The sequence below is a fragment of the Nocardioides sp. Root682 genome (assembly GCF_001427795.1).
In the GTDB taxonomy this organism is placed as follows: Bacteria; Actinomycetota; Actinomycetes; order Propionibacteriales; family Nocardioidaceae; genus Nocardioides.
In genome coordinates this window covers 739,105-796,311 of record NZ_LMHJ01000003.1, presented here as the reverse complement: position 1 = coordinate 796,311, position 57,207 = coordinate 739,105, and the positions used below count along the sequence as shown (strand labels likewise).

Below are 57,207 nucleotides of genomic sequence, written 5' to 3'. Positions count from 1 at the left end.
GACGACGCGGCCCGCGAAGCCGCATTCGCCGACCTCACCCGGCGAGAGGGCTGGGACTACGACGCCGGCAAGGACTACGTCGTCAAGACCGAGAACTACGGCGAGAGCTCCAGCGTGCAGACCGTCTACTTCGACGGTCGCGCCACGCTCGGTGGCTACAACATCGGAGCGACCAGTCCGACCGAGCCGTTCCCGTCACTCGCTGAGGAGTACGCCGGCATGGTGTCGGGGTGGCGCAGCAAGCTCGACCAGACCGTGTCCGGTTGGGACGGCGTACCCAAACCAACGGTCCTCGACGATGCCAGGACGCAGTGCCTGCTGGGCGTGCAGAAGCTCGCGGGCGGCACCGGCAACGGGGGTGCCCAGTTCGGCAACCCCGACCTCGAGGCGATCGGCTACATCCGGAAGTTCATCCCGAGCCCGGACCAGGCCGGTCAGACGATCAGCGCGTTCTACACCAACTACGGACCCGAGCGCCTGGAGACGGTGCTCGACGGGCACTGCGAGGCAGTGGCGGCGCTGGGGGTGGCGATCACGGGCACGCAGAAGCTCTTCGAGACGTGCCGGGAGGACGTCGCCAACCTCGTCGGCAACGTGAAGGAGGCGTTCAAGCAGACCCGCAAGGACTACTCGAACCTCCAGACGATCCAGACTGTCCTGACCGTCGTACAGGCGACGGCGGGCGTGCTCGGTGTCTTCATCGGACCCGGTGTCGGTACGGCGGCGATCGGCGGGCTGAGTGCGGGCACGTCCTTCCTCAGCACCGCCCTCGGCCTGCTCCCGAAGCCGACCGAGGCCAAGCTGCCCTACAGCGGTTCCTCGCCCAATGACGTCTACAACGACTTCAAGAAGGCCTTCAGCACCCTCGAGGAGAAGGCCAAGGCGCAGGACGACGGTCTGGACGCGATGCTCGAGAACATGCTCGCGGCGGTCGTCAACCCGGTGAACCGGCTGAACTTCCACGTCCACCCCGGCGAGGACGAGGCGGCGATCGGCGACACGATCGACGTGAAGTACCAGACGCTCGAGCACATCGGCTACGAGTCCATGCCGACGGTGGCGCGGGCGTTCCTCCAGGCTGCCGACCAGGTCGAGGCCAGCAACCAGATCAACGCCTGGATCCGCACCGGCATCGTCGGCGCCGGCACCTACGGCTGCTACTTCGCGTGGCGCGACCTCGCGTACCAGCTGACGCCGCTGCTCAACGACACCGGCGCCGAGGTCGTCCGCGCAGGTGAGTCACTGGCCGAGGCCGCGGGCTACCTCCGCGACAGCGACGGCTGGGCCAAGGACAAGCTCGGCGCCAACTACAAGGAGCTGGAAGGCGCCGAGCTCGGTTGGCAGGACCCGTACGTGCCGCCGCCACCGCCGCCGCGGCCGCACGGCGGCCCGCAGCCGTACTGACTCCGGTCAGGCCAGCGTCACCCGGACGGCAGCCTGCTCGCCGTCACCCACCACGACGGTGGCGCCTTCGCCGTCCGCGCCCTCACTGACCGTGTACGACGTCGCGAGGGTCTCCCCCGCGATCAGCGCCTCGTGCGTGGTGGCTGCCGCGAGGACCGCTGCCGAGCCGGACACGACCAGCTCGATCCGGTCGGTCACGTCCAGACCGCCGTCCTTGCGGGCCTGCTGGACCGCACGGACGAGGTCACGGGCGAGGCCCTCCTCGGCGAGCTCGGGCGTCACGACGGTGTCGAGCACGACGAACCCACCGGTCGGGAGCATGCCGGTGGCGGCACCCTCGGCGGCGTCGCCGACGGCCGTCTCCAGGGAGAACTCCCCCTCGACGAGAGCGAGGCCTCCCGAGGTGACGGTGCCGTCCTCGGCCACCGACCAGTCGCCCGTCTTGGAGCCCTTGATCGCGAGCTGGACGTCCTTGCCCAGGCGCGGCCCGGCGGCGCGCGCGTTGACGGTGAGCTTCTGCTCGACGCCGTACCCTTCGGCCTCGCCGGAGTCCGCTGCCACGAGCCGCACCGACTTCACGTTGAGCTCGTCGGCGATGATCTCGCTGAACGGCTCGAGCGCACTCGGCTCGGCCACCACGACGGTCAGCTGGCCCAGCGGAAGCCGGTTGCGCAGCTTGGCCGCCTTGCGCAGCGCCGACGTCGCGGAACAGACCTCACGGACCTGGTCCATGGCAGCGACGAGCGCGTCATCGGCCGGCAGTGCGGACACGTCGGGCCAGTCCGCCAGGTGCACCGAGCGGCCACCGGTCAGTCCGCGCCAGATCTCCTCGGTGGTCAGCGGCAGCAGCGGGGCGATCGCCCGGCACACGACGTCGAGGACGGCAGCCAGCGTCTCGAACGCCTCCGGCTTGCCCTCCCAGAACCGCTCGCGGGAGCGGCGGACGTACCAGTTCGTGAGCACGTCGAAGAACGCACGCGTGGTCTCACAGGCGTCCGCGATGGCGTACTCGTCGAGCTCGGCGGTCAGCTTCTCGACGTACTGCCTGGTCTTGGCGAGCAGGTAGCGGTCGAGCGGGTCGGTCGAGTCCGTCGACCCCTTGGCGTCGTAGTGCTCGGCGTTCGCGTAGAGCGCGAAGAAGTACCACGTGTTCCACAGCGGGATCATCACCTGGCGCACGGCCTCGCGGATGCCCTGCTCGGTCACCACGAGGTTGCCGCCGCGCAGGATCGGGCTCGCCATCAGGAACCAGCGCATCGCGTCGGCGCCGTCGCGGTCGAAGACCTCGGAGACGTCGGGGTAGTTGCGCAGCGACTTCGACATCTTGTTGCCGTCGGAGCCGAGCACGATGCCGTGGCTGATGCACGAGGAGAACGCCGGCTTGTCGAAGAGCGCGGTCGCCAGGATGTGCAGCGTGTAGAACCAGCCGCGGGTCTGGCCGATGTACTCGACGATGAAGTCCGCCGGGAAGTGCTGCTCGAACCACGTGGTGTTCTCGAACGGGTAGTGCACCTGCGCGAAGCTCATCGAGCCGGAGTCGAACCACACGTCGAGCACGTCCGAGACGCGGCGCATCGTGGACTTCCCGGTCGGGTCGTCCGGGTTGGGGCGGGTCAGGTCGTCGATCCACGGGCGGTGCAGGTCGCGCAGGCCCTGGGCGTTGAGCGGCAGCCGCCCGAAGTCGCGCTCGATCTCGTCGAAGGAGCCGTAGACGTCGATCCGCGGGTACGTCGGGTCGTCGCTCTTCCACACCGGGACCGGGCTGCCCCAGAAGCGGTTGCGGGTGATCGACCAGTCGCGGGCGTTCTCGAGCCAGCGGCCGAACTGGCCGTCCTTGATGTGGTCGGGCGTCCAGCGGATGTCCTGGTTGAGCTGCCCCATCCGGTCCTTGATCTTGGTGACCTCGACGAACCACGACGAGACAGCCATGTAGATCAGGGGTTCGCGGCAGCGCCAGCAGTGCGGGTACGAGTGGTTGTACGACTCGCGGCGCAGGAGCACCGTGCCCGGGCTGACCGCACCGGTCCCGGCCTTCAGGTCACCGATGATCTGCGGGTTCGCGTCGAAGACCTGCATGCCTTCGTAGTCGGTCACGGGGAAGGTGAACCGGCCGTCCTTGCCCACGGGTACGACGGTCTCGACTCCAGCGGCGTCGAGGACAGCCTTGTCGTCCTCACCGAAGCCGGGAGCCAGGTGCACCAGCCCGGTGCCGTCCTCGGTCGTGACGAAGTCGGCCACCAGCACGCGGTGCGCGTTGTCGGCTCCGGCGTAGTAGGTGAACGGCGGCGTGTAGCTGCGGCCGGCGAGGTCGGCACCGGTCAGCGTCTCGACGACCGTGAGGTCGTCGGCCGAGCCGGTCGAGACCAGTTCCTTCGCGTACGACGCCAGCCGGGCCTTGGCCAGGAGGTACCGCTCCACGGAGCCGGTCGGCAGGTCGGACTCGACGACGACGTACTCGACGTCAGGGCCGACCGCGATCCCCATGTTGGACGGAAGCGTCCACGGCGTCGTGGTCCAGATCAGCGCGAGCTCGCCGGAGTCGAGGCGGAACCCGACGGTGAGGGCGGGGTCCTGCCGGTCCTGGTAGACGTCGTCGTCCATCCGCAGCTCGTGGTTGGAGAGCGGGGTCTCGTCGTTCCAGCAGTAGGGCAGGATCCGGAAGCCCTCGTAGACCAGGCCCTTGTCGAACAGGCCCTTGAAGGCCCACAGGACCGACTCCATGAACTCCGGGTTCATCGTCTTGTAGTCGTTGTCGAAGTCGACCCAGCGCGCCTGGCGGGTGACGTACTCGCGCCACTCACCGGAGTACTTGAGCACCGAGGCGCGGCAGGCGTCGTTGAACTTGTCGATGCCCATCTCGACGATCTCGTCGGTGGTCTTGATGCCGTTGAGGCGCATCGCCTCGAGCTCGGCAGGCAGGCCGTGGGTGTCCCAGCCGAAGCGGCGCTCGACGCGCTTGCCGCGCATCGTCTGGTACCGCGGCACGATGTCCTTGACGTACCCGGTCAGCAGGTGACCGTAGTGCGGGAGGCCGTTGGCGAACGGTGGGCCGTCGTAGAAGACGAACTCGTTCTCGCCGCTCTCACCCGGGTCGTGCTGCTCGACCGACGCCCGGAAGGTGTCGTCCTCGGCCCAGTAGGCCAGCACCCCCTCCTCGATGGCGGGGAACTTCGGGGAGCCGGGAACGGCACCCTGCCCGTTGCTGGGGTCGGCGGTCGGGTCGGTGGTGACCTTCGGATAGGTCATCTGGCTTCGGTCTCCTGCGTCGGATGTCACTGCGGTCTCAAACCGCAGGGACGATCCTTCAGGACCGCGGTACCACCCTGCTTGTCCCTTGCGGGACCTCTCGTTCATGGCTGTGACGGGCCACCCGCCGGGTTCTACTGAGGTTTCGGTGGTGGAGCTTGTCGAAACCCGTTCTTCCCGGAGCTCACCGCTGATGACGGCTCGAACGCTGGTGCCCACAGCGTACGGCTGCTGGGGGTCGTTGGGAAAATGGGATTGCGCGGGCGTTCTACGGTGGGGCCCATGTCTGATGCTGCTGCCGGAGAATTGGCCAACTACCGCGACTACCTCGGCGAGTACCGCAAGATGTTCGGCCGCAAGTGCGAGGACCTGTCCCCCGAACAGCTGGCCACGCGGTCCGTGCCGCCGAGCACCCTGAGCCTGCTGGGCCTGGTCCGGCACATGGCGTACGTCGAGCAGGCCTGGTTCCAGCGCGCACTGCAGGGCAATCTCGACGAGCCACGTCCGTTCACTGATCCTTCCGACCGGGACTTCGACTTCAACGCCGCCGTCGGAACCGCCGAGTGCGTCGAGGATGCCTTCACCGAGTGGCGGCGCCAGATCGCCCTGGCTGACGAGTGGTTGGACACGCAGGACGACGAGTCGATGGGCGCCGACGTGGTCTACAACAGCGACGGAGAGACCTGTCCGGTGCGCGACATCCTGGTGCACATGGTCGAGGAGTACGCCCGGCACTGCGGTCACGCCGACCTGCTGCGTGAGTGCATCGACGGCGTCACGGGAGAATGACCGGGTGAGACATCTGCTCGACGAGGCCGTCGCATCCGTACACACCGCCGACGGCACCCATCGGGTCGAGGTCACGGCCGACTGGGACACCGCCAACGGGACGGCCAACGGGGGCTACGTCCTTGCCCTCCTGCTGCACGCCGTGCTCCAGGAGTCGGCCCACCCCGATGCCCTCAGCATCGCGATCACCTACTTCCGTCCGGGCCGGCCGGGCCCCGGCGCCATCACCGTCCGTGAGGTCCGGGTCGGGCGCCGCGTGTCGACGTACGACGCCGTCCTGGTCCAAGAGGGGAAGGAGGTCGCTCACGCGGTCGTCAGCACCCACGACTGGGACGTGGCCGGAACCTTCGAGCACGCACCGCATGCGGCGCCCGTCGTACCGGCGCCGGAGGACTGCCAGGACATCAGCCCCCTGATGTCGTTGGGCAACGCGCCGATCCTCGACCGCTACACCTACCGTGCCCCGACGGTCCCCGGCTGGCTGACCGGCAAGCCCTCGGGCACCACCGAGTCGCTCTGCTGGATCCGGATGACCGACGAACGTCCGGTCGACGCCCTGCTCGCCGGCGCGATGACCGACGCGTTCCCGCCTGTGACCGCCGAGGTCGGCCACCTCGCCTCGGCGACGATCCAGCTCACGGTCCACTTCCGCCGCCGTCCCGAGACGGTGTGGGCGCTCGGCCACGTCGTCACCCGTCACGTGCTCGCCGGCTACCACGACGAGGACGTCGAGCTCTGGGACGACCAGGGCCGCCTGATCGCGCAGTCGCGGCAGCTCGCCATCCTCGCCAACGGCTGAGTCGGTCTCTCAGCGCACAGCAACAGCGTCGTTGCTCTACAGCCAGGGGCGACACCCGCCGCTCGTTGGTCGAGGAGGTTGCGCAGCAACCGTCTCGAGACCACCCACCGTCCATCAACTCTCCACAACCCAAGTGGAGACTTTCCCCTGTCCACAGGCGGGTTTCCGGGCCGTGGTTGTGTCGCCACCTCGTGATCCAATACAGGTATGGAGCAGGGGAACAGCGAACTGACCGGACGGCATGAAGGCCGCCCGGTCAGCACGTTGCTCGACCTGGTGACCTGGGCCAACCAGCACACCGTCACCACCCCGGAGCAGGCCGCGACCATCATCGACGGCGTCATCGACACCGGCGTCCCGATCGCCGGCGACGGCGCACCTTTGGTGTCGGAGTTCGCGTTGATGGAGCTCGTCGCCGTCCTGGGCAGGTCCCCGGACGGTGGCCGGGCGTACGTCGGTCGGATCATCGAGTGCGCCTGGCGCCTGCCCAACATCTACTCCGCTGTGGTCGAGGGCAGGTTGGCGCCGTGGCGGGCCGAACGCATCGCTGACCTCACCCGGTCGCTCAACGCCGAGGCTGCGGCTTTCGTGGACCGCCAGCTCGCCGCGGTCGGTGGCGTGGGGTGGGCCCAGCTCGACCGCCTCGTCACCGAAGCCATCCTCCGGTTCGACCCCGAACGTGCCGAGGCCGAACGCCAGGCCGCGAACGAGGAGCTGTTCGTCAACGTCGACCGCCAGGTCGACCAACACGGACGCGTCCGCATCGACGCCCTGGTTGATGCCGCGGACGGACACGACTTCGACCAGGCCGTCAACCGGCGCGCGATCCAGCGCGGCAAACTCGGCGACGACTCGTCCCTGGACGTGCGACGCGCACGCGGTGTCGGTGACATGGCTCGCCAAGACCTGTCCCTGGACCTGCTGTTCGCCGACGAGGAAACCGGCGAAGTCACCGTCCAGTCCCCGGGNAACTCGGCGACGACTCGTCCCTGGACGTGCGACGCGCACGCGGTGTCGGTGACATGGCTCGCCAAGACCTGTCCCTGGACCTGCTGTTCGCCGACGAGGAAACCGGCGAAGTCACCGTCCAGTCCCCGGGTCGCAAGGTCGTCCTCAACGTCCACATCACCGACACCACCATCACCGGGTCTCGAGACGGTCGCAGCGCGACCTCCTCGACCAACGACGAGAACCCGTTCGCGAAGCCCGACGCGAACCCGACTGGAAATCCGGTCGGGCGGTGGGAGGACAAGCAGGTCCCGATCAGCACGGCGCAGATCAAGGAATGGCTCCGCGCAAGGGACACCACTGTGATCGTCCGCCCCGTCATCGATCTGGCCGACTGCGTCCCGGTCGACTCCTACGAGATCCCCGACCGCATCCGCCGACGGGTCCAGCTCAGGGATCACGCCTGCCGGTTCCCCGGCTGCGGGGTCTCGACAAGCTCGACCACCGGGCGATCCTGCGACCTCGACCATGCGCAACCGCACGGGCAGGGCGGCGTGACCTGTCCGTGCAACCTCGTCCCCCTGTGTCGACGACACCACCGCGCCAAGACCCACAGCAGATGGCGCTACGCGATCGTGTTGCCCGGGCACTACCTGTGGACCAGCCCGAACGGCCGACACTTCCTCGTCGGACCCGACGGCACCCAAGCCCTCGACGACTACTGACCACCACGCCCCGCACCCCGCCCACCAGCGGGGCTCGAGGCACGCCCAGGTGCGAGCTCAGCGGCCACGACCTCCAAAGGGGCGGGATCGGGTCAGTGCACAGCCCCCGGGGTGTCCGACGACTCGTCCACGTCGTACTGCTCGATCGGGTCCTTGTCACCGGTGAAGGGCAACACCCGGACGACCACGACGACGATCGAGCCGACGACCAGGCCGATCACCGCGGAGATGCCGGTGTTGGCGAGCCACGCGAGGATGCCGCCGAGGAAGCCGTGGATCGCGTGCTCGATGTCGTGCTCGATGCCGTGGACCCACTCGTACGGCGCATCCCACCAGCCGACCTCGTGGATGTTGACGAGCAGGATGTGGCCGCCGACCCAGAGCATCGCGACGGTGCCGACGACGGAGATGAACGCCAGCAGCTTCGGCATGCCGGCAACCAGGCCGCGCCCGATCACCTTCACGACCGAGGCCTTGCGCTGGGCGAGATTGAGGCCGACGTCGTCCATCTTCACGATCAGGGCAACGACGCCGTAGACGGCAATGGTGATGACGATGGCGACGACGACGAGGATCGCCAGTCGGGCCCAGAAGCTCGCGTCATCATCGATGTCGGCGAGCGCGATCACCATGATCTCCGCGGACAGGATCAGGTCAGTGCGGATCGCACCGGAGATCATCGCCTTCTCGGCCTCCGGGCTGACCTCGGTGACCGGGGTGTCGTGTTCGCCGTGGTCCGAGACCATGTGCCAGACCTTGTGCGCTCCCTCGTAGGCCAGGAACGTGCCGCCGGCCATCAGGATGATCGGGAGCAGGTCCGGCAGGAACTCACTGAGCAGCAGCGCGGCCGGCAGGATGATGAGCAGCTTGTTGCGGATCGAGCCGATCGCGATCTGCTTGACGATGGGCAGCTCGCGCTCGGCGGCGAGGCCGCGGACGTACTGCGGCGTCACTGCCGTGTCGTCGATGACCACACCGGCAGCCTTGGTCGTGGCGCGACCGGCCGCAGCACCGACGTCGTCGACCGACGCGGCCGCGAGCTTGGCGATGGCAGCGACGTCGTCGAGCAGACCGAAGAGTCCGGCGCTCACGCGGCCAGTCCATTCACGGAGATGGTCGTGGTGATGGGCATGGCGGAAGGCTACCGGCCCACGGTGACCGGCTCTCCCACCAGTTCGAGCTCCCGCTCCTGCTCCTGTACGACGACCGCCAGCGCCACGGCGTCATCGACCCTCTTGTCGGCGGACGCGAACGGATCCACCAGGTGCTGGAGGAACTGTCGTACGGGCGGAGCCGCCAGCCCGAGCGCGATCACGAGGCCGCAGACCGTCGCCGCGGCCAGCCCGAGCCACGGGCGTCCCTCGGCCCATTCCGGGAACCCGGCGTACTGCAGGCCCTTCACGGCGAAGCCGTGGAACAGGTAGACGACCATCGTCGCCGCGCCCATCCGGGAGAACCAGCCGCCCGTCCGGGGCACGACCGCCAACCACGCGACGGCGCCCGCCATCCCGACACCGAGCACGAGCAACCGCGTCAGGACAGCGGTCTGGTCCGAGGCGTCGAGGAAGTCGTACGGCTTGAAGTAGAGGTAGTCACCATCGGCCCAGCGGTCGAGGTTCAGCGCGAGCAGGCCGATGACCGCGAACGCCGCGACGCCGAGCACCCTGGCCGACCGCGAGCGCAGCGCCTCGAGCCGCTCCGGCGTCGCCTTCAACCCGAGCACGAAGAACGGCAGCAGGCCCAGGATCCGCGCGAAGTCGAAGAGCTGTGAGAACTCCCCGTCGATGAAGCCGCTGGCGAGGCTGATCGCCACGGCGACGACGACACCGCCCCACAGCGGGCGGAACACCGGCGTGAGGAGTCGCCACACGATCAGCGCGGGGAGGTACCAGAGCGGGAAGTGCGGATCAGTGAACAGGTCGACGAGGTTCTCGCCACCCACCTTGATCCGGAAGAGCGCGAGCGCTGCCTCGAACGCGAGGTACGGGACGGCCAGGGTCGTGACCAGCTGCCACATCCGGCCCGGTTCCCACGTGAAGGCACGCGACAGGTAGCCGGAGACGAAGACGAAGGCCGGCATGTGCCACAGGTACAGGAAGTCGTACAGGCCCCCGCCGGGACCGCCGGGAGGCAGCAGCGCCCACGTGTGGCCGAGCACCACCAGCGCGACGAGCGCCATCTTCGCGTTGTCGAGCCAGGGATCCCGAGAGGTGGAGGCCATCGATCCTTGGTACCCGAAGTCACTGAGAGAAGTCCAAGTGTCTGACAACCCGACAACGGGCCTCAGTCAGGCACGAGGCCCAGCCGGAGGTACTCGGCAGCGTAGGTGCCGTTCAGCAACAACGAGGCGTAGCGATCGACCTCGCCCGCGGCCTCGGACGCCACGTGCTCGATCCGGACGTCGTGGGCCAGGCACGCCTCCTCGAGCCGGATCCGCTGGTCGCGGACCACCGGGTCGTCCAGCCCGTCGTCGAGGATCACCAGCACCGGTCGACGGTCCCCCGCGTCATCGGCGAACGGGTCCGCGAACACGTTGCGGGCGCGCGCCGCCTCGATGACGGGCAGGAGGTGCTCGGCGTCGCCGGCCAGCGCCGTGCGCCCGGAAGTACGACGAATCGACTCCGCGACGCGTCGCGCGGCCCGGGCAGCCAGGACCGATCCGCCCCAGACCAGCGGACTGGCGTCGGCCAGCGAGATCGCCAGCATCTTCGCGGGGTTGATCGAGATGTCGCGGTTCGGGGAGCACGCGATGGCGACCACGTCGAGGGCGTCGGCCACGGCGTCGGGGTCGGCGTTCGGGCCGAGCTGGACCTGGTCCAGGAAGGACAACATCGCCACCGCGGTGGCGAGCTGGTCGGCCGTGTCCGTGGGCAGGATGGTGGTCCACCGGCCGGTCGCGTGCTGGGCGACCAGCGACTCGGGCGGCGTGGCGACCACAAGCTGGCAGCCACGTCGGGCCGCTTCCGCCACGGCCGAAGCCGTGCCGGGGTCCGAACCCTCGGGCGCGAGCACCACGACCAGGTCGAGGCTGCCCGCCCAGCCGGGAAGCGCCGGCGCTGGCCAGGCCACGAACGGTACGGGGCAGAAGGGTTCGAGGACCGCCCTCAGCAACCGGGAGTCCGGGCCCGCGGCGATCACCGCACGCGGACGGGTGTCGCTGGCGCGGGAGACCGCTTCGGCGATCGCCTCAGCGGCGGCACCCACCTCACGTCGTACGCGGGCGCCGGACTCGGCCAGCGTGCGCAGTCGGAGGTCGGCGCTGCCCAGGGCGCTCTGGTCATCCAGGCGGGACTCGTCGAACCAGACCATGGCGAGGACCTGGCGCTCAGGCCGGGGAACGAGCCTCGTCGACGAGCAGCACCGGGATGCCGTCGCGCACGGGGTAGGCCAGGCCGCAGCCGCCGCACACCAGCTCGTCGGTGCCGTCGGCCCCAGCGGCGGGGGTCAGGGTGAGGTCGCCCTTGCAGGCGGGGCAGACGATGATCGCCAGCAGCTCGGGGGAGATCTCGGGAGTGCTCACTTGCCACCCCGGATGATCGCCAGTGCTTCGTCGCGGACTCGGGCCATGGTGGGCTCGTCCTTTCCTTCGGCGTTGAGCCGCAGCAGCGGCTCGGTGTTGGAGGCGCGTACGTTGAACGCCCAGTCGGCATGGCTGATGCTCAGCCCGTCGAGCTTGTCGATCGTGACACCCTCGCGGGCGCCGTACTCCTTCTCGAGGGCGACCAGCACGGCGCCCTGGTCCTCGACGGTGCTGTTGATCTCACCGCTGAGCGGGTAGCGCTCGTACTCGTCGAGCAAGCGCGAGAGCGGGACGTCGGCCTCGGCCAGCGCAGCCATTGCGTGCAGCGCCGCGAGCATGCCGGAGTCGGCGCGCCAGAAGTCGCGGAAGTAGAAGTGGCCACTGTGCTCGCCGCCGAAGATAGCGTCGGTCTCGGCCATCGTGGCCTTGATGTAGGAGTGGCCGACGCGCGTGCGCACCGGGTTGCCACCCAGCTCGGACACGATCTCGGGCACCGCGCGCGAGGTGATCAGGTTGTAGATGATCGTCGAACCCGGCTCCTTGGCGAGCTCGCGGGCCGCGATCAACGCGGTCAGCGTCGACGGGGAGACCAGCTCCCCGCGCTCGTCGACGAGGAAGCAGCGGTCGGCGTCGCCGTCGAAGGCCAGACCGATGTCGGCGCGCTCGGCAAGCACTCGCTTCTGCAGGTCGACGAGGTTGGCGGACTCGATCGGGTTGGCCTCGTGGTTCGGGAAGGTGCCGTCGAGCTCGAAGTACATCGGCACCATGTCGACCTGGTCGGCGAGCCGCTCGAAGACGGCGGGCGCCGTGTGGCCGGCCATTCCGTTGCCGGCGTCGACGACGACCTTCAGCTTGCGGCCCTTGACCGGGGCCAGCGACAGCAGGTGGGCAGCGTAGGCCTGCAGCACGTCGAGGTTGTCGACCGAGCCGGCGCTCGCGCCCGTCGTCGGCGCACCCGCCGCGATGCGGTCGCGGATCTCGGCGAGCCCGCTCTCGACACCGACCGGCTGCGCGTGGGCACGGCACATCTTGATCCCGTTGTACTGGGCGGGATTGTGGCTTGCGGTGAACATCGCGCCGGGGAGTCCGAGGTGGCCCGAGGCGAAGTAGAGCTGGTCGGTCGAGGCAAGGCCGATCATCGTGACGTCCGCACCCGCAGTCGTCGCGCCGTCGGCGAAGGCGCCGGCGAGGGACGGCGAGCTGGGCCGCATGTCGTAGCCGATGACGACGGCGTCGATCCCGAGCACCTCGACGTAGGCCGATCCCGCTGCGCGGGCCAGGTCCTCGTCGAGTTGCTCACCGACGATGCCGCGCACGTCGTAGGCCTTGAAGACCTTGCTCAGGTTGTCCGGTGAGGTCGTGGCACTGGCCATGAACGGGACACTAGTGCAAGCCCCTCAGTCGTCCGAGGTGAGCATCCTCAGATGGCCCTTGCGGCCGGTCTCGCGACCCGTCTCGCGGACCGGCTCGACCACCTGTCGGACGATCGGTCGCGCGGCCTCGCGGACCGCGTCGGCGAGGGCGAGCAGGTCGTCGCCGCTGGGGCCGGCCTGCTGCGTGCCGAGCGCCAGGCGCAGGACCTCCCAGCCGCGGGGGGCAGAGAGCCGCTCGCTGTGCGTCTCGCAGAGGTCGTAGGCATGGGGTTCGGCGAACGTGGCCAACGGACCCAGCACAGCCGTGGAATCGGCGTAGACATAGGTCAGGGTCGCCACGGCGCGCCGGGCGCAGGCCGTGCGGGAGCAGGTTCGGAGTCCCTGCTGGGCCGGAATCGCGCTCACGGCGCAGACGCTACCGCTCGGACGGGGCCACGGTGGCTAGGCTCGCGGATCGTGGAGCCAGAACAGTCGGGCGCAGAACAGTCGGACGCAACACCGGGCCGCCCGCGTCCTCGCCGGGACCGTCGCGGGCGGGGTGTCCGGGGGCCGGCCGTGCTCCCCCGGTCCGGGCCGCTCGGCTCCCCGCGCCCGCCTCGTCCGCGCAGCCGGCGCGAGGTCTTCGACCGGATCATGCTGGACGTCGTCACCGAGATCGACGGGCGCTGGTCCGCGCGTCTGGGCCTGGTCGAGTACGCCGTCGAGGACACCCCCCAGCTCCCCGACGACTGGGACTCCGGCCGGGTGCCGCTCTCCTCGCTCGTGCGCGGGACCGGCGCGACGCCGACCCGCCTGGTCGTGTTCCGTCGCCCCCTCGAGCACCGGGCAGCGGACCGCGCGGACCTCGAGGCGATCGTGCTGACGGTGGTCGTCGAGCAGGTGGCCGAGCTGCTCGGCATCGATCCGAGCGAGGTCGACCCGCGCTACCCGGCCGACCCCGACTGACTGCTGCCTGCGGCTGCTGACCGCTCTGCTGACCGCTACTGGGGCACGACGACCGGGATCCGCGAACGGAGCTCGGCAGCGCGGACCCGGATCGTGGCAAGGCCCGGCTGCCGTCCCGTCGCAGGGATCGACACGATCGCGCCGATCGAGGTGTTGCGTGCCTCGACGGTGATGGCGACCGCGGTGGGCGGCAGTGCCAGGCTGGCCGCCCGGTCCGGCGCGACCTCCACCGGCTTGTCGGCGAGCATCTTGCCCGCGGCGTCGTACGACTTCACGTGGACCACGCCGGTGCGGGTGGCGCCGCCGAGCAACAGGGTCTTCGCGCCCACCGGGAGCACGGCGGCCGCCGGGTCGCGCAACGAGGGCACCGGGGCCAGCAGGACCAGGTCGGTCCTGGTGAGCAGGCGCATGGAGGGGACGACAGGACCGGTCGACTCGAGCTCGATGCCGACGACGCCCTTCGCCGCGTCACCGGAGAGGATGCCGCTCAGGCCGACCGCCTTGACCGAGTGCGGAGCGACCGTGATCTCCTCCGCGCCCGTCGGCGTGAACGCCGCTTCCGCCGTCACCAGCCGCGTGGTCACCCGGACCTCGTCGTCGCCCGGATTGGCCACGAACAGGGTCGGGCTGACCCGCCTGTCCGGGATCCCGAGGATCAGGTTGGTGGTCGCGGGCTCGGCGTTCGTCGGCAGGAAGTCGGTAGTGACCCGGCCGCGGCCGAGGGGGTCCCAGGTGTTGCGCACCGTCGCCGTCACCCGCCCTCGGGTGACCGTCAGGTGCGCGGCCGTCTGCGCCGACATCGGCGCGACCTTGGCCAGCTCCAGCCGCTTCACGCTGTGTCCGGGAACCTGCACGCCTCGCAGGCCCGGCTCGTCGATCGGCCCAGCGGTCCCGATCAGCTCGAGGTCGACGACTGCGTCGCCGTCGTCGGGGTTCACGAGCTCGAGGGTCGTCGCGTAGCGCGCCGACGCGTTGAGCCCGACCAGCCATTCGTCGTACGACGGGGCACGGCACTCGGGCACGGCGAGCCGGTCGCCACGACCGGCCACCAGGCCGGGGGCCGCGTCGCCCCGTGCGTCGAGCACGGTCGCTCCGCCACTGGCAGGTACGACGACTCCACCGCCGGCTGCGACCGCGAGCTCGGCACCTTCCTTCGTCTCGCCCTGGGCGCTGCCGTTGCCCTCGGAGTCGACCGGTGCGGCACCGGTGCGGACGGACACCTTGCCGCCGGGGACTCCCGGGGTCCGGACCGCCCGGACGGGGCCGCTGGTGGCGTTGATGCCGGCCGGGCAGACGACGGTGGCGGCGGTCAGGGTGGAGGTGGCCGGCGGGCGGACCCCGGCGAGGGGGTCGCTCTCCTGGCCGATCAGGGTCACGCACAGCGCGACCACGGCCGGCAGCACGATGGCCAGCGCGACGATGATGTCGACGCGGCGCTCGGGGGTGACCACCGAGCGCCGTCCGGCACCCGGTGCGGGGTTCGGGGACTCAGTCATCGCGACTCCTTCGCAGCGGGGGCAGGGCGAGGACCACGAGCACCGGGATCGCACAGCCCTGGACGATCAGCAGCAACCAGCGCAGCCACGCCGCATGGTCCGGCAGTGGCTCGGGGCCCGGGGTGACCTGCCAGGCGCGGGTGCCGCGCTCGGAACTTGCCTGGTCGAGGCCGGAGGTCGCGTCGAGGCTCGCCGCCACGGCACCGTCGGCCGGCGCGGCCTGGACGATGTAGAGGATGCCGTGCTCCGCCAGCGCGTCGAGGGCGTCACCGTCCGGCGCGGTCACCAGCGACCGGATGATCGCCGTGATCTCGGTGTCCTCCGGCGTCAGGGCGGCCACTTCGTCCTCGCCGACCGTCGGGCCGTCGCCGCGGTGGACGTCGTACCGGATGCCGTCGTCGATGGAACCGCGCAGCACGAGCACGCCGTTCTCGGGAGCCTCCTGCGCGCGCTGGACCATGTAGACGGGTACGTCGGACGGAGCGTCGTCCGCGAGCTCCTCGCCACCCCAGCCGGCGAACCACACGAGGGCGACCAGGGGCGCGAGGACTGCCGCGACACCGCCGACGGCCAGTCCGGCCTGCACCGGTCGCGACTGGTCACCGAGATGGTGCAGGGAGAGCCCGCCGAGCACGGCCGCGGTGAGCCAGGCACCGTGCAGGAGGAGGAGTACGGCGCCCACGCCCGGCTGCTGCTCCGCCGTACCGGGAAGGTCGATGGCCGGCACGGTCAACGGGATCGCGACGAGGGCTGTCACGGCCGCCACCAGCCAGCAGATGACGACCGGGATCCGGGTCTTCGTCGGGAGCAGCGCGAACAGCGCCAGGACGGGCAGCACCAGTCCCACCTCCGGCGGGGCTCCCAGACCGGCGAGGCGCCCGGCGAGCAGGTCCCAGCCCGACGTGGCCGCCGTCGGCCACCGGCCGATGTCGAGCACGGTCGCGGCGAACGCACCCTCGAAGAGCGCCGGCAGCCACCACGGCAGCAGGACCAGCAACGGCACCGCGAGTGCCGCGACGGGCGGTCCCCAGACCGAACGCTCCCGCACCTCGTTGGGGATCAGGCGTACGGCGCTGGCCAGCAGCACGCCGATCAGCACGGCCACCACCAGCCACGCGGACGGCGCGACGGCGGTCATCAGCGCCAGGGCCAGGCCGGTGCGCAGGCCCGCGCGCCAGCGGTGCGCAGGATCAGGGTCGGCGAAGCCGAGCGCCGCGTGGGCCAGCCAGGGCAGGACGGCCGCGGCCACGACGATGCCCCAGCGCCCGCCGCCCCAGGCGCCGGCGGCGAGCGGGACCAGGGCCCAGCTCACCGATCCCCACAACAGCAGCCACCGAGGGGCGCCGTACGTCGTCGCCAGCCGGCTCACCAGGCGCAGGAACCGCCACGCGCCCCACAGGGCGATCGGTGCCGCCAGGGCCATCAACAGCGAGATCAGCAGGGACGGCCCGAACAGGGTCCCCAGGACCGCCAGCGGCAGGACGTACGGCGGCGCCGGCACCTCGCTGCCGAACCCGATCGCGTGCCAGCCCTCCAGGTGGAGACGCCACCAGGCGCCCGCCGAGTCGGGCGTCGGCGACAGGGCGCCACCGCTCAGGCCGCCGACCACGTCACGGACGCCGATCAGCAGCGCGAGCACCGTGATCGCCGTACCGACGGCGGTCGGGCTGGTGAAGAAGCGCACGACCAGACCGGTGTCGGCGAACTCGTCGTCCTCGTCACGGTGCCGGGCAGGCGGTGGGGTGTCGGATCGGTCAGCGGCGGCCATGCGTCGTCGCTCGGCGACGTCGGAGGCCTGGTTGGTCGCTGCGGCGACCAGGTCACCGAAGAAGTCGAGGCCGTGGCGGTAGGGCAGCCACCAGGGCGCCAGCAGTCGTCGGACGCGGGCCCGGTCGGCGCCGTCGGCACCGCGGGCCGCGGCGATGACCGCGGCACGCGAACGTCGGGCCGCGAGCAGCTGGCCCGGGTGGCGCAACACGGCCACGAGGGCCGCGATCTCGTCGAGACCCTCGCCCACGGCCCGGACGCAGAACAGGCCGATCATCCGCAGCACGGAGCCGAGCGCGAGTCGGACCACCTGGAAGGGCAGGGTCACCCCGCGGGCGTTGGCCAGCAGCGTGAACAGCGCGGCCCGCCGCTCCTGGAAGTGCGTGTGCCGCCCGGTCAGCGGTGTCCGCCGGACGCCACGATGCGCGGCTTCGGCGTGGAAGACCACGGCGGCCGGCACGACCAGGGTGGTGCGACCGACAGCGGCGGCGCGCCAGCCGAGGTCGATGTCGTTGCCGAAGATCGGCAGCGCGGCATCGAAGCCGCCGAGCTCCTCCAGCACCGCGCGCCGCACCAGCATGCCGGCGGAGTTGACCGCGAAGACCTCGCGGGTCTCGTCGTGCTGGCCCTGGTCGAACTCACCACGCTCGAGCCCGGTCTCGCGACGGCCGGTGCCGCTGATCGTCACGCCGAGCTCGAGCAGTCGCCGCAGGGAGGGCCACTCCCGCAGCTTCGGGCCGAGGATGTCGACGTCGGGCCGTGCCGCGGCGGCGGCCAGGAGCGCGGAGAGCGCGTCGGGAGCAGGGGTGGAGTCGTCGTGCAGGATCCAGATCCACTCCGGCTCGCGGGCACTCTCGGCCAGGGCGACGAGGCCGTCGGTGATCGCTTCGGGGAACCCTGCGCTGCCGGGCAGGCTGCGCAGGAGGGTCGGGACGTGGCCGTCCAGCGCGTCTCGCACCAGGGCGACACTGTCGTCCTTGCTGGCGGTGTCGACGGCGACGACCGAGTCGAGGGGGGCCGTCTGGGCGAGCAGGCCGTCGAGGACCGTCGGCAGCCACGAGGCGCCGTCGTGACTCACGAGGAGGACGGCGACCTCGGGATGTTGCGACACGGGAAGACCCTACGTGCGACGGTCCGAGGGGGGCGAACCGTCGTCGATCAGGTCAGACCGCGCGCTTCTTCAGCTTGCGACGCTCACGCTCCGAGAGACCACCCCAGATACCGAACCGCTCGTCATTGCCCAGCGCTGCCTCGAGGCAGTCGGTGCGTACCTCGCACGTCTGGCAGACCTTCTTGGCCTCCCGCGTCGATCCACCCTTCTCAGGGAAGAACGCCTCGGGGTCGGTCTGCGCGCACAACGCGCGTTCCTGCCACCCCAGCTCTTCGGACTCTGCTTCGACCAGGAACAGTTCTCTCATCGATTCGCCCCTTACAACTCGACCCGTGCCCGAACGACACTGTTGGAATTACATACGTGTCATACGCAAGTAGTCAAGCCCGAATCTGCTATGGACACCCGCCGGGCGTGTCGCCATGGCAGCACGGCACAGTTGACCCTTGTGGAAACGACACATGAATCGGCCCCCACGGCGGCGCCCACCTCATTGCTGCGACGGATCACCGTTCTGTCCGGCGGCATGGGCGGAGCGAAGTTCCTCCAGGGCCTGCTCCACGGTATCGCCTCGGGTCAGCTGCCCGGCGTCGCCCCCGACGCCCACGTCACCGTGCTGGCCAACACCGGCGACGACTGGTGGATCCACGGCCTCAAGGTGTGCCCCGACCTCGACACCGTGATGTACACCCTCGGCGAAGGCATCGACCTCGAGCGCGGGTGGGGCCGACGCGAGGAGACCTGGAGCGCCAAGGAGGAGCTGGCGTCGTACGGCGTCGAACCGACCTGGTTCGGTCTCGGCGACCGCGACATCGCGACCCACCTGGTCCGCACCCAGATGCTGGACGCCGGCTATCCGCTGTCCGCCGTGACCGAGGCACTGTGCCGCCGCTGGCTGACGCCGACGTACGGCGACCGACTGACCCTGTTGCCGATGACCGATGACCGGGTGGAGACCCACGTCGCGATCGCCGACCCCGAGGCGGTGAGCGGCAAGCGGGTCGTCCACTTCCAGGAGTACTGGGTCCGCCTGCACGCCGAGGTGCCGGCCGAGACGGTCGTGTTCGTCGGACTGGACCAGTCCACCCCCGCGCCGGGTGTCGTTGACGCGATCACGAACGCCGACCTGGTGATCCTGCCGCCGTCCAACCCGGTGGTGTCCGTCGGCACGATCCTCGGGGTGCCCGGCGTGCGCGACGCCGTGCGCGCGACGAAGGCGCGCGTCGTCGGCCTCTCCCCCATCGTCGGCACGTCCCACGTCCGCGGCATGGCCGAGCAGATGCTCAACTCCGTCGGGGTCGAGGTGAGTGCGGCCGGCGTCGGCCTCAACTACGGCGCCCGCAGCAACGGCGGCGTCCTCGACGGCTGGCTGATCGACGAACGTGACGCCGAGCAGGTGGCCCGTCTGGAGGCTGCCGGGCTCCCCACGGTCGCCGTACCGCTGATGATGACCGACCACGACGCGACCGCCGCGATGGCCGCGGCCGCGATCTCCCTGGTGGCACCGTGGGCCCGCTGAGCGTCATCGCCCCCGACGGCGTCCCCGAGATCGCCGCCGGTGACGACCTCGCGACGATCGTGCTGACCGCCCTCGGCACCGACGGCCTCGCGGACGGCGACATCCTCGTCGTCACCAGCAAGGTCGTCAGCAAGGCCGAGGGACGCGTGGTCCAGGGCGACCGCGAGCACTGGATCGACGTGGAGACCATCCGCCTGGTCGCCCGCCGCGGCCTGACCCGGATCGTCCGCAACCGCCTCGGCCTGACCATGGCTGCGGCAGGGGTCGACGCCTCCAACGTCGCCGCCGGCACCACGGTCCTGCTTCCCGAGGACCCCGACGCGTCCGCCCGCGCACTCCGCGCCGCCGTCGCCGAACGCGCCGGAGTCAACATCGGCGTCCTGGTCACCGACACGGCGGGCCGCGCCTGGCGCGAAGGTCAGACCGACATCGCCATCGGCGCTGCCGGGGTCGTGGTGCTCGAGTCCTTCGTCGGCCGGGTCGACGCCCACGGCAACGAGCTGGCCGTCACCGCACCGGCCGTCGCCGACGAGATCGCCTCGGCCGTCGAGCTGGCCCAGGGCAAGCTCGGCTCGCGACCGTGCGCCGTGCTGCGCGGCCGCCCCGACCTGGTGCTGCCGCCGGGCGAGCACGGCACCGGTGCGGCTGCGCTGATCCGCGAGGACGGCGCCGACCTGTTCGGGTACGGCGCCCGCGAGGCCGTCGTACGGGCCGTCGGCGGCGCCGACGCGGACCGGGCACCCTTCGGCAGCCCCGTCACCGCCCACGAGTTCGTAGCGGCCCTGCGCGCAGCCGGTCTCAGCGCCGAGATCGACAGCGACCAGCAGGTGCGGTGCACCGATGATCGCCGGGTGGCACTGGACATCCTGGCCTTTGCCCACGGCTGGTCGGTCGACCAGCCGACCGAACCGGTGGCTGTCCCGCACGAGCCAGGGAACGGCTTCGCGGACACCGACCTCCGCCTGCGCCCGGTCACTCCGTAGACTCACCGCGTTCCGCCGTACTCACCAGACGAGGTACCCACACCGTGGCCAAGTCCAGCAAGTCCGAGAAGTCGGACCGCCGCCAAGTCATCGACGACATCCGGCGCAAGCAGAAGAGCGCCGAAAAGCGTCAGGGCATGGCCATCGTGGGTGTCTGCATCGCTGTCGCGCTCCTCATCGTGGGCGTCGCCGCCTACAACCCGGTGAAGACGGCGATCGAGAAGGCGCGCTACTCCGGCACGCCCCTCGACGAGATCGGCGCGAAGGCCAGCGCCTGCAAGAAGGTCGAGACCAAGGTCGCGACCGGCAGCGGCGAGCACGTCCCGACGGGCACCCAGGTGACCTACGACGACGCGCCCCCGGCCTTCGGGTCGCACTGGAACGAGGCCGGCGTCGCACCGGACCCCGCGGCCAACCGCTACTACACCGCCGACGGCCGCCCCGAGCTCGAGGCACTCGTGCACAACCTCGAGCACGGCTTCACCATCCTCTGGTACGACGAGACCGCCGCGGACGACACCTCGGAGATCGCCGCGATCAAGGCGATCGCCGCGACCCTCGACGAGAACGACACCAACGGCCGCCTCAAGTTCAAGGCCGTCCCGTGGACGAAGAAGGACGGCAAGGCCTTCCCCAAGGGCCAGCACATCGCCCTCACCCACTGGACCCAGGACGTGAAGACCCAGGCCCAGAACGGTGTGTGGCAGTACTGCTCCGAGGTCAGCGGTGCGGCCCTCGAGAAGTTCATGCTCGACTACCCGTTCACCGACTCGCCGGAACCGTACATCCCGTAGTCTGCGCGAGACGCGTCTCCGGCGTTGATCCGGGCGAGCAAGCTCGCCGTCGACGCCTCCCGCCGCGCTGCCGCGCCGCAGTTGGCTTGCGTAGCGCCACCGTTGGCATGGCGGCAAGCCAGCAGTGTCGGGTCAGACGCACGACCCCTACACCAGGTCTGACCTGCCCTGGTCCTTCAGGGTCGCGACGATCGCCTTGACGTCCTGGGCGCGCTCGCGCGACATGACCAGGAGCGCGTCGGGGGTGTCCACGACGACCACGTCGTCGAGGCCGATGACCGCCACGACCCGACCTGACGCGGGGACGACGAGGCCGGTCGCTGCCAGCAGGTGCACGCTGGACTCGTCGCCGAGCACCGTGCAGGTCTCCTGCTCGCCCAGCAGGTTGGCCAGGGAGTCGAAGTCACCGATGTCGTCCCACCCGAAGGCGCCCGGCACGGTGGCCACGCGGCCGAGAGCCGCAGCGGGCTCGGCGATCGCGTGGTCGATGGCGATCCGGGGCAGCTGGTCCCACAGCTGCGGCAGCAGGGCCGGGTCCTCGGCGATCTTGCGCAGGTTCGCGGCGAAGTCGGGGTCACGGTCGGCCAGCAGGTCCAGCAGCACCGTCGGCCGCACGACGAACATGCCGGCGTTCCAGCGGTAGCGACCCGAGGCGAGGTACTCCTCGGCCACCGGCACCGATGGCTTCTCGACGAACTCCACGACCCGCCGCACCGACGGGTGCCCCGCCAAGGGCTCGCCCTGGTGGATGTAGCCGAAGGCGGAGGACGGGAACGTCGGTGCGATGCCGATCGTGACCAGCCAGTCGTCGCGGGCCGCGGCGACCGCAGCAGCGACCGCCTCGCGGAACCGGTCCGGTTCGGTGATGACGTGATCGGCAGCGAAGGAGCCCATCACCTCGGCGCCACGACGCTCGAGCACCGCGGCGGCCAGACCGATGGCGGCCATCGAGTCCCGGGCCGACGGCTCCGCCAGCACGGCGTCGGCAGGCAGCGCGTCCAGCTGGCGTCGTACGGCGTCCTGGTGGGCGACGCCCGTGACGACGAGCATCCGGTCACCCACGATCGGCGCGAGCCGGTCGTGGGTCTCCACGAGCAGGGACCGGCCGGATCCGGTGAGATCGTGGAGGAACTTCGGGGACGCTGCGCGAGACAGCGGCCAGAGGCGGGTGCCGGCGCCGCCGGCGGGAACGACCGCCCAGAAACCGGGGATCTCGTCAGCGACCATGCGCGGCACCCTAGTGGTTGCCGCCCGGCGATCGTCGTGGCGGCCTGCACTAACGTCGTCGGGGTGACCACCTTCGCCACCGTCCTGGCGCAACGCCTCCGCGTCGACCCGGGCCAGCCACTCGTCACCTTCTACGACCACAGCACCGGCGAACGGGTGGAGCTGTCCATCACGACCTGGGCGAACTGGGTGGCCAAGGCCGCCTCGCTCCTGGTCGAGGAGTTCGACCTCGAGCGCGGCGACCGGATCTGCCTCGACCTGCCCCCGCACTGGCTCGGCACGGTGTTCCTCGGCGCTGCCTGGAGCGCCGGCCTGGTCGTCGTACCGCCTCCGGGTGAGGGCGACCCGGACGACCTCGCCGCCGTCGTGTGCGGCCCGGACACCCTCGACCGGTGGGCCGGCCGTGCCAGCGAGATCGCGGTCCTGGCCTGCGCCCTGCTCCCCCTCGGCGTCCGGTTCGCCGGTCCGCTGCCCGCAGGCGTCCACGACGTCGGCGTGGAGATCTGGTCCCAGCCTGACGCGTTCACCCCCTGGGACCCGCCGACCTCCGACGACGTGGCCTTCGCGTCCACGGATCGTGAGCTGACCCAGTCCCAGCTGTGGGGGGAGGCGGCCGCCAGCACGCTGGTGGGCGGCGGCCGCCTCCTCTCGGTCGCGAACCCCGTCGTGGAGCCCGCGACCTTCAGCGAACCGCTCACCCAGGGCGGTTCGCTTGTCCTGGTCGCTCAGGCCGAGCAGGACCAGCTCGAGGCGACCTACGTCGCCGAGCGTGCCACTGCCCGCTTCCCCGCCTGAACGACCAGGAGGACTGTGTTGAGTTGGGTTCAGCTGTCGTGACCGGTCACGCCGCGAGGTCGTAGCCGTTGAACTTGCCGAGCGCGATCCTGCCGCTCCAGCCGCTCGTCGTACCGGGGAGGATGTACAGCTGGCTGGTGGCCTTGTCCCGCGCGATGAAGTCGGGCTGGCGGTTGCTGCCGAGACGCCCCACGCCGAGGAGCCAGTCGTAGCTGCCCGCGGTGACCTCCAGGGTCCGGCTGCTCGTCCAGCCACCCGGCCCGTTGCCGGAGTACAACCGCACCGTCGCACCTTCACGCACCAGGCTGTCCGGAGCGCCGTCGTCGGTCAGCATGCCGGCCGGGACGTGGGCGTAGCCCTTCACGCCGCTGTAGGCGGCGTAGCTGGGGGCCAGGACGTGGGTCTTGGTGCCGAGGCCCAGGGCGCCCCTGCCGCCGTAGATCCGCATCGAACCGCCGGCGGGCTGCCCCATCAGGTCCGGGTAGCCGTCACCCGTGACGTCTCCGGGGAAGGCGATGAGCGAGACGTTGCCGAGCAGGTCGGACAGCACCTGCGGCGGGTAGAACTGCCCGTTGCCGCGACCCCGGTAGAGGTGGAGCATGCCGTCGGTCTTGCGGCGGGTGACCATGTCGGCGAAGCCGTCGTTGTCCCAGTCGCCGGCCTTGTAGATGCTGGCGGCGCCGGCGATGTTCACGCCGCTGTCGACCCGGGTCCGGACGGACCACTTCCCGTCGACCGTCCCGAGGCCCAGGGTGAAGAGCCGACCGTCGCTCGCACGGCGCACCAGCACGTCGTTGGTGGAGCCGCCGACGAAGTTGCCCTTGGCCTCACGTGAGGCGAAGCTCTTCTGCGCGCCAGCGGCCATGGTGCGGATCGACGGGATCTTGGCGTAGAGATAGCGTCCCGGGCAGGCCGTGGACCCTGCGTCGCGGTGTCCGCTGATGGCCTGGAAGTACTTCGAGCCGATCTTCTGCGACGTGTCGCCGGCGGCGACGCCGTGCAGTGACAGCTTCCAGGCGAACAACGCGCCGTACGCCGTCAGCATCGCGCTCGGCGGACCCGCGATGTCGAAGTTGCCGATCGCCGACATGGCGAAGGAGTAGTTGTTGTAGCCCTGCGTGTGGGCTCCGACGACCGGGCGGTCGACGCCGCCGGCGCGGCCCTCCCAGATCCGGCCGAACTTGTCGACCAGGAAGTTGTAGCCGATGTCGCTCCAGCCCCGCGTCTTGACGTGGTAGCTGTAGATGCCGCGGATGATGCCGGGCACCTGGTCGGCGGTGTAGTTGTTCGCGTTCACCGTGTGGTGGACGAAGCCGCCGTGGACCTCGTAGTAGCTGAGCGAGGACTTGTCCCGCAGGCTCTCGTTGGCGCCCCACTGGGCCCGCGAGTAGATCTTGGGCTTGGCTGTCGCCGACGCGGCCTGCAGGGCGATCTCGTCGCCGGTCGCAGCCGGGTCGTCCCCGTTGGCCACGGTGTCCAAGGGGTCGGCGCCTTCGGTCGACGCCCGCGCGGTGTCGATGGCCGGCTTCTCGGTCGCGGTCGCCTTCGCCGTACCGGGGTCGATCACGGCGACCTTCAGGTCAGCGGGCGCGGCCTTGTCGGTGGCGACCTTCACCTGGACTGCGTCCACCTCACCGACCAGCAGCGCGTCGGTGCCCGGGCGGGTGTGCTTGCCCTCCGCGGAACGCGGGTCCGGGCCGTGGTCGTCGTGGTACTCCGCTTCGGTCCAGCCCGACCACGTCCCGTCGGTCCTGGTCCGGACCTCGACCCCGATGGCGTCCTCGCCGACCTTCGCCGACGGCGCCCAGGTGACGCCGACCGTTCCGTACCCGTCCACGGGCAGCACGTCGCTGACGATGGCCTCGCCGGCGCCGACGCTCTTCTCGGTGCCGTGCAGGCCGGCCTTGGCCTTCCCCGCGGCCGGATCCGTCAGCGAGTACTGGTCGACCTCCGTGGTCACCTCGGTCGTGGGCACCTTCGAGGGGAACTCCGCGGCACGCAGCGAGACGTCGCCCGGGGTCACGTCCACGGGCTGCATGGGCCGCACGTCCATGGTGACGGTGCGCGCCGCCGGGGTCAGCACGGCCACGACGACAGCAAGGGCCAGCAGCTGCTGGCACAGGGTCACGAACCGGACCCTGCGCTCATTTCCGGAGGTCTCCGACGAGTACGACGACATGTTTTCGCTCCAACCGTGTGTGCGGGGAAGTTGTCACACGAGTAGCAACTTTCACATGCGTCACACGGATTGGAAAGAGTTCGTGAGTAACTACAAACGTGTAATTTCCACTCGACACGCCGATCGTTGCCAGATTTGTCCTTCGGCAACCGGGTCGCCAAACTGAGCCGGTCTCGAGACGGTTGCTGCGCAACCTCCTCGACCAGCGGGGGTCTCGAGACGGAGGCTGCGCAACCTCCTCGACCAGCGAGGCCTTCAGCGGCGCAACTCTTGCCGCCAGACCAACTCAGGTCCTACCGAAGGCAACTGCGCGCGCGGCAGCGCGGCGAGAGGCGCTCGACGGCAGCTTGCTGCCCATCAAAGCGCCGAAGACGCGTATCGCGCCTCTATATGTCGTTGCCGATCTCTTCGTCAGATTCCTGCTCGTCATCGCCGTCGTAGTGCAGGTACTTGATGCCCGCGGTGACGTCGCCGTCGAAGCCGAGGCGGCCCTGCTCGAGGATCAGCACGCGGTCGCACATCTTCTCGACCGAGGCGGCGGAGTGGCTGACGTAGAAGAGGGTGCGTCCGCTCGCGCGGATCTCCTTCATCTTCCGCACACACTTCTGCCGGAAGGGCTTGTCGCCGACAGCGAGGACCTCGTCCGCGAGGAAGATGTCGGAGTCGACGTGGATGGCGACGGCGAAGCCGAGCCGGGCCTTCTGGCCCGAGGAGTAGAAACCGACAGGCGCATCCAGGGTCCTGCCGAGACCGGCGAACTCGACGATGTCGTCGTACTTGCGACGCAGCTCGCGCTCCCCCATGCCGAGGATCGCGGCGTTCAGGACCAGGTTGTCGCGCCCGGAGAGCTGCTGGTGGAAACCGGCTCCCGTGGCGATCAGGCCCGCGATGCGGCCGCGTGTCAGCAGCGTTCCCTGGTCCGGCCGCATGACGCCGTTGATCATCTTCAGCAGGGTCGACTTGCCGGAGCCGTTCAGGCCCATCAGGCCGACCGCCTCGCCCTGCTCGACGGTGAAGGAGACGTCGTCGATGGCGTTGAACTTCTCGCTGGTCTGGTGGCCGCGCGCCTTGGCGACGGTGACCTCGCGGAAGGTGCGGTGGTAGCGGAGGGTGAACGTCTTGGTGACGTTCTCCACGACGATGGAGGACGTCATCACAAACGCTCCGGGATCTTGTTCTCGAGACGGCTGAAGACGAGCTGCCCGACGACGAGGAACAGCAGGCTGATGCCCAGCACAGCCACACCGTGCAGCATGAGGTGGTCCGGCATCACGATCTTGGCCCGCTCCTCAGGGGAGGCCGTACCGACCCAGAACGCCCGCTGGAAGAGCAACACGGCGTCGGCGAGCGGATTCAGCAGGAACAGGCCGGCGTGGTCGCCGAGCCGCTCCTGGACGTAGGCCCACGGGAACATCATGGTGACGCCGTAGCGCACGAAGTGGTTGAAGACGTTGACGATGTTGCCGAAGTCGCGGAAGAACACGTTGGCCGCACTGAACAGCAGGGCGCACCCGGTGCCGATGAAGATGATGATCACCAGGGCGAGCACGAACGCAACCATGCCCACGGCGTCAGGGCGCCAGCCGGACAGGCCGCAGGCGACCAGCAGGATGAGCATCTGCGGCAGCACGTGGTAGAAGGACACGAGGACGGCGGACACGGGGAACATCTCCCGCGGCATCGCCTGCTTCACCACCAGCGCCTTGTTCCGGACGATCGACTGCGTCCCTGAGCTGAAGCTCTCCGTGAAGAAGTGCACGATGATCAGGCCAGCGAACAGGTGGATCGCGAAGTTCGGGACGCTCTTGTGGGTGTTGAAGATGATGCCGAAGACGAACCAGTAGATGAAGAACTGGGTCATCGGGTTGATGTAGGACCAGAGCAGCCCCAGGAACGAGCCCTGGTACCGGGCGCTGATCTCGCGCTGCACCAGCAGGCGCAGCAGGTACCGGCGCTGGAAGACCGCGAGCAGGCCGTTGTCGGCCGAGGGCGGCTTGAGCGGCAGGCTGTCGTAGGCGGGCCGTTCGTCGACTTCAGACATCGGCGTCGCCGTCCACCCAGGGAGCGAAGGTCTTGTCCCACGCCTCGGGCGAGGTGATGTCGCCGAGTGCGGCGCGGTACTGCGCGGCCAGCTCGGGCCACTCCTTGCGATACCGGGCGTGCAGCTCGAGGGTGCGCTTCATCAGGTCCTTGAACCTGGCCTGGTCGCGGACGTAGAGCGCGGCCGACGTACCGTCGTTCATCGACACGATCGCCGAGTCGAAGGTCGCCATCCGGTACCACTTGGCGTCCATCGCCCTGATCTCCGCCTCCGGGAACTCCGACGCCAGGGGGCGCGGCTTCTTGAGCTGGCGCAGCGGCGCGAGGCCGGCCGTGATCAGCTGGGCGCGACGGCTCGGCACCTCGGTGAGGTCGCGACCCTTGCGCGGTGGCTTCTCGCGGCGCACCGGCGGGAAGTCGTCGTGGTCGGCGTGCAGCTGCGCGTCGGTGAACTGCTTGCGGAAGGCGTTCACCTCGGGGAGCTTGGTCGCGAGCATCGCGTGCAGGCCCTCGGGTCCTGCGAGCACGTCCTCCATCGCCTGGATCCGGAGCTCGGCCGTGGAGTACTGCATCGACACCAGGTGCGCGATCTGGTGGTTGAGGCTCTCGCGGATCAGCCGGCCACCCTTGGGGTAGCTCGAGTGCAGCAGCGCGGCGACGAGCCGGTTGCGGAGGTGGAAGTAGGCCTGCCAGTCGAGGGCGTCGTTCTTGTCCGTCCACGGCACGTGCCATACGGCCGCACCCGGGAAGGTCACCGTCGGGTACCCGGCGGCCTTGGCGCGCAGGCCGTACTCGGAGTCGTCCCACTTGATGAAGAGCGGCAGGGACAGGCCGATCTCGGCGATCACCTCACGCGGGATCAGGCACATGAACCAGCCGTTGAAGTCCACGTCGACCCGCTTGTGCAGCCACCGCGCCGAACGCAGGTTGCGCGCGCCGAAGTCCCAGTCGTTGAAGCTGTCCAGCGGCGACATCCACCAGAAGCGCCACGGGTGGATGATCTCGCCGAAGCTGTGCAGCCGGCTCTTGGCGTAGAGGCTGAACATGTGGCCACCGACGATGGTGGGGCGGCGGGCCAGGTCACCGAAGGTGACCGCCCGGATGATGCCCTCGGGCTCGCAGACGACGTCGTCGTCCATCATCATCGCGTACGTCGCCGTGCCCTTGCGCAGAGATTCGGACTGGCCGCGGGCGTACCCGCCGGACCCGCCGAGGTTGCCCTGCTCGATCACCTTGAGCTTGCCGTCGAGGCCCTTCTCGGCTGCCGGGAAGTACTCGCTGTCGGTGACCTTCTGGGTGCCCTGCTCCATCACGAAGACCGTGTCGAGGTACGGCATCAGCTCGGGGGTGCTGAGCTGGCCGAGCAGCTCGGCGCAGAAGTCCGGGCGGTTCATCGTCGTGATCGCGAGGTCGACCGTGCCGTGCTCGGCACGGTCGGCGGGGACCTCGGCGGTCCACTCCGCCGATTCGACGGTCACGTCGCCGTGGCCGGCCACGACGTCGTACCAGTACCAGCCACCGTCAACGAACGGGCCGAGCGAGAGGTCGAAGGTGAGGGTGTTGCTCTCCGCCTCGGTGAGGACGCTCTCGACCTTCTGCTGACGGCCGTTGGCCATCGACTTGTTCACGATGACCGTGGCGCCGGCGCCCTTGACGGTGACCGTGAGGGTCACGGCCGAGACGATCGTCCAGCGGCGCCAGTAGCTGGCAGGGAACGCGTTGAAGTAGGTGCCGAAGGACAGCTTCTCGCCGGAGGGGATCTGTACGGCGGTGCGCGAGAGCACCTGGTCCGGGCGGATCGTGCCGCTCGCGGTCTTCTGCCGGATCGAGGCGTTGTTGAGCTCCTTGGCCGCCCGCGAGCCGCCGACGACGTACTTGTCCTCGTCGAGGTTGGCCTCGTCGGGGTCGAGGTAGAGCGCGAGGACGTCGACGTCACCGTCGACCGGGAGGATCTGTCGCTGCAGAAGTCGCTTCACGCGTCCACCCCGCCACTCTTGAGCTCGGCGCCGTCCGCGAAGTGCGGCTTGAGCTTGTTGTCGTACATCGACAGTGCCGAGGCGATGGCCATGTGCATGTCGAGGTACTTGTACGTGCCGAGGCGGCCACCGAAGAGCACCATCGGCTCCTTCTCGGCGAGGTCGCGGTACTTGAGGAGCTTCTCGCGGTCCTCGGCGGTGTTGATCGGGTAGTACGGCTCGTCGTCGTCCTCGGCGAACCGGCTGTACTCGTGCACGACGACCGACTTGCCGGGCAGGTAGGTGCGCTCCGGGTGGAGGTGCTTGAACTCCAGCACCCGGGTCCACGGAACGTCCTGGTCGTTGGCGTTGACCACACCGGTGCCCTGGTAGTCGTCGACGTCGACGACCTCGGACTCCAGGTCGACGGTCCGCCAGGACAGGCGGCCCTCGCAGTTGTCGAAGTACTCGTCGACAGGGCCGGTGTAGATGACCGGCACCTTGCCCTTGAACTCGTCCTGCACCCCGTTGGACTCGTCGAACCAGTCCGTGTTGACGCGGACCTCGATGTTCGGGTGGTCCGCCATCCGGGTCAGCCAGGCGGTGTAGCCGTCGACGGGAAGGCCCTCGAACTTGTCGTTGAAGTACCGGTTGTCGAAGTTGTAGCGGACCGGGAGGCGCGTGATGATGTCCGCGCTCAGCTCGGTCGGGTCGGTCTGCCACTGCTTGGCGGTGTAGCCCTTGATGAACGCCTCGTAGAGCGGGCGGCCGATCAGGCTGATCGCCTTCTCCTCGAGGTTCTTCGCGTCCGCGGTGGCGATCTCGCTGGACTGCTCGGCGATCAGCGCCCGTGCCTCGTCGGGCGTGTGGCTCTTGCCGAAGAAGCTGTTGATGAGCGCCAGGTTCATCGGCAGGGAGTAGACCTGCCCCTGGTACTTGCCGAACACCTTGTGCTGGTAGTTCGTGAACGCGGTGAAGCGGTTGACGTACTCCCACACCCGTTCGTTGCTCGTGTGGAACAGGTGGGTCCCGTACTTGTGGACCTCGATGCCGGTCTCCGGCTCGAACTCGCTGTAGGCGTTGCCGCCGAGGTGATAGCGGCGCTCGAGCACGAGAACCTTGAGGTCGAGCTCGGTGGCGCAACGCTCGGCAATCGTCAGGCCGAAGAAGCCGGAGCCGACGACAACGAGATCAGGGGTCGACGAAGTAGGAGACACGGTCGGTCAGTCTACGGACGTCGTGGGCACCTGCCGCATCCGACGCGCGTCGCGAAGACCACGCGTGACGTTGCGCACCTCTGCCCGACCACCCCGCAGCGGGCTGAGCAGGACCACGGCCAGCGCGATCAGCCAGGGCTTGAGCCGGACCAGGGGGTTCTCGCCGTACCTCATGTGGACGGCGAAGAGGTTGCGGTACATGTAGTACCCCTTCCACCCCGCGAGGTCGTGCTGCTGGTCGAAGTCCAGCTGTCGCACGAGCACGGCATCGCGCACCGCCCGGATCGGGAATCCCGCGCGCCGGGCCCGGATCGCGAAGTCCACGTCGTCGTAGAAGATGAAGTACGACGCGTCGGGCAGCCCGATCCTGTCGATCACCTCGCGGCGCACCAGGAAGCCCTCGAACGCGACGTTCTCGATCTCGACCGTGGCGGGCATGGCAGCCCGGTTCGGATAGGTCGAGTCGATGCTGGCCGTCTTCGGCCGGATCGCCAGGGGGTTGCGGAGGTCGAACCGGATCGCGGCCTTCTCCACCAGCGCACCGGTGCGGTCCTCGCGCACCGCGATCAGGCAGCTGCCGTCGACCTCGAGCAGGCGGGTGAGGCAGTCCGGCGCGGGCACCACGTCGTCGTCCATCAGCCACATCGCGTCGTGGCCGCGTTCGTGGGCCGTCTTGAGGCCGAGCCTGAATCCGCCGGCACCGCCGAGGTTCTCACTGGTGCGGATGGTGACGAGGCCGGGCAGCGTGGACGCGGCCAGCACCTCGGGCGTGTGGTCGGAGCTGAAGTTGTCGACGACGTAGACGGCGTCGGGAGCACGGTCGAGGGCCGCCAGTCCGGCGAGCATCTTCTCGAGGAGGTCGGCGCGGTTGTAGGTCACCACGACGACGGCAACGGACTCGGTCACCTGAGGTACTTCCGATGTCCCGAGAAGTCGCCGCGCAGGCCGGCCACCGCAGCGCGGGCGCTGAGCGGGATCCGTGCGGGTTGGCGACGGGTGAACAGGTAGAACCACACGGTCTTGAGCCAGAACAGCAGCACGTGCACCCAGCCGCGGTAGGCCCGCAGGTTGAGGGTGTTGTTGCGCGCCATGCAGTAGTGCTTGAGGTCGCTCGGCGTGTGGTTGTACGTCGTCCTGCCGAACATCATCGGCGTCCCGAGGTCGTCGGTGGCCGGGTGGTGGAAGTGCGCGTCGACGACGGTGGCGATCCGGGCACCGGCGCGTTCGGCGCGCCAGAGGTACTCGACGTCGTCTCCCCAGATGAAGAACTCCTCGCGCGGCAGCCCGATCCGCTCCACGAGGTCACGCGTCACCAGCACCCCGTTGAAAGGGATCACCACGCCCTCGATCAACCCGTCGACGGCGGCCTTCTCGACCTCAGCCATCGCGTGCACCACCTTCGTGCCGCCGGGCAACCGGATCGGGAAGCAGAGTCGCTCAGGGTCGTGCTCGGCCAGCACCGCGGGACCGCAGAACTCCAGGCCGTCGCGCTCGACGCGTTCGAGGAGCAGGTCCAGGCAGTCGGGAGCAGGCATGCCGTCGTCGTCCATCAGCCAGACCAGGTCGGCGCCCTCGCGGACTGCCCACTCCAGACCGTGGTGGAAACCGCCGGCGCCGCCGGTGTTGGTCGCCAGCGTCTCGAGCTCGACCGGAACCCCGGCGGGCGAGGTGGAGCCCGCGAGCCACTCCCCCGTGCCGTCCGTCGACGCGTTGTCGACCACCAGGATCCGCTCGAGCCCGGCGACCTCCTGCAGGCGCGGGATGAGTCGCTGCAGCATCGCCAACCGGTTGAAGGTCACGACGACCGCCTGCACACGCACGCGGTCACCCTACTGTTCTGGACCGGTTCACCTGATTCGCCGCTGGTCAGAACTCCGGTGCGGACGAGCCATTGCTGCATCTACGCTCTGGCAATGCCATTCACGGTCACCTCCGGCTCCGAATCGCTCGAACCGGACGACTCCCCCCGCTTCTCCGACATCGCGCGCTACAGCCGATATCTGACGCGAAGCCTCGCGGCACGCGCACGTGCAGCCGACCAGCCGACGTTCCGCTCGATCCTCGCCGACCATCTCGGCGCCGCCCCGTCGGAGCTGCCGATCGTGCTCGAGCAGTGGCCGGCGTACGAGCACGTCAACGTCCAGGCAGCGCTGGACGTCCTCCTCACGGAGGTCGAGGCAGGCGCACGTACCGTCGGTGTCGCGGGCCACCGGCACCACGGACCGTTCGGCATCGCAGACGTCGTCGGCGACGACTCCCTGCACTTCCACGGTCCTCGCCCCGGGAACGTCACGACCGTCGCTCTGCCGATCGGGCCACGTGGAGCCAAGCGCGACTGTCTCCGCGCAGCGTTCGTCCTCTTCACAACCGGATCTGCCAGGGTCGCGCTCCTCGTGCTCGCCCCGGACCGCGAATCCGGGTCCTCCTCGGTGAACGTCGAGATCATCGCGACCGACCCCGGCGTAGCGGACGACATCGGCCGTCGGCTACGCGAGCTGTCGCTCGAGCTCAATGTCTACCGTGGTCAGGTCGTGTCCTTCGGGAACGACATGTTCGGAGAACGCGGCTCCCTGCTGCAGTTTCACGAGCGTCCGACAATGACAGCCGCCGAGCTGATCCTCCCGGAGGCCACGTTCGCGGATCTGCGCCGCCAGGTGGTGGGTGTCGCCCGGAACAGCGCTCGCCTCCGGGCAGCCGGCCAACACCTCAAGCGCGGTCTCCTCCTCTACGGTCCGCCGGGCGTCGGCAAGACACACTCCGTTCGCTACCTGATCGGCGAGCTGACGGGGACGACCGTCGTCGAGCTGACCGGGGACACGCTGCACGCCATCCGCGAGGCCTGCTCCGTCGCGCGCAGCCTCCAACCGGCCATGATCGTCGTCGAGGACGTCGACCTGATCGCCGAGGAACGAAGTCGCTACGGCGGCGAGACGCCCTTGCTCTTCACCCTCCTGAACGAGATGGACGGTCTCGACGAGGACGCCGACGTCGTGTTCCTCCTGACCACGAACCGAGCTGACCTCCTGGAACCAGCCCTGGCCTCGCGGCCCGGGCGAGTCGACCAGGCCGTGCACATCGACCTGCCGGACAGGGATGCGCGACGTCGCCTCGTCGAGCTCTACCGGGGTTCCCTCGCCATCGACCTCAGCCGGCTCGAGTCCGTGCTCGACCGCACGGACCGGGTGACCGCGTCGTTCCTCAAGGAGCTGCTCCGGCGGGCCGCCGTACTGGCTGCCGAACGCGACCCAAGCGCTCCCGACGTACCGCTGGCGGTCAGCGCCGACGACCTCGATGCCGCCCTCGAGGACCTGCTCGACACCCGGAACCAGATGACCCGCGCCGTTCTGGGGTACGACGGCGACTGACCGCCGCCCCGAGAATCAGGCTCGAGCAACGGCCACTACCGTGGAGCCGTGGACACCGCCGCTGTGCTGACCCTGCTCCAGGACGTCGCCGCCGAGGTGATCAATCCGCGGTTCCGTGCGCTGGCCGACCACCAGGTCTCGGAGAAGAACCCGGGCGACCTGGTGACGATCGCCGACCACGAGTCGGAGGAGCTGATCACCGCGGCGTTGCTCGCCGCCTACCCGGACGCCGTGGTGCTCGGCGAGGAGGCGATGGCGGCGGACCCCTCGCTCCTCGACCGATTCGCCCAGGCCGAGCACGGCTTCACCGTCGACCCGGTCGACGGCACCAAGAACTTCGTCAACGGTTCACCCGACCACGCGGTGATGGTCGCCGAGGTGCACGGCGGGGAGACCACGCGCGGCTGGATCTGGCAGCCCCAGCACGAACGGTCCTACGTCGCCGAGCGCGGCGCCGGGGCCCGGCTGAACGGCGAGCGACTGAGTGTCGCTGCGAGCACCGGTGCGCCGTACCGCACGGCCCGACGATCGTGGGTGGGCCGGGACCTGGTGGGCCTCGGCACCCTCGAGCTCACCTGGGCCTGCTGCGGCGTGGACTACCCACACCTCATCGCCGGCGATGCGGCAGCGCTGGTCTACAACCGCACGATGCCGTGGGACCACCTGCCGGGTGCCCTGATCCTCACCGAGGCCGGCGGCGTCATCGGCCGGCACGACGGCGAGCCGCTCGTCCCCCGGGGACTCGACGGGGGCATCGTTGCGGCGCCTGACCGGGCGACGTACGACGCCGTGGTGGCCACCCTCGCGCTGTCGCTGGCCTGACGGGTTCAGCAGGCGGCAGCGACGTCGTCGGTCTCGTTCGCGGTGTAGCCGTCGTTGCGGGAGCCCTTGGCGCCGCCGGTGACCTTCCCGGTCGCCTTGCCGGACTTCTTCTTGGCCGGAGCCTTCTTCACGCCCTCGGCGCGGTCGATCGCGTTCGCGACCATCCGGTGGACGAGGTCGATGTCGGGGTGGGCAGTGTTGACCTTCGGCGGCACGAGCGAGACCGTCGAGACGTTCTCCTTGCGCGCGCGCAGGGCCAGCTGCACGAAGTCGCTCAACGCACCGCCGGGGATGTCGGTGCTGATCATCGCGCTGGAGGCCTCGGCGATCTCCTGGAAGTTCGTGAGCGCCTGCTTCGGGCTGACCTGGGTGAGCAGCGCGGTCATCACGCACTTCTGCCGCGCCATCCGGGAGTAGTCGTCGCTGCCCTCGCGGGAGCGCGCGTACCAGAGCGCGTCGTGGCCGTTGAGCTTGCGCTTCCCGGGCTCGATGTAGCCGGTGACGTCACTGCCGAGGCCGCCGACGGGAATCCGTTGGCGCACGTTGAGGGTCACGCCGCCGAACGCGTTGACGAGGCGCTTGAAGCCCTTCATGTTGACCATCACCCAGTAGTTGATCTCGAGGCCGGTGATGCCCTCGATGGCCATCTTGGTGGCGTCGACGCCGGGGTGGTCGGAGTCGAAGAGGTCGGTGTGGTCCTCGGCCCAGGTGCTGACGCCGTTGAGGTAGCAGCCGTCGCAGTTGAAGCCCTTCGGGAACTGCTTGTCCATCACCGACCCCTCGCGGAACCGGAAGTTCTGCATGTTGCGCGGCAGGCCGATCATCACGGTGCGACCGGTCTGCGCATCGACCGAGGCGACGGTCATCGAGTCCGGCCGCAGGCCCCAGCGGTCAGCCCCGGAGTCGCCGCCGAGCAGGAGGACGTTGTAGCGACCGTCGTGGGCCGCGCCGAGGTCGCCATCGGCGAAGATGGTCAGGAAGTCGCGCTGCGCGGCCGCCAGGTGGGCGCCGAAGAGCAGGGTGCCGGCGACCGAGAAGCAGAGGATGCCGTTGACGCCCACGATCGCGCGGCGGTGCGGCAGGCGAAGCGTCAGCGGCTGGCCGATCCGCCAGGCGTCGATGAACAGCGCGGCCCAGGCCACGGCGCCGACCAGCATGTAGAGGCGGGCGGCGAGCATCACGTCGGCGTTCAGTGCCAGCCGCAGGCCCAGGGGCGGATGCACCGCGATCGCGATCGCCCCCGCGACGAGGGTGACCAGCGACAGCAACCAGACCCGGATGGCGACGCGGCCGATGTCGCGGTTGCCGGCGATCAACTGGGCCGAACCGGGAACGAGCAGGGTGAACGCCATCAGCGTCAGGGCCCGGCGGAAGCGCACCCGCGCGGCCCGCTCGTCTACGGCGATCTCAGGCACCCGCCCAGTATCACCAGTCACAACCGTCCCACGGGTTGCGACGCGCCGCGGGGTCAGGCTGCGGGGCTGCGTTCTGCGAGGCGGGCGATCTCGTCAGCAGAGGCATTGGCGCCGGTGCACATCACTGCCACCGGTCCCCCGAACTGGCCGGGGCGGACGCTGCTCCGGGGTGACAGCAAACCCGCCAGCGCCGCGGCGCCGGCGCCCTCGGCCAGGGTGTGCGCGCGCGTGGCGAGCAGTCGCGCGGCGTCATCGATGGCGTCGTCGCCGACCAGCACGAACTCGTCGAGTCGGTGGCGGAGGATCCGCTGCGGCAACGGGTATCCCGTGGTCGTCGCCAGCCCGGAGGCTCGCGTCGTGGCCGGAGCAGTCCGGATCTCGCCGGAGCTCCAGGACATCCAGCCGGCCGGCGCTGCGGCCGACTGCACCCCGACGACCCGACAGTCCGGCGCCAGGGCGTCGCGGGCCAGGCACGCACCCGACGCCCCGGTACCGCTGCCGATCGGCACGAAGACAGCGGCGAGATCGGTTGCCTGACCGAAGAGCTCGAGGTACGCCGTCGCATGCCCGAGCACGATCCGCCGATCGGTCGGACAGATGAACGAGCCGCCCGTGGCGGCAGCGAGTGCCCTGGCTTCGGCAGCCGCCTCCCCCAGCGTGCTGCCCGCCACGACGACCTCGGCGCCGAGGGCCGCGACCGCGTCCCGCTTCACCGCGGGCGCGCTGGACGGCATCACGATCGTCGCGCGCACCCCGGCCAGCCGGGCGCCGTACGCCACCGACTGGGCGTGGTTGCCGGTCGAGCACGTGATCAGGCCGTGGGTCCGCTCGGCAGCGGTGAGGGTGGAGGCGAGGTGGACACCACCGCGCACCTTGAAGGAGCCGGTGGGCAGCACGTGCTCGTGCTTGACGAGTACGGCGGCGCCGACCGCGAGGTCGAGCAGCGGGTGTGACTGCAGCGGAGTCGGGGGCAGCTCGAGCGCGACGACGTCGGCCGCGCGGCGTACGTCGTCGAAGGTGAGGTCGATGGTGGGGTCCGCGGCGGCCATGCCGCCATCGTCTCGCGGGAGGCATCCATCGGTCCAATAGTTCCTTTCGAGCATTTCAATCGATCCTGTCGATCTATCATGGACAGGTGATCGACCTGCGCCGCCTCGAAGCCCTCGTCGCCGTCCACCGGACCGGCTCGGTGTCGGCGGCGGCCGCGCACCTGCACTACGGCCAACCGACCATCTCCCACCACCTGCGCCGACTCGAGGCGGAGACGGGGAGCGTGCTGCTCCAGCGCGTCGGCCGCGGCGTCCGGCTGACACCCGAGGGCGAGCGCCTGGCCCTGCGCGGCGAGGAGATCCTCGGCCTGCTCGCGCGCGCCGAGGAGGAGCTCGCGGCGACCACGAGCCTGCAGGCGGGCCGGGTACGGCTGGCAGCCTTCCCCTCCGGCGCAGCCACCCTCGTCCCCGCGGCGCTCGCGCTGCTCGCCGGACGCCACCCCGGCGTCGACCTCGACCTGGTCGAGGCCGAGCCGCCGGAGGCGCACGAGCTGCTCCGCGCCGGCACCGTGGACCTCGCCCTGACGTTCACCTATCCGGGTCAGCAGGAGCCGGAGCAGATCAGCTCGGTGCCCGTCCTCGACGACCCGCTGTTCCTGGTCACCCGCCGCAAGGACGCACCTGCGGACGGAGCACGAGTTGATCTCGCCGCCCTGTCCGAGGACCCGTGGATCACCGGCTGCCAACGTTGCCGGCGCGAGCTGCTCGCGCTGTGCGACGACGCCGGGTTCACACCGTCGATCGCGTTCGCCAGTGACGACTACGTCGCCGTGCAGTCCCTCGTCGCGGCCGGCATGGGTGTCACGGTGCTGCCGGGGCTGGCGTTGCGTGCGCACCAGCACCCCGACGTCGTACGACGTCGACTGACGGCGCAACGGCGCGTACAGCTCTCGTCGTACGGCGCCCCGCCCCGGCCCGCGGCGGTCGACGCCGTGGCGGCAGCACTCACCGAGGTCGCCGGCGCGCTCAGGGAGTGAGCCGGGCGGCGTCGATCTCCTGGCGCCTGGCGAGCCGGTGCGCCCGGCGGATCCCCGCCTCGCGCATCCTTCGTCGGTCGTCGTCGTTCTCCGGCTCCAGCTCGGGCACCGGTCGCGCGGCACCGGCACCGTCGATCGCGACGAAGACGAAGTACGCCGACCCGACGTGGCGCAGCACGGTCGCCTCGTCCCACGGCTGGGTCTCGATCCGGACGCCGATCTCCATCGACGAGGACCCCACCCAGTTGATCTGGGCGAAGGTCCGCACGATGTCGCCGACGCGGACCGGCTCCAGGAAGGCCATCTCGTCGAGCGCCGCTGTCACCGCCGGACCACCGCTGTGGCGTTGCGCGACGATCCCGGCCGCCGAGTCGGCCAGCTTCACCACCTCACCGCCGTGGATGTTGCCCAGCAGGTTCGCCTGGGCGCGGGAAGTGACGGTCGCCAGCTCGATGCGGGAGTACGACGGCGTGCGTGCCGCAACGATTTCGCTCACGGGCTGACGGTAGCGTCCTTCTCATGGCAGGGCGTGGCAACCACAACGGCGAAGACGGCGACGGCGCGAGCGGCGACGGATTCGACTGGATCTATGGAGCCCCGTCCGGTTCCGACGCCGGATCCCGGTCCGGGCGCGACGCCGATCCGACCCGGCGGATCCCCGTGCAACCCCGCCCCGGCGTCTCCCCTCCCCGGCAGACCAACCGGTTGCCACCGCCCGAGCAGTACGGCGCCACCCCCGAACCGCCGCGCAGTCCCCGCCCGAACTGGGCGCCACGGCGGAGCCGGTGGTCGCGGCCGCGCACCTACGTCCGGCTCGTCATCGGGTTGCTCGCGTTGTGGCTGGTCTTCCTGGTGGCGGTCCCGATCGTGTCCTGGAACAAGGTCGACAAGGTCGACTTCGAACCGTCCGGTGATCGCCCCGCGGCCCAGCCGGGGACGACGTACCTCCTGGTCGGCAGCGACTCACGCGCCGGGCTGTCCAAGGAGGAGCGCAAGAAGCTCCACACCGGCAATGCCCAGAGCGAGCTGACCGACACCATCCTGCTCCTGCACACCGGGGACGGGCCGACGACGCTGATCTCGATCCCGCGCGACTCCCCGCTCAAGATCCCCGGCTTCGGGACCAGCAAGGTCAACTCCGCCTACGCCAAGGGCGGCACGCCCCTGCTGGTGCAGACACTCGAGAACGCCTCCGGAGTCCGGATCGACCACTACGTCGAGATCGGCTTCGGCGGACTCGTGGGCGTGGTCGACGCTGTCGGCGGCATCGAGATCTGCCCCAAGAAGGCGATCCGCGACAAGCCGTCAGGACTCAACGTGAAGAAGGGTTGCCAGAACGTCGACGGCGCGACGGCCCTGGCCTACTCACGGGCCCGCAAGCACAGCCCCATCTCCGACCTCGCCCGCGTGCAGCAGCAGCGAGAGGTGGTGGCCGCGGTCGGCAAGAAGGTGCTCTCGCCGTGGTCGGTCGTGAACCCGATCCGCTGGTGGAAGCTCAACGCCGCCGTCCCGGACTTCTTCCGCTTCGGCGAGGGGATGGGGCCGGTCGCCGCGGGTCAGTGGGCCCTGGCCATGACCGACACCGGCAAGTCGTGCACCGTGCCCCTCGCGAGTGCCGACACCACGTGGGACAAGAAGCGGGCCAACAGGCTCTTTGCGACCATCATCGAGGACCGTACCGACGACATCACCAGGGACCTGTGCACGGCCACCGGACTGGCCGACTGACCTGGCCGACTGACGAATCACGTGAAGGATCACCTGTGTACGAAACCCTGACCTGGGACGTCGACGCCGACGGCATCGCGACCCTCACCCTGCACCGCCCCGACGCGCTCAACGCGTTCAACCTCACGATGGCGCGTGAGCTCGAGCAGGTGTTCCTCACCGATGCCCGGGACGACGCCGTCCGGGCCGTGGTCGTGACCGGGTCGGGTCGGGCCTTCTGTGCGGGAATGGACCTGTCCGCCGAGGGAAACGTCTTCGGCCTCGACGAGTCGCTCTCCCCCACGCCCGAGGAATTCCGGGCGTCCTACGACCAGGCGCCGTACGACGCCGGCGTCCGTGACACGGGCGGCAAGGTGACGCTGGCGATCCACGCCCTGCCGAAGCCCGTGATCGCAGCGATCAACGGTCCCGCGGTCGGGATCGGCGCCACGATGACCCTCGGCATGGACATCCGGCTGGCCTCGGAGAAGGCGCGGATCGGCTTCGTCTTCGGTCGGCTCGGCATCGTGCCCGAGGCGTGCTCGACCTGGTTCCTGCCGCGGATCGTCGGCATCCAGCAAGCCCTCGAATGGGTCTACTCCGCCGACATCCTGACGGCCGAGCAGGCTCTCGCCGGCCGACTGGTCCGCAGCGTCCATGCACCCGAGGACCTGCTGCCGGCGGCGTACGACCTGGCCCGCAGCTTCGTCGTGGACCGCTCACCGGTCGCGCTGGGCCTGGCGAAGCGCATGCTCTACCGCAATGGTGCGGCCGCCGATCCGCTCGAGGCGCACCTGACCGACTCGCTCGCGATGTACTGGACGTCCATCGGCGATGGCAACGAGGGCGTTGCGGCGTTCCTCGAGAAGCGCGCTCCCCGGTTCACCTCCAAGGCATCGGAGATCCCGGCGATCGAGTAGGCGCCGGGCGACTACATCGCCATCATCAGGATCTCGTCGCGGGAGTACTCCCGCCCGGGGTGCTCGGCCGCGAGATGCTCCTGCACCTTCTCGACCAGCTCGTCGTCGGTGTCACCGCGCAGGGTGACGGCACAGGGGCAGCGAAGCGACGGCATCAGGACCTCCAGGAGCGAGAACAGGTTCCTGCCAGCCTAGCCGAGGCTCACGTCGACCTGGCCGAAAAGCAATCCCGGTCCGCCCCTTGCGGGACGGACCGGGATGGATGCTGCTGTGCGGTCAGGCTGCTGCGCCCTGACGGCGGCGGCTGTAGCCGACGCCACCGACGCCTGCGGCCACCAGTCCGGTGCCGAGGACCAGCCACATGAGGTTGGGGCCACCGGTGTTCGGCAGGCCACCGTTGCCTTCTTCTTCGCCCTCGGTCTCGCCACCGACACCGAGACGGAACGCGTCGGTGTCATCGGAGGGAAGGAAGAAGTCGGCGTTGTCGGGCGTGAGCGCCGCGGTGCCGAGGTAGCTGCCCTTCGGCAGGCTCGGACCCTCGATGGTGATCGGCTCGTCCACGAAGTGGACGGTCGTCGTGAACAGCGGAGCCGCCACGACGGCCCGTGCTCCACGAGCGGCGCCCGAGCTCTTCGAGATCGTCACCGCGATGTCGCCCTCGGGCGGCGTCGGGTAGTTCGCGCTCGCGCTCACCACGATCGTGATCGGCTTGCCCACGCCATGCGTGGTGACCTCGATGGTCGTCACGGTTGGGAGCTTCACTTCTCCGTAGCCATCGGCATGCGCGGGCGTGGCAGGAGCCACGACCAATGCGGCTGCCAACGCTGCGAACGCAACTGTCTTCCTGAACAAGACGTCCTCCTTCAACTACCCCATGCAACGACCCGGCTCGTTGAAGGTGACGGGAAGTGCTTTGTGGTCACTGTACTGGTTCAGGTCCTGATCGTGGACCCCGGTATCAATCTTCGCGGGGTGATGTCTCGATCAGGTGTCCGAAAAGTACCGATCGGTTGTCGGTGTGGAAGATCTCCGAGCAGGTGAGCAGGGTGATCAGGTACTCGCCCACGTCGGCCGGGGGTTGAGTCCCCCCTGACTTCGGGTTGACCGGCGACGCAGCCAGGACCCAGCCCGCCGTGAACGGGACGATCAGGTCCTCGCCACCCGTGTCGAGCTCATAGGTGTACGTCGCCACGCGCGTCTCGACGATCACCTCGTCGCCGGGCTGCAGCTCGGGCAGGTCGGCGAACGGCTCGCCGTGGGTGACCCGGTGTCCGGCCAGCACGTAGTTGCCCTTCGCGCCGGCGGCGGCCGTGTCCTCCATGTGCCCGACACCCGCCGCCAGCACCTCGTCGGTCGAGCCCTCCAGGACCGGGACGGCGTAGTCCTTGCCGAACCGCGGGATGTGCAGGATCGCGCTCGCGTTGCCGAACTCCGTGCGGACCACGTCCTGGCCGTCGTCCCAGCCGTCCACCAGGGATTCGCGCACGTCATCCTGGCGCTGCTGGGACTGCCAGTTGGTGCCCCAGAACTGCCAGGCCACCCAACCGAGCACGGCGAGCCCGGCCAGGATCAGGCCACAGCCGAGCCAGAACGAGACGCGCTTGCGCCCCGACGTCTGTGGCTTCTCGTCGGACGCCCCGGACCGGGAACGGCGACGGCGCACGCGCCCTGACCCGTCAGCGGGCTCCCCTGCGTCCGGCCGGTCCTGCACTGCGGCGTCGTCGTTCGACATCAGATCCTCCCTCGGGCGACCGTCGTTCGGACCCCCACGTCCAACGCTACGCCGAGCGAGGCGTCACGCTGCGGAGGGACGACTCCTGCGGACGAATCCGGCACCCGCGACCAACAGGCCGAGACCCGTGAGCAGGACGAGCAGCCGAGGGCCACCGGTGTCAGGAAGGTTCCCGTCCACGCCGCCGACGTCGCCCGTCCCCCGCACGCCACCGACCCGGAACCGCACCGCGTCCTCACAGCCCGTGAAGGTGTTGCCGTCGGGAACGAACTTGATGGTGGCGACATGGTCCCCACGCGAGAGCCGGGGTCCGACGATCCGGAGCGGGGAGCCGTCGTACCGGACCGTGGTCGTCCAGGGCGCTGACCGCGCCGACCGGGCTGCTCGGGCTGCCGCGGCTCGTCGGGAGACGGTCACCTCGACCGTCCCCGTCACTGCGATGTTGCTCGAAGCGGAGACGACGACCCGCAGCACGACCCGTTCGCCGGCCACGACGCTCGGCACGCTGACATGGCAACTGGTCGGCACGGTGGGCGGGTACGGATCGGCATTCGCCGGCGACAGGGGCGCGAAGAGCGCCACGATGGCGACCACGGGCAACAACAGCAATCGACGCATCTGGCCCACCTCATCAGACGATCATTGACGTCCCGTCCTGCCGGAGCAGGATGGATCTGACTGCTCAACAGCCAAACGAGATCTTGGTTACGGCCAAGGTAAAATCTTTGGCGATCGCACGACGACGAGGGGCCCGGCCATTCGGCCAGGCCCCTCGTCGTTGGTGAGCCGTCGAGCTCAGACGGTCACTTCTTGAGGTTGAAGTCGGCCGTCGGGGTGGAGAAGAAGCTCGGGTCGCTCACGCGCACCCGGTACGAGCCAGCGGACAAGGCAGAGCCTCCGTTGGTCTGCGCAGCCTTCGTGGAGAGGTTGTAGATGTACTGCAGGTCCGTGGTGGACCAGCGCATCGCGAGGCCGTTGGTCGCCGGAGCGCTCACCGACTCCTCGGCGACATTGCCATCGGGGTCAGGGGTGGAGATCTTCGCCAGGGACACCGTCGGGGTCAGCCCGGACACGTTGGCGCCGTCGCAGCCGGTGACCCGGATCTTGACCGGGATCGTCGAGCCGATCTTGAAGTCGCTCCGCGCACCGGTGGTGTTGATCGGCTGCAGGATCGCGCTGGGCGTGACCTTGGTCGCGAAGTCGGCCGAGTCCGCGTCGCTGCCGCCGTCGTCGTCGGTGACGGTGAGGGTGGCCGGGAACGTTCCGTTCGTCGCATAGGTGTGGGACGTGGCCGCGATCGGCGAACTGACGGATCCGAGCGAGGTGCTCGAGCCGTCGCCCCATGCGATGTCGCCGATGTGCGTGTCCGCCGTGCCCGGGTCGGTGAAGGTCGCCCCCAGGGACACCGTGCAGGCAGCCGTGGCGCTGGCCGAGGCCGTGACGGTCGGCGCCACGTTCGACGCCAGGTAGGTGAAGGCCTGCGACACGGTGTCGTGCTCGCCGTCGTCCGCGGTGACTGTCACCGAGCCGTCGGCGTCGTCGTCGGTCGCGAGCGACCAGTCGAAGGTGCCGTCGCCGTTGTCGGTGAACGTGCCCGGCGTGCCGACCGGCACGGTCAGGGTGAGGCTGGCGTTGCCGTCGGCGTCCTTGAACGAACCGGACGTGGCGAGCGTGTCGCCCTCCTGTCCGGACGCGTCGTCGGCCTCGACGTCCACCTCGGGGGTGTAGGAGTTCAGGTCGCAGGCGTTGCCGGCGCCATCACCGTCCGCATCGGCCTGGTCGCCGTTGGCGACACCGGGGCAGTTGTCGTCGGCGTCCGGGACGCCGTCACCGTCGCCGTCCGCAGGCTCGTCCTCACCGTCGACGACGACGAGCTTGAAGGTCATTCCGGAGATGTCGAAGTCGTCACCGTCGACACCAGTGAAGCCGTCCACCGAGACGAACCCGAAGCTGATCGTGGTCTCACCGGTCGCGGTCGGGGTGAAGGTGAAGGCCTGGTCCGAGCAGGACTCGAACACGAAGGACGACGCGAGGCCACCCTGGAACGTCACCGTCGACGCCGTGGCGGCCACGCTCAGGTCGAGCTCCGAGTCAGCGACACCGGAGATGTTGCAACCGTTCTTCGCGTCGTCGTTGGTGTTGTCGTAGTCCATCAACACCGACGTCGACGTGCCCTTGACGACGGTGACGGTCTTGACGCCCGCAACCGTGATCACGTTCGGGCCGGTCGCCGCGACGTCGTCGGCAACCGCCGTACTGGCCAGTGCGGCCGTGGCGAACAGAGCGCCCGCGGCGCCGAGCGCCAGCGTCTTCCTGGTGGATCCCACTGATTGTCCCCTTGTGCACGTGCCGCCCGAGAAACAGCCAGATGAGTTGCGGCGACTGCCGCGTCACCAGCCCAACCGGCGAGGGCAGGCCGGGTTACGACCCATCAGCACAAGACTTCGATTCCGGGACCAAGGGCCCAGAATCCCCTAGAAATCAGGGGAATCGGACTATCGGATCCGATGGACCGAGCGCCTGCGGTGTGGCTCAGAGTGTGCTCTGCACCCCAGCCAGCAGCTGCCGCGCCATGACGATCCGCTGCACCTGGTTGGTGCCTTCGTAGATCTGGGTGATCTTGGCGTCACGCATCATCCGCTCGACGGGGTAGTCGCGGGTGTAGCCGTACCCACCGAGCACCTGGACGGCGTTCGTGGTGACCTCCATGGCCACGTCGGACGCGAAGCACTTGGCTGCGGCGCTGAAGAAGCCCAGGTCGGCGTCCCCGCGCTCGGAGCGGGCCGCGGCGGCGTACGTCAGCTGGCGGGCGGCCTCGATCTTCATGCCCATGTCGGCGAGCATGAACTGCATGCCCTGGAAGTCCGAGATCGCGCTGCCGAACTGCTTGCGCTCCTTCGCGTAGCCGAGCGCGTAGTCCAGCGCACCCTGCGCGACACCGAGCGCCTGCGCGGCGATGGTGACCCGCGTGTGGTCGAGGGTCTTCATGGCGTACTCGAAGCCCTTGCCCTCCTCGCCGATGATCCGGTCGCCGGGGATCCGGACGTTGTCGAAGTAGACCTCGCACGTCGGGCTGCCCTTGATGCCGAGCTTCTTCTCGGGTGCTCCGAACGTGACGCCCTCGTCGGACTTCTCGACGACGAACGCACTGATGCCCTTGGTGCGCAGGTCGGGGTCGGTCTTCGCGAGGACCGTGTAGTACTCCGAGACGCCGGCGTTGGAGATCCAGCGCTTCACGCCGTTGAGGACCCAGCCGTCACCGTCGCGCACGGCCCGGGTCTTCTGGTTCGCGGCGTCCGAGCCCGCGTCGGGCTCGGAGAGGCAGTACGAGAAGCCGCCCTCGCCACGTGCCAGGGCTCCGAGGTACTTCTTCTTGAGCTCCTCCGAACCGCCGATCTCGACGGGCAGGGAGCCGAGCTTGTTGACCACGGGAATCAGTGAGGAGGAGACGCACGCACGGGCCACCTCTTCGATCACGATGGCGGTGGCCAGTGCGTCCGCGCCGGCGCCACCGAACTCCTCCGGGATGTGCGGCGCGTGGAAGTCCGCCGCCACCAGGGCGTCGTGCGCCTCCTGCGGGTAGCGCGCCTCCTCGTCGACGATCGCCGCAAAGGGGGCAACCTTGGCGTCGCAGATCGCGCGAACGGCCTCGCGAATGGCCTGGTGCTCCTCGGTGAGGGCGTACGTCGGGAAGTCAGCGTTCTTCATGGGAATAATAGTAGGACGTCCTAGCATTATTTCCTCATGGCCGAGGCGAAGAACGTGACCGAGATCTCGTGGAACGAGCCCGAAACGGTGGCTTTCATGCTCGACGAGTGCACCACCTGGGCGATCGTCGGCCTGTCCGGCAACCCCGACCGGACCGCGTACCGGATCGCGCAGCTGCTCCAGCAGCGTGGCAAGCGGATCGTCCCGATCCATCCGTCCGCACCCGTGGTGCTCGGTGAGCAGGGCTACGCGACCCTGGCCGACGTACCGTTCCCGATCGACGTGGTCGACGTGTTCCGTCGGTCCGAGGAAGCGGGACGCTTCGCCGACGAGGCTGTTGCCGTCGGGGCAAAGGCCGTCTGGTTCCAGCTCGGTGTCATCGACGTCGCCGCGTTCGAACGCACTCACGCCGCCGACGTCCCAATGGTCATGGACACGTGCCCCGCCATCGAATGGCGTCGTCGCGCCTCAGTCTGAGCGTTTCAGCGCCCGTCCCGGCCAGCCGACGATCGCCTCCAGCGGTCCGCGACGACCGGCGAGCGCGAACGTCGCGCCCAGCCCGAGCACGACCAGCACGTGCCAGCCGAACGTGTCCTGCCGCTCGGCCGGCCAGACCGCTTCTGTCCGCATCAGCACGTGCAGCGTGTAGGCGGTGAGCGGGATCGCTCCTGCACCCGCCACGACCGCGAGCGCCACCTTGCCCCGACGCGGGACCACGTGGACGAGGGCGAGCGCGAGCCCCAGCACCACCAGCGAGGTCCCGATCGTCTGGGCGAGGTCGAACGGCGTCGCCGAGTGGGGCGAGACCACGAGGAGCCACTGCCAGGCCCCGCCGGTCGGGGGTGATCCGTGCAGGCTGTTCTCCAGGATCCTCAGCGCCTGGTCGTCGGTGAGGATGCGGTTCGGGAAGAGGGCACCACGGATTCCCTGGTCCGACGTGCACAGGCGAGACGCGACGGTGGCCGTCACCGCCAGACCCGCTCCCCACCCGGCCAACCGGAGCGGCGTCCGCCAGCCCCGAAGGTCGATGCGTCCGAGCGCCATCCCCGCCAACAGGTACGCCAGCCAGGGCACAGCGGGGTAGAAGCCCGTGAAGAGCAGGTCGGCGAGCAGGGCGCCGGGCTCACCCAGGCGCGCGAAGTCGGGACTGGCGTACACCCGGCCGGGGAGCTCGGGCCGCACCACGTGGGACACGACCGGCCCGACCACGACCCACACCCCGGCCAGCACGGCCAGCGGGAGCGCGCGCAGGCCCAGGAACGGCAGGCCCAGCAGGAACAGGACCCCGTAGTAGGTCAGGATGATCGCGAGACCGGTCTCGAGCCCGCCGAGGGCGAGTCCGATCAGGGCGATCAGGACCGCACGGGCGGCGATCCCGGCCGCGGACCGGCCGAGGTCGCCTCCCCTCTGCGGAGCAGTCCCCCCAGTGACGAGCGCGAGGCTGACGCCCGCCAGCACGGCGAAGAGGGCGGACGCACGGCCACCGGCCAACCACTGGACGGTGGTCAGGTGACCCGCAGCCGTGTGGCCCTCCAGCACATGGGTCGCCATCATCCCGAGCAGCGCGACCGTGCGCGCCAGGTCGACGCCGACCAGGCGCCCGGCTGATCGTCCGGGACCGGGGGTCACCCCTGGCGCCGTACCACCGCACCCTTGGCCTGCGCAGCGGCCTTGAGCTCAGCCTGGAAGTCCGTCATCTTCTGCTGGAGCGAGGAGTCGGTCGCCGCCAGGATGCGTACGGCGAGCAGGCCGGCGTTGCGTGCGCCGCCAACCGCGACGGTGGCGACCGGGACGCCGGCGGGCATCTGCACGATGGAGAGCAGCGAGTCCATCCCGTCGAGGTACTTCAACGGAACCGGCACACCGATGACCGGCAGCGGCGTGACGGAGGCGAGCATGCCCGGCAGGTGAGCTGCGCCGCCGGCACCCGCGATGATCACCGACAGACCTCGTCCCGCAGCGTCCTTGCCGTACTGCAGCATCTCCTCCGGCATCCGGTGGGCCGAGACCACATCTGCCTCGTAGGCGATGTCGAACTCGGCCAACGCCTCGCCCGCAGCCTGCATCACCGGCCAGTCGGAGTCGGAACCCATCACGATGCCCACGCGCGCACTCATGGGCGCGAGCCTAGGGCCTCAGGTCAGGCCCAGGTCAGCGAGGAGCTCACTCGCTCTCGTTGCCGAGGTCGCCACGGAACCAGTCAGCGGCGTGGCGGCCACGCTCGAGACAGTCGTCGAGGTCGTCGCCGTAGACGTTGACGTGGCCGACCTTGCGGCCCGGCCGCAGGTCCTTGCCGTACAGGTGCACCCGCAGGTGCGGGTCGCGGGCGAAGGCGTGGGGGTAGCCGTCGTACAGACGCCCGACCCGATCCCCACCGTCGTCGTCGGCGCCGAGGATGTTGACCATGACCGTCCAGCGGGCACGCGGTTCGGGCGAGCCGAGCGGCAGGTCGAGCGCCGCCCGCAGGTGGTTCTCGAACTGGCTGGTGACGGCGCCGTCCTGGGTCCAGTGGCCGGTGTTGTGCGGCCGCATGGCGAGCTCGTTGACCAGGACCTGCACCCGACCCTCGGCGTCGACGGTCTCGAACAGCTCGACGGCCAGGATCCCGGTGACGCCGAGCTCTCCGGCGATGCGGAGCGCGAGCTGCTGCGCCGAGGTGGCCAGCGCCGGATCGAGGTCGGGGGCCGGCGCGATCACCTCACGGCAGACGCCGTCGACCTGCAGGGTCGCCACCACCGGGTAGGCAGCGGCCTGTCCGCTCGGCGCCCGGGCGACCAGGGCCGAGAGCTCACGGCGGAAGTCGACGAACTCCTCCGCCAACACCCGCACGCCGGCCGACTCGGCCGCGGCCAGCGCCTCAGTCGCGTCGGCGGGGGTACGCACGACCCAGACGCCCTTGCCGTCGTACCCGCCCCGACTGACCTTGAGGACGCACGGGAGGCCGAACTGCTCCACCTCGGCGGTCGAGGCGACGACCGCCCAACGCGGTTGCGGGGCACCGAGCCGGGTCATCGCCTCGCGCATGACGATCTTGTCCTGCGCGTGCACCAGGGCCTCGGGACCCGGGTGCGCGATGACGCCGTCCGCCGCGAGCGCCCGGAGGTGCTCGGTCGGGACGTGCTCGTGGTCGAAGGTGACCACCGAGCACCCCTCGGTCACCGCCCGCAGGTCGGCGAGGTCGCGGTAGTCACCCACCCGATGGTCAGGGATCACCTGCGCAGCAGACACCCCCTCCGCCTCGGCGAGCAGGCGCAGGGGTACGCCGAGCGCGATGGCCGGCTGGGCCATCATCCGGGCGAGCTGACCGCCACCGATGACGGCGATCCGGGGCGCGGCAGGTTCGGTCGTGGACACGGCCGAACCCTACGCAATCAGCAGGGGTCAGGCCGAACCGGTGAGGTCCGCGCCGACCGACGTCTCGAATCGCAGGCCCTGCCCACGGATCGTCGTGATCAGCTGGGGCTGGCGGGTGTCGTCACCGAGCTTGCGGCGTACCCAGCCGAGGTGCACGTCGATGGTCTTCGACGACGTCCAGAAGGTGACCCCCCAGACGTCCCGCATGAGCTCCTCGCGGGTGACCACCGAGCCGGCGCGGGCGATCAGGGCGTGCACGAGGTCGAATTCCTTGCGCGACAGGACGACCTCGCGGTCCCCACGCCACGTCCTGCGGGTTGAGGGATCAACCCGCACGTCCTGCACCTCGATCACAGGGTTCAAGGTAAGGATCGCGCCGGGTTCTCGCGGGGAAACGGCAAGAATTTTGCCGTCCCCCCTTGATGGCCGCGTCGATGGCCTCGTGGACCGCGCTCGGTCGTCAGGCGCGGCGTACGGCGACCGGCTCGACCACGCCGAACCCACGGACCGGTCGCGGGGGAAGCGGACGGGCCTCGATCTGGTCTGCGGGAAGCAGGTCGGCCGTCGCCTGGTCGACGATGATCCGGTTGCGCCGGGCGACCTGGGTGAGGCGTGCGGCGAGGTTCACCGGAGGGCCGAAGACGTCGCCGAGACGCAGGACGACCCCGCCCGTGGCGAGGCCTACGCGTACGTCGGGCATCCGCGGATCACGGCCGATCACGTTGATGATCCCCTCCGCGGTGGCGAACGCGGCCATCGGATCGTCGTTCACGAACAGCACGGCGTCGCCCATGCTCTTGATCATCCGGCCCTTCTCGCGGTTGATCACGTCACCGCAGCGGGCCTCGAAGATGTCGACGAGCTCGCCGATCCGTTCCCGCGTCACCTCGTTGGACAACGCCGTGAAGCCGACGATGTCGGCGAACCCGACGCTGAGGTCGGTGGTGTGCGGGTCCGAGTCGATCGCTCGCACCGACTGCATCCGGACCACCGCCGCCGTCACGTGGCGCCGCCACGCGTAGACGAGGAACTCCTCGAACCGGGCCCCGAAACGTTCCATCACCCAGGACGTGGGGTCACCGCCCGGGCCGGCCGTCTCCTCGACGAAGGCGTCGCTGACATGGTGGACCAGCTCGCTGACCTCCCAGTCGGCCAACCGGGCCATCGTGAGGCCGACACCCCGCGTGACGTTGAGCGCGACGTCGTAGTCGACGACGCCGTCCCCGATCAGGTCGACGATCAGTCTCAGTGCGGCGACATCTGCGTGCGTGTAGGCGCGTTGGTCGCCCTGCTCGGGGAAGCCGAGCGTGCGCCACAGCCGGCGCGCCTTCTCGAGCGGCAACCCAGCGAGCTCAGCGACCTGGGCCGCCGTGAGCTGAGGATCCTCGCCGAAGAAGCTCGGCTCAGGATCGCTGTCAGACACCTTCGTCCCGGCGAACCTCCGGTGCACGGTGCAGGCCGTGGAGGAGCTCATTGAGCTGGCGCTGCGCGGCCTCGACGTGCGGGATGTCGTTGAGCCGGACCAGTCCGTTGGTCGACGCGTCCGCGATCAACAGGCTGCCGCAGCCGAACGGGCGGTCGATCAGGTTGATCTCGATGGAGATGTCGCTGACCCGGGCCAGCGGGATGTCGTGGCCACGGCGCGTCAGGATCCCGTTGCGCGTGATCAGTCGGCGGTCGGTGAAGGCGTGGACCGTGGTCAGCCACACGAAGAACGGCCGGACCGTGAACCACAGGATGCCGAGCAGCGCGAGCACCCACACGATGTAGGTCAGGGTCTGCTGGAACCCGTCGTTCTCGAGCTTGACCTGCGCGACCACCGCGATGGCCAGGAACAGCACCAGCAGCAGGATCGGCATGAACAGCGCCTTGGGGTGCTGACGGGTGCTGATGATGAGTCGCTCGCCGGGGTTCAGCAGCTTCTTCGAGATGGCCACGAGGAGATCATCCCACCCCCGCCTCGATCCGCCAGCCCGATCGGGCCAAGTCCTGGTGCGCTCAGGGGGCGGTGTCCACGGCGCGGACGTGGATGACGTCGCCCGCGCCGACCAGCTCCTGGCTCCCGTTCGCCCTCTCCACGACCAAGCGGCCGTGCTGGTCGACGTCGACGGCACGGCCCAGGAGCTCGCCGCCGCCGGGCAGCTCCACCCGCACGTCGCGGCCCAACGTCGCGCAGTGGGAACGGTACGACGTCGACAGGCGCGCCGTGCCGAGGTCGCCGCCGGCCTGCCAGACGTCGTACCCCTCACGAATGGCGACGACCACCTCGAGCAGCACCTGGGTGCGGTCGGGTGCGCCGGGCGCAGCAATCGCGAGGCTGGTCGCCGTCGGCACGGGAAGCTCGTCCGTGGTGGTGTCCACGTTGATCCCGACCCCGACCACGGCCGCCGGGCCCTCGGGCGTGTCGATCCGCTCGACGAGGATCCCGGCCACCTTGCGGTCGCCGTCGAGGAGGACGTCATTGGGCCACTTGACCCGTGCGTCGTAGCCCTGCGACGTGAGCGCCTTGGCCACGTTGTGCCCGACCAGCAGCGGCAGCCACGGCCAGACCGGAGCCGGAACGCTCGGGCGGAGGACGATGGAGAAGGTCACCGCCGTGCCCGGAGGCGTCTCCCAGGTCCGGTCGAGCCGGCCGCGACCGGCCACCTGGTGGTCCGCGACCACGACCAGACCCTCGGCGGCGCCTGCGCGGGCACGCTCGGCAGCGATCTCGTTGGTCGAAGGGGCCTCGTCCAGGAGCTCCAGGCTCAGATCGGGGTGGAGCGCGAAGACCTCCGACAGCCGTTGGGCGTCGAGAGGTCCACGGGCAGGGCGCTGGGTCGGGCTGGCCGTCACGGGCACTACCCTTGCGCAGCAGACGCCCTGAGAAAACCCCCGCACCCATCACTGGGCCCATCAGCGGGGGTGTCACCGAAGGAGAAGGCCACGTGACCGCCCAGCCCGAGCCGGCAGAGATCGACATCCACACCACGGCCGGCAAGCTCGCCGATCTGGAGCGCCGTACCGACGAGGCCGTGCATGCTCCGGCCGCGAAGGCGCAGGAGAAGCAGCACGCCAAGGGTCGCAAGACCGCCCGTGAGCGGATCGCGATGCTCTTCGACGAGGGCTCGTTCGTCGAGCTCGACGAGTACGCCCGGCACCGCTCGGTGGCGTTCGGCCTCGAGAAGAACCGCCCCTACGGCGACGGCGTCATCACCGGCTACGGCACGGTCGACGGTCGTCAGGTGTGCGTCTTCTCCCAGGACTTCACCGTCTTCGGTGGCTCGCTGGGCGAGGTCTACGGCGAGAAGATCACCAAGGTCATGGACCTGGCGATGAAGGCCGGCTGCCCGATCGTCGGCATCAACGAAGGTGCCGGCGCCCGGATCCAGGAGGGCGTCGTCTCGCTGGGCCTGTACGGCGAGATCTTCCGCCGCAACGTCCACGCCTCCGGCGTGATCCCCCAGATCTCCATGATCATGGGCAACTGCGCGGGTGGCCACGTCTACTCCCCCGCCGTCACCGACTTCACGATCATGGTCGACCAGACCTCCGCGATGTTCATCACCGGACCCGACGTCATCAAGACGGTCACCGGCGAGGACGTCACGATGGAGGACCTCGGCGGTGCGCGCACGCACAACACCAAGTCCGGCAACGCCCACTACATGGCCGCTGACGAGGAAGACGCCGTCGAGTACGTCAAGGCGCTGCTCTCCTTCCTGCCCCAGAACAACCTGGACGAGGCGCCGTCGTACGACGAGGTCGCTGACCTGGAGCCGACCGACGTCGACCTCGCGCTCGACACGTTGATCCCGGACAGCCCGAACCAGCCGTACGACATGCACGACGTCATCACCTCGATCGTCGATGACGCTGACTTCCTCGAGGTGCAGCCGCTCTTCGCCCCGAACATCATCGTCGGCTACGGCCGGGTCGAGGGCCGTCCGGTCGGTGTCGTGGCGAACCAGCCGATGCAGTTCGCCGGGTGCCTCGACATCGACGCGTCCGAGAAGGCCGCGCGCTTCATCCGCACCTGCGACGCGTTCAACATCCCGGTGCTGACCTTCGTCGACGTGCCCGGCTTCCTGCCCGGCACCGACCAGGAGTGGACCGGCATCATCCGCCGCGGCGCGAAGCTCATCTACGCCTACGCCGAGGCCACCGTCCCGCTCGTCACCGTCATCACCCGCAAGGCGTACGGCGGCGCGTACGACGTGATGGGCTCCAAGCACCTCGGTGCCGACATCAACCTGTCGTGGCCCACCGGCCAGATCGCGGTCATGGGCGCCCAGGGTGCGGCCAACATCATCCACCGCAAGGAGCTCGCTGCTGTCGAGGCGGCCGGTGGTGACGTGGAAGCGCGTCGCGCCGAGCTGATCGACGAGTACGAGACCACGCTGGCCAACCCGTTCATCGCCGCCGAGCGCGGTTACATCGACGGCGTGATCATGCCGCACGAGACCCGCGCCGAGGTCATCAAGGCGCTGCGCCTGCTCCGCACGAAGCGGGAGACGTTGCCGCCCAAGAAGCACGGGAACATCCCGCTGTGACCGGCGAGGAGACCCCGGCGGTCGAGGCGGCGGCGCCCGTTGCGCCGCTGCTGCGGATCATCACGCCGTCCACCACCCCGGAGGAGGTCGCCGCGATCGTCGCGGTGTTCTCCGCCCTGGGTGGGGGCGCGCCGGCCGAGGAGCCGGTGAAGTCGGAGTGGGCCTCGCCCGCTCGCAAGCTGCGCACCTATCCCGGCCGCGCTCCCGCGCACGGCCGGGGTGCCTGGCGCGCCAGCGCGCTGCCGCGCTGATACTCAGCTGCTGAGCTCGAGCACCCGCAGACCGTCGAACTTGCGAAAGTCGCGGTCGAAGGTGACCACGGTGCCGCCGTAAGCCGCCGCGCATCCTGCGATGTACGAGTCGGTGACCAGATTTCCCGATGCACGAGCGGTCTTGCCGAGCATCGCGAACTCTGCGAGAGCGCGCGGATGGCTCACGTAGGTGCGGTGGCTCGGCTTCTCGACCACGGCTTGCACGAACGCCCAGGCCTGGTCGAAGGTCGCTGCCACCGGGAATGCACGCGGGTTGGTGACCAGTCTGACAAAGCCCACCCACACCACGTCCGGGACCGTGAACGTCTCGCCTCGTCCGACGGCGGCACGGAACCAGTCCGAAGCCACCTCGTGATGCGGATGGTCGGCCTGGAAGAGGCTGACCACCACGTTGACATCAAGGACGTTCACGACCTGAACTGCCGCGCGTACTCGGCATCTTCTTCGGCGTACATCACTTCGTAGAGGCCCGCGTTCGTCGTCAGGTCGACGCCCGGCAGTGGCTGGCCACCATGGAAGACCGGGAGCGGGGGTCCGAACTCCCCGGTTTGTGGCGGCACCGCAAGGAACTGCTGGAGCGCCTGCTCGACCAGATCACCGAGCGTGCACCCCTGTTCGCTGGCGCGCGCCTTGACCGTCTCGAGCAGACCGTCGTGAATGTTGACCGTCGTCCGCATGTGATGAGTCTAGCATCAGGATCTGTGCATCACACGCATCACACGCATCACTTCGCGCTCGACGAGCTCGGGCGACAGACCCTGAAGATCTGCCTCGATCCTGACCCGAGGATCACCGGTACGGACGCGAACAGGGGCGGACAGTTGTCCGCAGTCAGCGCGCGCGCTCCCAGCGCATCGAAGATGCCATTCCCGGAGCAGGAGTCGTAGTAGACGTACGCCTCGCCGATCGGCGCATCCGATGCGCCGAAGAAGCGCAGGGTCAGCGCGAGGCTGCCCGGAAGATTGTCCCCGCAGCGTGGGTCATCCGGACCCGGCGTCGTCGGCGCGTCCTGGATCGCCGCGACCAGTCGCTGCGCTTCGGCTCCCTCGATCCGACGCGAGCCAACCAGTCCGGACTGATCCGGACGGCGTCCCGTTGGTTGATGCCGACCAGCTCGTACTTGCAGATCGCCACGGAGTCGATGCCCGCGGCCGCGGGTATCGCCGGACCATCGGGCCGACCGAAGTCTCCGGCCTGTACGGGGGACCTCGTCTCGCAGCCGTTGGTGTCGACCTGTACGCGCCGCAGCGAGCCCAGGACCTGCTTCGCGAGGTCACCCTCACTCGCCGGTCCGGCAAGGATGCTGATCCGGATGTTGTCCACCGTGTCGACGGTCAGTTTCCAGCCCTGGAACTCCCACTCGCCGTCGGAGTTGCCCATGGTCGCTGCATCGGCGAACTGCACGTACGGCTGCCAGAGCGCGACAGGCAGCTCGCCGAACTGCTTCGGGCCGCGGGCATCGGGGTCTGGGAAGCAGCCCTGCAGGGTGACGCCGAGGCGGCTGGGATAGATCTCGACGTAGGGGTTCGTCGGCACACCCTCACCGGGCGGCGGGCCCCCTGCCACCGGCTCGATGCAGTCAGGGCGTCCAGGGCTGATGTTGAACGGCCAGTCCTCCGGCACCTGTACCTCGATCCCTCGGTAGCCGACCCAGCGCATGCCGTCGGCCAGCTCGACCGCCGACGTCGCAGGATCCGACGGCGTGCGGGACGGGTCACCTCCCAACACCACCGCCGGCACGACGATCGCCACCACCGCTGCTGCCGCAGCAAAGCCCGCCATCAGCGCCGTCCGACGGCTGTGCGGCGACGCGGGGACGAGATCGCGCAGCTCCACGTCGCCGGCACGGTCCTCCAACGCACTTCGGAACGCCTGCTCGGCGCGATCCTCGGTCGGCTCAGTCATCGTCATCTCCAACTGCCAGTCGGGTGCGCAGGGTCGCGAGTGCGCGGTGGACGTGGGACCGCGCGGTCGCTTCGGCGCAGTCGAGGATGCGGGCGATCTCGGCAAAGGACAGGTCCTCGTGGAACCGAAGAATCACTGCTGCACGCTGCGCCGGCGGGAGCTCGCCGCACAGCTGCCAGGCCTCCGCTGCATCGAGAACGGCCGGGGCCGCCGCTACTGCCGCGTCATACGGCTCGATGTCGCCCACGCTCACCAACCGCCGCTGCTTGCGCCACCGCGACACCGAGCCGTTGACGATGCTGCGCCGGACGTACGCGTCGTGCGTGCCACGCCGGACCAGCCCGCGCCAACGCGGGTAGGCCCGCTCGAGGGCGTCCTGGACGAGGTCCGCAGAGTCGGCCGCACCACCGGTCACGAGGTGGGCGAACCGTTGCAGGGCGGCCCCGCGCGCGCCGACGTACTCGGCAAAGCCGTCGGGAAGGCCCTCGTCCACGAGCACCTCCGCTTGCGCCGTCATGTCAACCAGACGCGCGAGGCACCCGGTTCGTTGCACGCACTTCCCGACGGGCAGTTCCGATGACCTCGGACGTCATGGCGGGCTGACGGACAGCGCGGCA

General features: G+C 69.6%; 54 protein-coding genes (1 of these 54 only partly in view). 16 read left to right on the top strand and 38 right to left on the bottom strand.

Going from position 1 to position 57,207, the window contains the following annotated elements; genetic code table 11:
• Positions 1 to 1,404, top strand: the 3' portion of a protein-coding gene (locus tag ASD84_RS19115) for a hypothetical protein (RefSeq protein WP_056713816.1). 36 nt of this gene lie to the left of the window's left edge; only the last 1,404 of its 1,440 coding nucleotides appear in the window; its start codon lies off the left edge, out of view; its stop codon occupies positions 1,402 to 1,404.
• A 6-nt stretch (positions 1,405 to 1,410) separates the two neighbouring features.
• Here the strand turns inward: ASD84_RS19115 and ileS are convergent, their stop codons facing one another.
• Positions 1,411 to 4,650, bottom strand: coding sequence for an isoleucine--tRNA ligase (gene ileS / locus ASD84_RS19110; RefSeq protein WP_056713812.1), 3,240 nt, complete (start codon positions 4,648 to 4,650; stop codon positions 1,411 to 1,413).
• Between the two features lie 282 nt (positions 4,651 to 4,932).
• Between ileS and ASD84_RS19105 the strand changes: the two genes are divergently transcribed.
• A complete protein-coding gene (locus ASD84_RS19105; protein WP_235531226.1) occupies positions 4,933 to 5,439 on the top strand; it encodes a DinB family protein in 507 nt (168 codons plus the stop codon).
• 4 nt (positions 5,440 to 5,443) lie between these two features.
• Positions 5,444 to 6,238 (top strand): acyl-CoA thioesterase, encoded by a 795-nt coding sequence (locus ASD84_RS19100; RefSeq protein WP_056713807.1) that lies wholly within the window; start codon positions 5,444 to 5,446, stop codon positions 6,236 to 6,238.
• 1,765 nt (positions 6,239 to 8,003) lie between these two features.
• Here the strand turns inward: ASD84_RS19100 and ASD84_RS19085 are convergent.
• The 6 genes from ASD84_RS19085 to ASD84_RS19060 all read right to left on the bottom strand — a co-directional run bounded on the left by ASD84_RS19085 (position 8,004) and on the right by ASD84_RS19060 (position 13,200).
• Positions 8,004 to 9,002, bottom strand: a complete 999-nt coding sequence (locus ASD84_RS19085) for a DUF808 domain-containing protein (protein ID WP_056713798.1) — start codon at positions 9,000 to 9,002, stop codon at positions 8,004 to 8,006.
• A 50-nt stretch (positions 9,003 to 9,052) separates the two neighbouring features.
• Positions 9,053 to 10,132: an acyltransferase family protein gene (locus tag ASD84_RS19080; protein WP_056713796.1), complete on the bottom strand. Its 1,080-nt coding sequence runs from the start codon at positions 10,130 to 10,132 to the stop codon at positions 9,053 to 9,055.
• Positions 10,133 to 10,194: 62 nt separating this feature from the next.
• Positions 10,195 to 11,220 carry an SIS domain-containing protein gene (locus tag ASD84_RS19075; protein WP_056713792.1) on the bottom strand — a complete coding sequence of 342 codons (1,026 nt, stop codon included), beginning with the start codon at positions 11,218 to 11,220 and terminating at the stop codon, positions 10,195 to 10,197.
• Between the two features lie 16 nt (positions 11,221 to 11,236).
• A complete protein-coding gene (locus ASD84_RS19070) occupies positions 11,237 to 11,416 on the bottom strand; it encodes a Trm112 family protein (protein WP_056714928.1) in 180 nt (59 codons plus the stop codon).
• An 11-nt stretch (positions 11,417 to 11,427) separates the two neighbouring features.
• On the bottom strand, positions 11,428 to 12,804 hold the full coding sequence (locus ASD84_RS19065) for a phosphomannomutase/phosphoglucomutase (RefSeq protein ID WP_056713789.1): 1,377 nt from the start codon (positions 12,802 to 12,804) through the stop codon (positions 11,428 to 11,430).
• Positions 12,805 to 12,828: 24 nt separating this feature from the next.
• Entirely contained in the window at positions 12,829 to 13,200 is a 372-nt protein-coding gene (locus ASD84_RS19060) for a DUF3499 domain-containing protein (protein WP_056714926.1), read from the bottom strand.
• Positions 13,201 to 13,359: 159 nt separating this feature from the next.
• Between ASD84_RS19060 and ASD84_RS19055 the strand changes: the two genes are divergently transcribed.
• The gene (locus ASD84_RS19055; RefSeq protein ID WP_235531179.1) at positions 13,360 to 13,749 is read left to right on the top strand and encodes a metallopeptidase family protein; all 390 of its coding nucleotides are present in this window, start codon (positions 13,360 to 13,362) and stop codon (positions 13,747 to 13,749) included.
• 35 nt (positions 13,750 to 13,784) lie between these two features.
• Here the strand turns inward: ASD84_RS19055 and ASD84_RS19050 are convergent, their stop codons facing one another.
• Genes ASD84_RS19050 through ASD84_RS19040 form a run of 3 tightly spaced genes read right to left on the bottom strand, consistent with a single transcriptional unit; the run spans position 13,785 to position 18,430 of the window.
• Positions 13,785 to 15,245: a DUF5719 family protein gene (locus tag ASD84_RS19050; RefSeq protein ID WP_056713783.1), complete on the bottom strand. Its 1,461-nt coding sequence runs from the start codon at positions 15,243 to 15,245 to the stop codon at positions 13,785 to 13,787.
• Positions 15,238 to 18,123 (bottom strand): glycosyltransferase family 2 protein, encoded by a 2,886-nt coding sequence (locus ASD84_RS19045; RefSeq protein WP_056713781.1) that lies wholly within the window; start codon positions 18,121 to 18,123, stop codon positions 15,238 to 15,240. Before ASD84_RS19045 ends, ASD84_RS19050 begins: the two co-directional genes overlap by 8 nt.
• 52 nt (positions 18,124 to 18,175) lie before the next feature.
• Positions 18,176 to 18,430, bottom strand: coding sequence for a WhiB family transcriptional regulator (locus ASD84_RS19040; RefSeq protein WP_056713775.1), 255 nt, complete (start codon positions 18,428 to 18,430; stop codon positions 18,176 to 18,178).
• Between the two features lie 141 nt (positions 18,431 to 18,571).
• On the opposite strand from ASD84_RS19040, the gene cofD reads away from it, so the two are divergent.
• Genes cofD through ASD84_RS19025 form a run of 3 tightly spaced genes read left to right on the top strand, consistent with a single transcriptional unit; the run spans position 18,572 to position 21,419 of the window.
• Positions 18,572 to 19,642 (top strand): 2-phospho-L-lactate transferase, encoded by a 1,071-nt coding sequence (gene cofD / locus ASD84_RS19035; protein WP_235531178.1) that lies wholly within the window; start codon positions 18,572 to 18,574, stop codon positions 19,640 to 19,642.
• Positions 19,630 to 20,625 carry a coenzyme F420-0:L-glutamate ligase gene (gene cofE / locus ASD84_RS19030; protein ID WP_082573832.1) on the top strand — a complete coding sequence of 332 codons (996 nt, stop codon included), beginning with the start codon at positions 19,630 to 19,632 and terminating at the stop codon, positions 20,623 to 20,625. Before cofD ends, cofE begins: the two co-directional genes overlap by 13 nt.
• Before the next feature lie 44 nt (positions 20,626 to 20,669).
• Positions 20,670 to 21,419 (top strand): DUF3105 domain-containing protein, encoded by a 750-nt coding sequence (locus ASD84_RS19025; RefSeq protein WP_056713772.1) that lies wholly within the window; start codon positions 20,670 to 20,672, stop codon positions 21,417 to 21,419.
• A gap of 147 nt (positions 21,420 to 21,566) precedes the next feature.
• On the opposite strand, the gene ASD84_RS19020 is transcribed toward ASD84_RS19025, so the two are convergent.
• A complete protein-coding gene (locus tag ASD84_RS19020) occupies positions 21,567 to 22,646 on the bottom strand; it encodes a mannose-1-phosphate guanylyltransferase (protein ID WP_056713769.1) in 1,080 nt (359 codons plus the stop codon).
• A gap of 63 nt (positions 22,647 to 22,709) precedes the next feature.
• Between ASD84_RS19020 and ASD84_RS19015 the strand changes: the two genes are divergently transcribed.
• On the top strand, positions 22,710 to 23,441 hold the full coding sequence (locus ASD84_RS19015; RefSeq protein WP_056713766.1) for a TIGR03089 family protein: 732 nt from the start codon (positions 22,710 to 22,712) through the stop codon (positions 23,439 to 23,441).
• Positions 23,442 to 23,487: 46 nt separating this feature from the next.
• On the opposite strand, the gene ASD84_RS19010 is transcribed toward ASD84_RS19015, so the two are convergent.
• The 7 genes from ASD84_RS19010 to ASD84_RS18980 all read right to left on the bottom strand — a co-directional run bounded on the left by ASD84_RS19010 (position 23,488) and on the right by ASD84_RS18980 (position 32,652).
• On the bottom strand, positions 23,488 to 25,620 hold the full coding sequence (locus ASD84_RS19010; protein WP_056713765.1) for an N-acetylmuramoyl-L-alanine amidase: 2,133 nt from the start codon (positions 25,618 to 25,620) through the stop codon (positions 23,488 to 23,490).
• A 386-nt stretch (positions 25,621 to 26,006) separates the two neighbouring features.
• Complete coding sequence (locus ASD84_RS19005) at positions 26,007 to 26,774, bottom strand: ABC transporter ATP-binding protein (RefSeq protein WP_056713762.1); 768 nt, start codon at positions 26,772 to 26,774, stop codon at positions 26,007 to 26,009.
• Entirely contained in the window at positions 26,774 to 27,661 is an 888-nt protein-coding gene (locus ASD84_RS19000) for an ABC transporter permease (RefSeq protein ID WP_056713760.1), read from the bottom strand. Before ASD84_RS19000 ends, ASD84_RS19005 begins: the two co-directional genes overlap by 1 nt.
• A complete protein-coding gene (locus ASD84_RS18995) occupies positions 27,654 to 29,636 on the bottom strand; it encodes a glycosyltransferase (protein WP_056713757.1) in 1,983 nt (660 codons plus the stop codon). Before ASD84_RS18995 ends, ASD84_RS19000 begins: the two co-directional genes overlap by 8 nt.
• Complete coding sequence (glf, locus tag ASD84_RS18990; RefSeq protein WP_056713755.1) at positions 29,633 to 30,832, bottom strand: UDP-galactopyranose mutase; 1,200 nt, start codon at positions 30,830 to 30,832, stop codon at positions 29,633 to 29,635. Before glf ends, ASD84_RS18995 begins: the two co-directional genes overlap by 4 nt.
• Positions 30,833 to 30,838: 6 nt before the next feature.
• Positions 30,839 to 31,738 (bottom strand): glycosyltransferase family 2 protein, encoded by a 900-nt coding sequence (locus tag ASD84_RS18985; RefSeq protein WP_056713752.1) that lies wholly within the window; start codon positions 31,736 to 31,738, stop codon positions 30,839 to 30,841.
• The gene (locus tag ASD84_RS18980) at positions 31,735 to 32,652 is read right to left on the bottom strand and encodes a glycosyltransferase family 2 protein (protein WP_235531177.1); all 918 of its coding nucleotides are present in this window, start codon (positions 32,650 to 32,652) and stop codon (positions 31,735 to 31,737) included. The genes ASD84_RS18985 and ASD84_RS18980 overlap by 4 nt, the downstream gene beginning before the upstream one ends.
• Positions 32,653 to 32,745: 93 nt before the next feature.
• On the opposite strand from ASD84_RS18980, the gene ASD84_RS18975 reads away from it, so the two are divergent.
• Positions 32,746 to 34,197 carry an AAA family ATPase gene (locus ASD84_RS18975; RefSeq protein WP_056713749.1) on the top strand — a complete coding sequence of 484 codons (1,452 nt, stop codon included), beginning with the start codon at positions 32,746 to 32,748 and terminating at the stop codon, positions 34,195 to 34,197.
• A 48-nt stretch (positions 34,198 to 34,245) separates the two neighbouring features.
• On the top strand, positions 34,246 to 35,019 hold the full coding sequence (locus ASD84_RS18970) for an inositol monophosphatase family protein (protein WP_056713746.1): 774 nt from the start codon (positions 34,246 to 34,248) through the stop codon (positions 35,017 to 35,019).
• A gap of 5 nt (positions 35,020 to 35,024) precedes the next feature.
• Here ASD84_RS18970 and ASD84_RS18965 read toward each other — a convergent pair whose 3' ends face one another.
• Together ASD84_RS18965 and ASD84_RS18960 are read right to left on the bottom strand one after the other, a co-directional pair.
• Complete coding sequence (locus ASD84_RS18965; RefSeq protein ID WP_235531176.1) at positions 35,025 to 36,434, bottom strand: LCP family protein; 1,410 nt, start codon at positions 36,432 to 36,434, stop codon at positions 35,025 to 35,027.
• A gap of 53 nt (positions 36,435 to 36,487) precedes the next feature.
• Positions 36,488 to 37,483 carry a threonine/serine dehydratase gene (locus tag ASD84_RS18960; protein WP_056713741.1) on the bottom strand — a complete coding sequence of 332 codons (996 nt, stop codon included), beginning with the start codon at positions 37,481 to 37,483 and terminating at the stop codon, positions 36,488 to 36,490.
• Positions 37,484 to 37,569: 86 nt separating this feature from the next.
• Here ASD84_RS18960 and ASD84_RS18955 point away from each other — a divergent pair, with 86 nt between their 5' ends.
• Positions 37,570 to 38,460, top strand: a complete 891-nt coding sequence (locus ASD84_RS18955; RefSeq protein ID WP_056713738.1) for a LysR family transcriptional regulator — start codon at positions 37,570 to 37,572, stop codon at positions 38,458 to 38,460.
• Here ASD84_RS18955 and ASD84_RS18950 read toward each other — a convergent pair.
• Positions 38,450 to 38,956 carry an acyl-CoA thioesterase gene (locus ASD84_RS18950; protein ID WP_056713735.1) on the bottom strand — a complete coding sequence of 169 codons (507 nt, stop codon included), beginning with the start codon at positions 38,954 to 38,956 and terminating at the stop codon, positions 38,450 to 38,452. The two genes, ASD84_RS18955 and ASD84_RS18950, sit on opposite strands and share 11 nt — an antisense overlap.
• Positions 38,957 to 38,979: 23 nt before the next feature.
• Here ASD84_RS18950 and ASD84_RS18945 point away from each other — a divergent pair, with 23 nt between their 5' ends.
• A complete protein-coding gene (locus ASD84_RS18945) occupies positions 38,980 to 40,188 on the top strand; it encodes an LCP family protein (RefSeq protein ID WP_056713734.1) in 1,209 nt (402 codons plus the stop codon).
• 35 nt (positions 40,189 to 40,223) lie between these two features.
• The gene (locus ASD84_RS18940) at positions 40,224 to 41,087 is read left to right on the top strand and encodes a crotonase/enoyl-CoA hydratase family protein (protein WP_056713731.1); all 864 of its coding nucleotides are present in this window, start codon (positions 40,224 to 40,226) and stop codon (positions 41,085 to 41,087) included.
• A gap of 11 nt (positions 41,088 to 41,098) precedes the next feature.
• On the opposite strand, the gene ASD84_RS24860 is transcribed toward ASD84_RS18940, so the two are convergent.
• From ASD84_RS24860 to ASD84_RS18915, 6 genes are all read right to left on the bottom strand, one after another.
• Entirely contained in the window at positions 41,099 to 41,242 is a 144-nt protein-coding gene (locus ASD84_RS24860) for a DUF1059 domain-containing protein (protein WP_082573830.1), read from the bottom strand.
• Between the two features lie 121 nt (positions 41,243 to 41,363).
• A complete protein-coding gene (locus tag ASD84_RS18935; RefSeq protein WP_156392103.1) occupies positions 41,364 to 41,834 on the bottom strand; it encodes an LPXTG cell wall anchor domain-containing protein in 471 nt (156 codons plus the stop codon).
• A gap of 211 nt (positions 41,835 to 42,045) precedes the next feature.
• Complete coding sequence (locus tag ASD84_RS18930) at positions 42,046 to 42,819, bottom strand: class E sortase (protein ID WP_082573829.1); 774 nt, start codon at positions 42,817 to 42,819, stop codon at positions 42,046 to 42,048.
• A 63-nt stretch (positions 42,820 to 42,882) separates the two neighbouring features.
• Complete coding sequence (locus ASD84_RS18925; RefSeq protein ID WP_156392102.1) at positions 42,883 to 43,437, bottom strand: hypothetical protein; 555 nt, start codon at positions 43,435 to 43,437, stop codon at positions 42,883 to 42,885.
• Positions 43,438 to 43,622: 185 nt separating this feature from the next.
• Positions 43,623 to 45,146, bottom strand: coding sequence for a PxKF domain-containing protein (locus ASD84_RS26125; protein WP_056713722.1), 1,524 nt, complete (start codon positions 45,144 to 45,146; stop codon positions 43,623 to 43,625).
• A 205-nt stretch (positions 45,147 to 45,351) separates the two neighbouring features.
• Positions 45,352 to 46,527: an acyl-CoA dehydrogenase family protein gene (locus ASD84_RS18915; protein ID WP_056713719.1), complete on the bottom strand. Its 1,176-nt coding sequence runs from the start codon at positions 46,525 to 46,527 to the stop codon at positions 45,352 to 45,354.
• A gap of 36 nt (positions 46,528 to 46,563) precedes the next feature.
• On the opposite strand from ASD84_RS18915, the gene ASD84_RS18910 reads away from it, so the two are divergent.
• Positions 46,564 to 47,004, top strand: a complete 441-nt coding sequence (locus tag ASD84_RS18910; protein ID WP_056713716.1) for a CoA-binding protein — start codon at positions 46,564 to 46,566, stop codon at positions 47,002 to 47,004.
• On the opposite strand, the gene ASD84_RS18905 is transcribed toward ASD84_RS18910, so the two are convergent.
• From ASD84_RS18905 to ASD84_RS18875, 7 genes are all read right to left on the bottom strand, one after another.
• On the bottom strand, positions 46,996 to 48,156 hold the full coding sequence (locus tag ASD84_RS18905; RefSeq protein ID WP_056713714.1) for a heparan-alpha-glucosaminide N-acetyltransferase domain-containing protein: 1,161 nt from the start codon (positions 48,154 to 48,156) through the stop codon (positions 46,996 to 46,998). The two genes, ASD84_RS18910 and ASD84_RS18905, sit on opposite strands and share 9 nt — an antisense overlap.
• Positions 48,153 to 48,644: a 5-(carboxyamino)imidazole ribonucleotide mutase gene (gene purE / locus ASD84_RS18900; protein WP_056713710.1), complete on the bottom strand. Its 492-nt coding sequence runs from the start codon at positions 48,642 to 48,644 to the stop codon at positions 48,153 to 48,155. Before purE ends, ASD84_RS18905 begins: the two co-directional genes overlap by 4 nt.
• Before the next feature lie 46 nt (positions 48,645 to 48,690).
• Entirely contained in the window at positions 48,691 to 49,881 is a 1,191-nt protein-coding gene (locus ASD84_RS18895) for a 5-(carboxyamino)imidazole ribonucleotide synthase (protein WP_082573827.1), read from the bottom strand.
• A 27-nt stretch (positions 49,882 to 49,908) separates the two neighbouring features.
• The gene (locus tag ASD84_RS18890; protein WP_056713707.1) at positions 49,909 to 50,235 is read right to left on the bottom strand and encodes a winged helix-turn-helix domain-containing protein; all 327 of its coding nucleotides are present in this window, start codon (positions 50,233 to 50,235) and stop codon (positions 49,909 to 49,911) included.
• A 106-nt stretch (positions 50,236 to 50,341) separates the two neighbouring features.
• Entirely contained in the window at positions 50,342 to 51,304 is a 963-nt protein-coding gene (locus ASD84_RS18885; protein ID WP_056714909.1) for an adenylate/guanylate cyclase domain-containing protein, read from the bottom strand.
• A complete protein-coding gene (locus ASD84_RS18880; RefSeq protein ID WP_056713705.1) occupies positions 51,297 to 51,818 on the bottom strand; it encodes a PH domain-containing protein in 522 nt (173 codons plus the stop codon). The genes ASD84_RS18885 and ASD84_RS18880 overlap by 8 nt, the downstream gene beginning before the upstream one ends.
• A gap of 61 nt (positions 51,819 to 51,879) precedes the next feature.
• Positions 51,880 to 52,716, bottom strand: a complete 837-nt coding sequence (locus ASD84_RS18875; protein ID WP_056713702.1) for a biotin--[acetyl-CoA-carboxylase] ligase — start codon at positions 52,714 to 52,716, stop codon at positions 51,880 to 51,882.
• Positions 52,717 to 52,808: 92 nt separating this feature from the next.
• Here ASD84_RS18875 and ASD84_RS18870 point away from each other — a divergent pair, with 92 nt between their 5' ends.
• Positions 52,809 to 54,413: an acyl-CoA carboxylase subunit beta gene (locus ASD84_RS18870; protein WP_056713697.1), complete on the top strand. Its 1,605-nt coding sequence runs from the start codon at positions 52,809 to 52,811 to the stop codon at positions 54,411 to 54,413.
• Positions 54,410 to 54,664, top strand: coding sequence for an acyl-CoA carboxylase subunit epsilon (locus tag ASD84_RS18865; protein ID WP_056713694.1), 255 nt, complete (start codon positions 54,410 to 54,412; stop codon positions 54,662 to 54,664). The genes ASD84_RS18870 and ASD84_RS18865 overlap by 4 nt, the downstream gene beginning before the upstream one ends.
• Positions 54,665 to 54,667: 3 nt before the next feature.
• On the opposite strand, the gene ASD84_RS18860 is transcribed toward ASD84_RS18865, so the two are convergent.
• From ASD84_RS18860 to ASD84_RS18840, 4 genes are all read right to left on the bottom strand, one after another.
• Positions 54,668 to 55,096, bottom strand: coding sequence for a TA system VapC family ribonuclease toxin (locus tag ASD84_RS18860; protein ID WP_056713691.1), 429 nt, complete (start codon positions 55,094 to 55,096; stop codon positions 54,668 to 54,670).
• On the bottom strand, positions 55,093 to 55,362 hold the full coding sequence (locus ASD84_RS18855; RefSeq protein WP_056713688.1) for a DUF2191 domain-containing protein: 270 nt from the start codon (positions 55,360 to 55,362) through the stop codon (positions 55,093 to 55,095). Before ASD84_RS18855 ends, ASD84_RS18860 begins: the two co-directional genes overlap by 4 nt.
• A 262-nt stretch (positions 55,363 to 55,624) precedes the next feature.
• The gene (locus tag ASD84_RS18845; protein WP_056713683.1) at positions 55,625 to 56,590 is read right to left on the bottom strand and encodes a hypothetical protein; all 966 of its coding nucleotides are present in this window, start codon (positions 56,588 to 56,590) and stop codon (positions 55,625 to 55,627) included.
• Positions 56,583 to 57,107: a SigE family RNA polymerase sigma factor gene (locus tag ASD84_RS18840; RefSeq protein WP_056713680.1), complete on the bottom strand. Its 525-nt coding sequence runs from the start codon at positions 57,105 to 57,107 to the stop codon at positions 56,583 to 56,585. Before ASD84_RS18840 ends, ASD84_RS18845 begins: the two co-directional genes overlap by 8 nt.
• Positions 57,108 to 57,207 lie beyond the last annotated feature (100 nt).

Bases quoted from the DNA above. Each gene is read 5' to 3' on its own strand.
- ASD84_RS18925 (WP_156392102.1), bottom strand. From the start codon at position 43,437: ATGCGTCGATTGCTGTTGTTGCCCGTGGTCGCCATCGTGGCGCTCTTC.
- ileS (WP_056713812.1), bottom strand. From the start codon at position 4,650: ATGACCTATCCGAAGGTCACCACCGACCCGACCGCCGACCCCAGCAAC.
- ASD84_RS18915 (WP_056713719.1), bottom strand. From the start codon at position 46,527: ATGAAGAACGCTGACTTCCCGACGTACGCCCTCACCGAGGAGCACCAG.
- ASD84_RS19005 (WP_056713762.1), bottom strand. From the start codon at position 26,774: ATGACGTCCTCCATCGTCGTGGAGAACGTCACCAAGACGTTCACCCTC.
- ASD84_RS18840 (WP_056713680.1), bottom strand. From the start codon at position 57,107: ATGACGGCGCAAGCGGAGGTGCTCGTGGACGAGGGCCTTCCCGACGGC.
- ASD84_RS19010 (WP_056713765.1), bottom strand. From the start codon at position 25,620: ATGTCGTCGTACTCGTCGGAGACCTCCGGAAATGAGCGCAGGGTCCGG.
- ASD84_RS19000 (WP_056713760.1), bottom strand. From the start codon at position 27,661: ATGTCTGAAGTCGACGAACGGCCCGCCTACGACAGCCTGCCGCTCAAG.
- ASD84_RS18855 (WP_056713688.1), bottom strand. From the start codon at position 55,362: ATGCGGACGACGGTCAACATTCACGACGGTCTGCTCGAGACGGTCAAG.
- ASD84_RS18910 (WP_056713716.1), top strand. From the start codon at position 46,564: ATGGCCGAGGCGAAGAACGTGACCGAGATCTCGTGGAACGAGCCCGAA.
- ASD84_RS19075 (WP_056713792.1), bottom strand. From the start codon at position 11,220: ATGGTCTGGTTCGACGAGTCCCGCCTGGATGACCAGAGCGCCCTGGGC.
- ASD84_RS18930 (WP_082573829.1), bottom strand. From the start codon at position 42,819: ATGTCGAACGACGACGCCGCAGTGCAGGACCGGCCGGACGCAGGGGAG.
- ASD84_RS18960 (WP_056713741.1), bottom strand. From the start codon at position 37,483: ATGGCCGCCGCGGACCCCACCATCGACCTCACCTTCGACGACGTACGC.
- ASD84_RS19105 (WP_235531226.1), top strand. From the start codon at position 4,933: ATGTCTGATGCTGCTGCCGGAGAATTGGCCAACTACCGCGACTACCTC.
- ASD84_RS19065 (WP_056713789.1), bottom strand. From the start codon at position 12,804: ATGGCCAGTGCCACGACCTCACCGGACAACCTGAGCAAGGTCTTCAAG.
- ASD84_RS18845 (WP_056713683.1), bottom strand. From the start codon at position 56,590: ATGACTGAGCCGACCGAGGATCGCGCCGAGCAGGCGTTCCGAAGTGCG.
- ASD84_RS18975 (WP_056713749.1), top strand. From the start codon at position 32,746: ATGCCATTCACGGTCACCTCCGGCTCCGAATCGCTCGAACCGGACGAC.
- ASD84_RS19020 (WP_056713769.1), bottom strand. From the start codon at position 22,646: ATGGTCGCTGACGAGATCCCCGGTTTCTGGGCGGTCGTTCCCGCCGGC.
- ASD84_RS19040 (WP_056713775.1), bottom strand. From the start codon at position 18,430: ATGAGAGAACTGTTCCTGGTCGAAGCAGAGTCCGAAGAGCTGGGGTGG.
- purE (WP_056713710.1), bottom strand. From the start codon at position 48,644: ATGAGTGCGCGCGTGGGCATCGTGATGGGTTCCGACTCCGACTGGCCG.
- ASD84_RS19080 (WP_056713796.1), bottom strand. From the start codon at position 10,132: ATGGCCTCCACCTCTCGGGATCCCTGGCTCGACAACGCGAAGATGGCG.
- ASD84_RS24860 (WP_082573830.1), bottom strand. From the start codon at position 41,242: ATGCCGTCGCTTCGCTGCCCCTGTGCCGTCACCCTGCGCGGTGACACC.
- ASD84_RS18945 (WP_056713734.1), top strand. From the start codon at position 38,980: ATGGCAGGGCGTGGCAACCACAACGGCGAAGACGGCGACGGCGCGAGC.
- ASD84_RS19050 (WP_056713783.1), bottom strand. From the start codon at position 15,245: ATGACTGAGTCCCCGAACCCCGCACCGGGTGCCGGACGGCGCTCGGTG.